The sequence below is a fragment of the Streptomyces sp. NPDC043685 genome, assembly GCF_056436585.1.
Map to the genome: position 1 here is coordinate 57672 of NZ_JBWKCH010000014.1, position 54450 is coordinate 112121.

Annotated in this window: 57 protein-coding genes and 1 pseudogene (1 of these 58 cut by a window edge); 25 read left to right on the plus strand and 33 right to left on the minus strand. The window is 72.4% G+C overall.

The annotated features are described in order from the left end of the window. Positions 1 to 36: 36 nt before the first annotated feature. The 4 genes from AC0665_RS35360 to AC0665_RS35375 form a co-directional block, all read right to left on the minus strand. The gene (locus AC0665_RS35360; protein ID WP_478706590.1) at positions 37 to 861 is read right to left on the minus strand and encodes a matrixin family metalloprotease; all 825 of its coding nucleotides are present in this window, start codon (positions 859 to 861) and stop codon (positions 37 to 39) included. Then, the gene (locus AC0665_RS35365; RefSeq protein ID WP_468406147.1) at positions 851 to 1111 is read right to left on the minus strand and encodes a hypothetical protein; all 261 of its coding nucleotides are present in this window, start codon (positions 1109 to 1111) and stop codon (positions 851 to 853) included. Before AC0665_RS35365 ends, AC0665_RS35360 begins: the two co-directional genes overlap by 11 nt. A 36-nt stretch (positions 1112 to 1147) precedes the next feature. Then, positions 1148 to 1495 carry a hypothetical protein gene (locus AC0665_RS35370; RefSeq protein ID WP_478706591.1) on the minus strand — a complete coding sequence of 116 codons (348 nt, stop codon included), beginning with the start codon at positions 1493 to 1495 and terminating at the stop codon, positions 1148 to 1150. A 355-nt stretch (positions 1496 to 1850) separates the two neighbouring features. After that, positions 1851 to 2975 carry a substrate-binding domain-containing protein gene (locus AC0665_RS35375; RefSeq protein WP_478706592.1) on the minus strand — a complete coding sequence of 375 codons (1125 nt, stop codon included), beginning with the start codon at positions 2973 to 2975 and terminating at the stop codon, positions 1851 to 1853. Positions 2976 to 3056: 81 nt separating this feature from the next. On the opposite strand from AC0665_RS35375, the gene AC0665_RS35380 reads away from it, so the two are divergent. The 5 genes from AC0665_RS35380 to AC0665_RS35400 all read left to right on the plus strand — a co-directional run bounded on the left by AC0665_RS35380 (position 3057) and on the right by AC0665_RS35400 (position 7611). Next, a complete protein-coding gene (locus tag AC0665_RS35380; protein WP_478706593.1) occupies positions 3057 to 3497 on the plus strand; it encodes a MarR family winged helix-turn-helix transcriptional regulator in 441 nt (146 codons plus the stop codon). 273 nt (positions 3498 to 3770) lie between these two features. Then, on the plus strand, positions 3771 to 4661 hold the full coding sequence (locus tag AC0665_RS35385) for a glycoside hydrolase family 19 protein (protein WP_468406153.1): 891 nt from the start codon (positions 3771 to 3773) through the stop codon (positions 4659 to 4661). Between the two features lie 70 nt (positions 4662 to 4731). Then, positions 4732 to 6099 carry a phosphoinositide-specific phospholipase C-related protein gene (locus AC0665_RS35390; protein ID WP_478706594.1) on the plus strand — a complete coding sequence of 456 codons (1368 nt, stop codon included), beginning with the start codon at positions 4732 to 4734 and terminating at the stop codon, positions 6097 to 6099. 42 nt (positions 6100 to 6141) lie between these two features. Then, positions 6142 to 7050, plus strand: coding sequence for an oxidoreductase (locus AC0665_RS35395; RefSeq protein ID WP_478610651.1), 909 nt, complete (start codon positions 6142 to 6144; stop codon positions 7048 to 7050). Positions 7051 to 7212: 162 nt separating this feature from the next. Beyond that, positions 7213 to 7611: an HflX-like GTP-binding protein gene (locus AC0665_RS35400; protein WP_468639115.1), complete on the plus strand. Its 399-nt coding sequence runs from the start codon at positions 7213 to 7215 to the stop codon at positions 7609 to 7611. Here AC0665_RS35400 and AC0665_RS35405 read toward each other — a convergent pair. Both AC0665_RS35405 and AC0665_RS35410 read right to left on the minus strand, forming a co-directional pair. Beyond that, complete coding sequence (locus AC0665_RS35405; protein WP_478706595.1) at positions 7598 to 7930, minus strand: hypothetical protein; 333 nt, start codon at positions 7928 to 7930, stop codon at positions 7598 to 7600. The genes AC0665_RS35400 and AC0665_RS35405 overlap by 14 nt on opposite strands. Positions 7931 to 7989: 59 nt before the next feature. Next, a complete protein-coding gene (locus AC0665_RS35410; protein ID WP_478706596.1) occupies positions 7990 to 8373 on the minus strand; it encodes a tautomerase family protein in 384 nt (127 codons plus the stop codon). A gap of 136 nt (positions 8374 to 8509) precedes the next feature. Here AC0665_RS35410 and AC0665_RS35415 point away from each other — a divergent pair, with 136 nt between their 5' ends. Together AC0665_RS35415 and AC0665_RS35420 are read left to right on the plus strand one after the other, a co-directional pair. Then, positions 8510 to 8902, plus strand: a complete 393-nt coding sequence (locus tag AC0665_RS35415; protein ID WP_478706597.1) for a VOC family protein — start codon at positions 8510 to 8512, stop codon at positions 8900 to 8902. 45 nt (positions 8903 to 8947) lie between these two features. Beyond that, positions 8948 to 10027: an adenosine deaminase gene (locus AC0665_RS35420; RefSeq protein WP_468406167.1), complete on the plus strand. Its 1080-nt coding sequence runs from the start codon at positions 8948 to 8950 to the stop codon at positions 10025 to 10027. Here the strand turns inward: AC0665_RS35420 and AC0665_RS35425 are convergent. Together AC0665_RS35425 and AC0665_RS35430 are read right to left on the minus strand one after the other, a co-directional pair. Beyond that, complete coding sequence (locus AC0665_RS35425) at positions 10009 to 10524, minus strand: mycothiol transferase (RefSeq protein ID WP_468406169.1); 516 nt, start codon at positions 10522 to 10524, stop codon at positions 10009 to 10011. The genes AC0665_RS35420 and AC0665_RS35425 overlap by 19 nt on opposite strands. 326 nt (positions 10525 to 10850) lie before the next feature. After that, positions 10851 to 11768: a LysR family transcriptional regulator gene (locus AC0665_RS35430; protein ID WP_468406171.1), complete on the minus strand. Its 918-nt coding sequence runs from the start codon at positions 11766 to 11768 to the stop codon at positions 10851 to 10853. A 117-nt stretch (positions 11769 to 11885) separates the two neighbouring features. On the opposite strand from AC0665_RS35430, the gene mgrA reads away from it, so the two are divergent. Then, complete coding sequence (gene mgrA, locus AC0665_RS35435) at positions 11886 to 12878, plus strand: L-glyceraldehyde 3-phosphate reductase (RefSeq protein WP_468406173.1); 993 nt, start codon at positions 11886 to 11888, stop codon at positions 12876 to 12878. A gap of 405 nt (positions 12879 to 13283) precedes the next feature. On the opposite strand, the gene AC0665_RS35440 is transcribed toward mgrA, so the two are convergent. Both AC0665_RS35440 and AC0665_RS35445 read right to left on the minus strand, forming a co-directional pair. Beyond that, positions 13284 to 13571 carry a DUF1905 domain-containing protein gene (locus AC0665_RS35440; RefSeq protein WP_478706598.1) on the minus strand — a complete coding sequence of 96 codons (288 nt, stop codon included), beginning with the start codon at positions 13569 to 13571 and terminating at the stop codon, positions 13284 to 13286. 75 nt (positions 13572 to 13646) lie between these two features. Beyond that, on the minus strand, positions 13647 to 14030 hold the full coding sequence (locus AC0665_RS35445) for a nuclear transport factor 2 family protein (RefSeq protein WP_468406175.1): 384 nt from the start codon (positions 14028 to 14030) through the stop codon (positions 13647 to 13649). A 333-nt stretch (positions 14031 to 14363) separates the two neighbouring features. On the opposite strand from AC0665_RS35445, the gene AC0665_RS35450 reads away from it, so the two are divergent. The 4 genes from AC0665_RS35450 (at position 14364) to AC0665_RS35465 (ending at position 19312) form a co-directional block, all read left to right on the plus strand. After that, positions 14364 to 14774 carry a hypothetical protein gene (locus AC0665_RS35450; protein WP_478706599.1) on the plus strand — a complete coding sequence of 137 codons (411 nt, stop codon included), beginning with the start codon at positions 14364 to 14366 and terminating at the stop codon, positions 14772 to 14774. A 66-nt stretch (positions 14775 to 14840) separates the two neighbouring features. Continuing rightward, positions 14841 to 17180 carry an FHA domain-containing protein gene (locus AC0665_RS35455; protein ID WP_478706600.1) on the plus strand — a complete coding sequence of 780 codons (2340 nt, stop codon included), beginning with the start codon at positions 14841 to 14843 and terminating at the stop codon, positions 17178 to 17180. A gap of 9 nt (positions 17181 to 17189) precedes the next feature. Next, positions 17190 to 18320, plus strand: a complete 1131-nt coding sequence (locus AC0665_RS35460) for a hypothetical protein (protein WP_468406179.1) — start codon at positions 17190 to 17192, stop codon at positions 18318 to 18320. Continuing rightward, a complete protein-coding gene (locus tag AC0665_RS35465) occupies positions 18317 to 19312 on the plus strand; it encodes a serine/threonine-protein kinase (protein ID WP_468406181.1) in 996 nt (331 codons plus the stop codon). The genes AC0665_RS35460 and AC0665_RS35465 overlap by 4 nt, the downstream gene beginning before the upstream one ends. Positions 19313 to 19375: 63 nt before the next feature. Here the strand turns inward: AC0665_RS35465 and AC0665_RS35470 are convergent, their stop codons facing one another. Next, positions 19376 to 20674, minus strand: a complete 1299-nt coding sequence (locus tag AC0665_RS35470; RefSeq protein ID WP_478706601.1) for a streptophobe family protein — start codon at positions 20672 to 20674, stop codon at positions 19376 to 19378. 180 nt (positions 20675 to 20854) lie between these two features. Between AC0665_RS35470 and AC0665_RS35475 the strand changes: the two genes are divergently transcribed. Then, positions 20855 to 22051: a DUF6777 domain-containing protein gene (locus AC0665_RS35475; protein WP_478706602.1), complete on the plus strand. Its 1197-nt coding sequence runs from the start codon at positions 20855 to 20857 to the stop codon at positions 22049 to 22051. A 25-nt stretch (positions 22052 to 22076) separates the two neighbouring features. On the opposite strand, the gene AC0665_RS35480 is transcribed toward AC0665_RS35475, so the two are convergent. The 3 genes from AC0665_RS35480 to AC0665_RS35490 are packed head-to-tail and all read right to left on the minus strand — an operon-like array spanning position 22077 to position 23211. After that, positions 22077 to 22493, minus strand: a complete 417-nt coding sequence (locus AC0665_RS35480) for a PRC-barrel domain-containing protein (RefSeq protein ID WP_468406187.1) — start codon at positions 22491 to 22493, stop codon at positions 22077 to 22079. Next, the gene (locus AC0665_RS35485; RefSeq protein WP_468406189.1) at positions 22490 to 23074 is read right to left on the minus strand and encodes a PRC-barrel domain-containing protein; all 585 of its coding nucleotides are present in this window, start codon (positions 23072 to 23074) and stop codon (positions 22490 to 22492) included. The genes AC0665_RS35480 and AC0665_RS35485 overlap by 4 nt, the downstream gene beginning before the upstream one ends. Beyond that, positions 23071 to 23211 (minus strand): hypothetical protein, encoded by a 141-nt coding sequence (locus AC0665_RS35490; protein ID WP_366053603.1) that lies wholly within the window; start codon positions 23209 to 23211, stop codon positions 23071 to 23073. The genes AC0665_RS35485 and AC0665_RS35490 overlap by 4 nt, the downstream gene beginning before the upstream one ends. Before the next feature lie 187 nt (positions 23212 to 23398). Between AC0665_RS35490 and AC0665_RS35495 the strand changes: the two genes are divergently transcribed. Beyond that, complete coding sequence (locus AC0665_RS35495; RefSeq protein WP_468406191.1) at positions 23399 to 23863, plus strand: ATP-binding protein; 465 nt, start codon at positions 23399 to 23401, stop codon at positions 23861 to 23863. Between the two features lie 215 nt (positions 23864 to 24078). Here AC0665_RS35495 and AC0665_RS35500 read toward each other — a convergent pair whose 3' ends face one another. Then, positions 24079 to 24966: an RNA polymerase sigma factor SigF gene (locus AC0665_RS35500; protein WP_283969118.1), complete on the minus strand. Its 888-nt coding sequence runs from the start codon at positions 24964 to 24966 to the stop codon at positions 24079 to 24081. Positions 24967 to 25168: 202 nt separating this feature from the next. Here AC0665_RS35500 and AC0665_RS35505 point away from each other — a divergent pair, with 202 nt between their 5' ends. Further along, complete coding sequence (locus AC0665_RS35505; protein ID WP_468406193.1) at positions 25169 to 25582, plus strand: helix-turn-helix domain-containing protein; 414 nt, start codon at positions 25169 to 25171, stop codon at positions 25580 to 25582. Positions 25583 to 25600: 18 nt separating this feature from the next. Here the strand turns inward: AC0665_RS35505 and AC0665_RS35510 are convergent, their stop codons facing one another. Next, complete coding sequence (locus AC0665_RS35510; RefSeq protein ID WP_366053599.1) at positions 25601 to 26203, minus strand: ATP-dependent Clp protease proteolytic subunit; 603 nt, start codon at positions 26201 to 26203, stop codon at positions 25601 to 25603. Further along, positions 26203 to 26844: an ATP-dependent Clp protease proteolytic subunit gene (locus AC0665_RS35515; protein ID WP_142166043.1), complete on the minus strand. Its 642-nt coding sequence runs from the start codon at positions 26842 to 26844 to the stop codon at positions 26203 to 26205. The genes AC0665_RS35510 and AC0665_RS35515 overlap by 1 nt, the downstream gene beginning before the upstream one ends. A gap of 254 nt (positions 26845 to 27098) precedes the next feature. Between AC0665_RS35515 and AC0665_RS35520 the strand changes: the two genes are divergently transcribed. Then, entirely contained in the window at positions 27099 to 27581 is a 483-nt protein-coding gene (locus tag AC0665_RS35520; protein WP_478706603.1) for a VOC family protein, read from the plus strand. A gap of 40 nt (positions 27582 to 27621) precedes the next feature. Here the strand turns inward: AC0665_RS35520 and AC0665_RS35525 are convergent, their stop codons facing one another. Together AC0665_RS35525 and AC0665_RS35530 are read right to left on the minus strand one after the other, a co-directional pair. Then, entirely contained in the window at positions 27622 to 28512 is an 891-nt protein-coding gene (locus AC0665_RS35525) for an aminoglycoside phosphotransferase family protein (RefSeq protein ID WP_478706604.1), read from the minus strand. An 18-nt stretch (positions 28513 to 28530) separates the two neighbouring features. Then, positions 28531 to 29430 (minus strand): SGNH/GDSL hydrolase family protein, encoded by a 900-nt coding sequence (locus AC0665_RS35530; protein ID WP_478610632.1) that lies wholly within the window; start codon positions 29428 to 29430, stop codon positions 28531 to 28533. 207 nt (positions 29431 to 29637) lie between these two features. On the opposite strand from AC0665_RS35530, the gene AC0665_RS35535 reads away from it, so the two are divergent. Together AC0665_RS35535 and AC0665_RS35540 are read left to right on the plus strand one after the other, a co-directional pair. Further along, on the plus strand, positions 29638 to 30435 hold the full coding sequence (locus AC0665_RS35535; protein ID WP_478706605.1) for a VOC family protein: 798 nt from the start codon (positions 29638 to 29640) through the stop codon (positions 30433 to 30435). Positions 30436 to 30476: 41 nt separating this feature from the next. Continuing rightward, positions 30477 to 31190, plus strand: a complete 714-nt coding sequence (locus tag AC0665_RS35540) for a ribonuclease H family protein (RefSeq protein WP_478706606.1) — start codon at positions 30477 to 30479, stop codon at positions 31188 to 31190. Here AC0665_RS35540 and melC2 read toward each other — a convergent pair whose 3' ends face one another. Together melC2 and melC1 are read right to left on the minus strand one after the other, a co-directional pair. Then, entirely contained in the window at positions 31191 to 32012 is an 822-nt protein-coding gene (gene melC2 / locus AC0665_RS35545; protein ID WP_478706607.1) for a tyrosinase MelC2, read from the minus strand. Positions 32013 to 32055: 43 nt separating this feature from the next. Further along, positions 32056 to 32424 carry an apotyrosinase chaperone MelC1 gene (melC1, locus tag AC0665_RS35550; protein ID WP_468406208.1) on the minus strand — a complete coding sequence of 123 codons (369 nt, stop codon included), beginning with the start codon at positions 32422 to 32424 and terminating at the stop codon, positions 32056 to 32058. Between the two features lie 341 nt (positions 32425 to 32765). Between melC1 and AC0665_RS35555 the strand changes: the two genes are divergently transcribed. From AC0665_RS35555 to AC0665_RS35565, 3 genes are all read left to right on the plus strand, one after another. Continuing rightward, positions 32766 to 33995: an FAD-dependent monooxygenase gene (locus AC0665_RS35555; RefSeq protein WP_478610626.1), complete on the plus strand. Its 1230-nt coding sequence runs from the start codon at positions 32766 to 32768 to the stop codon at positions 33993 to 33995. 72 nt (positions 33996 to 34067) lie between these two features. Continuing rightward, complete coding sequence (locus tag AC0665_RS35560) at positions 34068 to 35558, plus strand: MFS transporter (protein WP_478610624.1); 1491 nt, start codon at positions 34068 to 34070, stop codon at positions 35556 to 35558. Further along, complete coding sequence (locus AC0665_RS35565; protein ID WP_478706608.1) at positions 35555 to 36139, plus strand: TetR/AcrR family transcriptional regulator; 585 nt, start codon at positions 35555 to 35557, stop codon at positions 36137 to 36139. Before AC0665_RS35560 ends, AC0665_RS35565 begins: the two co-directional genes overlap by 4 nt. Here AC0665_RS35565 and AC0665_RS35570 read toward each other — a convergent pair. After that, a complete protein-coding gene (locus AC0665_RS35570) occupies positions 36136 to 37860 on the minus strand; it encodes a cholesterol oxidase substrate-binding domain-containing protein (protein ID WP_478706609.1) in 1725 nt (574 codons plus the stop codon). The two genes, AC0665_RS35565 and AC0665_RS35570, sit on opposite strands and share 4 nt — an antisense overlap. Positions 37861 to 37998: 138 nt before the next feature. Here AC0665_RS35570 and AC0665_RS35575 point away from each other — a divergent pair, with 138 nt between their 5' ends. Next, on the plus strand, positions 37999 to 38982 hold the full coding sequence (locus tag AC0665_RS35575) for an aldo/keto reductase (RefSeq protein ID WP_478706610.1): 984 nt from the start codon (positions 37999 to 38001) through the stop codon (positions 38980 to 38982). A 13-nt stretch (positions 38983 to 38995) separates the two neighbouring features. Here AC0665_RS35575 and AC0665_RS35580 read toward each other — a convergent pair whose 3' ends face one another. Next, the gene (locus tag AC0665_RS35580; protein ID WP_468406220.1) at positions 38996 to 39343 is read right to left on the minus strand and encodes a hypothetical protein; all 348 of its coding nucleotides are present in this window, start codon (positions 39341 to 39343) and stop codon (positions 38996 to 38998) included. Between the two features lie 200 nt (positions 39344 to 39543). On the opposite strand from AC0665_RS35580, the gene AC0665_RS35585 reads away from it, so the two are divergent. Then, positions 39544 to 40014 carry a DUF6328 family protein gene (locus AC0665_RS35585; protein ID WP_478706611.1) on the plus strand — a complete coding sequence of 157 codons (471 nt, stop codon included), beginning with the start codon at positions 39544 to 39546 and terminating at the stop codon, positions 40012 to 40014. 3 nt (positions 40015 to 40017) lie between these two features. Here the strand turns inward: AC0665_RS35585 and AC0665_RS35590 are convergent. From AC0665_RS35590 to AC0665_RS35605, 4 genes and pseudogenes are all read right to left on the minus strand, one after another. Next, positions 40018 to 40647, minus strand: a pseudogene (locus AC0665_RS35590) (DUF2238 domain-containing protein); the annotation flags it as partial. Between the two features lie 83 nt (positions 40648 to 40730). Next, complete coding sequence (locus AC0665_RS35595) at positions 40731 to 41156, minus strand: SsgA family sporulation/cell division regulator (RefSeq protein ID WP_366053583.1); 426 nt, start codon at positions 41154 to 41156, stop codon at positions 40731 to 40733. Between the two features lie 62 nt (positions 41157 to 41218). Then, positions 41219 to 42259 carry a hypothetical protein gene (locus AC0665_RS35600; protein ID WP_478610618.1) on the minus strand — a complete coding sequence of 347 codons (1041 nt, stop codon included), beginning with the start codon at positions 42257 to 42259 and terminating at the stop codon, positions 41219 to 41221. 405 nt (positions 42260 to 42664) lie between these two features. Next, complete coding sequence (locus AC0665_RS35605) at positions 42665 to 43636, minus strand: LLM class F420-dependent oxidoreductase (RefSeq protein ID WP_468406227.1); 972 nt, start codon at positions 43634 to 43636, stop codon at positions 42665 to 42667. A gap of 73 nt (positions 43637 to 43709) precedes the next feature. Here AC0665_RS35605 and AC0665_RS35610 point away from each other — a divergent pair, with 73 nt between their 5' ends. After that, positions 43710 to 45161, plus strand: coding sequence for a serine hydrolase domain-containing protein (locus tag AC0665_RS35610; protein WP_478706612.1), 1452 nt, complete (start codon positions 43710 to 43712; stop codon positions 45159 to 45161). Here AC0665_RS35610 and AC0665_RS35615 read toward each other — a convergent pair. The 6 genes from AC0665_RS35615 to AC0665_RS35640 all read right to left on the minus strand — a co-directional run bounded on the left by AC0665_RS35615 (position 45153) and on the right by AC0665_RS35640 (position 52802). Continuing rightward, positions 45153 to 46820: a serine/threonine protein kinase gene (locus AC0665_RS35615; RefSeq protein ID WP_468639147.1), complete on the minus strand. Its 1668-nt coding sequence runs from the start codon at positions 46818 to 46820 to the stop codon at positions 45153 to 45155. The two genes, AC0665_RS35610 and AC0665_RS35615, sit on opposite strands and share 9 nt — an antisense overlap. 341 nt (positions 46821 to 47161) lie before the next feature. After that, on the minus strand, positions 47162 to 48121 hold the full coding sequence (locus AC0665_RS35620; RefSeq protein WP_468639148.1) for a threonine/serine dehydratase: 960 nt from the start codon (positions 48119 to 48121) through the stop codon (positions 47162 to 47164). A gap of 136 nt (positions 48122 to 48257) precedes the next feature. Then, positions 48258 to 49268, minus strand: a complete 1011-nt coding sequence (locus tag AC0665_RS35625; RefSeq protein WP_478706632.1) for a polyprenyl synthetase family protein — start codon at positions 49266 to 49268, stop codon at positions 48258 to 48260. Positions 49269 to 49468: 200 nt separating this feature from the next. Further along, positions 49469 to 50524, minus strand: coding sequence for a tetratricopeptide repeat protein (locus tag AC0665_RS35630; protein ID WP_478706613.1), 1056 nt, complete (start codon positions 50522 to 50524; stop codon positions 49469 to 49471). A gap of 222 nt (positions 50525 to 50746) precedes the next feature. Further along, positions 50747 to 51424 carry an AIM24 family protein gene (locus AC0665_RS35635; protein ID WP_366053574.1) on the minus strand — a complete coding sequence of 226 codons (678 nt, stop codon included), beginning with the start codon at positions 51422 to 51424 and terminating at the stop codon, positions 50747 to 50749. Between the two features lie 79 nt (positions 51425 to 51503). Then, the gene (locus AC0665_RS35640) at positions 51504 to 52802 is read right to left on the minus strand and encodes a CAP domain-containing protein (RefSeq protein WP_478706614.1); all 1299 of its coding nucleotides are present in this window, start codon (positions 52800 to 52802) and stop codon (positions 51504 to 51506) included. 425 nt (positions 52803 to 53227) lie between these two features. Between AC0665_RS35640 and AC0665_RS35645 the strand changes: the two genes are divergently transcribed. Continuing rightward, positions 53228 to 54450: the 5' portion of an SGNH/GDSL hydrolase family protein gene (locus AC0665_RS35645; protein ID WP_478706615.1), read on the plus strand. 19 nt of this gene lie beyond the right edge of the window; 1223 of the gene's 1242 nt are visible here — the first part of the coding sequence; its start codon is at positions 53228 to 53230; its stop codon lies beyond the right edge, outside the window.

The window sequence follows — 54450 nt, forward strand, 5'->3', positions numbered from 1 at the left end:
TGACCGCGGCGCCGCGTGGCGCCGCGGCCAAGTCCGTCAGGCGGCGAGGAGGTTGAAACCGGACAGCGGAGGGCCGTAGACCTTCTGGGCGCCCACCCGGTCGAGTTCGGAGATGGCGAGCTCCCGCGATCCCAGCCCACCGCAGAAGTAGTGCATGACCGATTGCGGGTCGTACTGCGTCAAGTCCACCGTTCCCTCGGCGGATTCGTCGGGACACAGGGCGGGTGCGCCCGAGCGGATGTGCTCGTGCCGGAAGCCGATGGCATGGCCCAACTCGTGCCGCAGTACGCCCACGCGGTCGAAACTGGTGGTCTGGTACGACGGGTCGATGAAGACGCGCCTGCGGTTCTCCGGGTCGTTCGGGAAGAACGCCGCAGCGATGAACCGGCCCCCGGAGTCGAGGTGCCGTACCGGGAAGACGACTTCGGGCGGCCGCAGCGCATCACTGTCGTCGGCTGTTTCGACGTGCTCGAACTGCACACCGCAGGTCGCCGACCAGTCGTCGGTGGCGCGTCGCATGTTCTCGACGACCGACTCGTACCACTCCCGCTCCGGGAAGGTCTTGCGCAGGACGCAGTACTTCAGGATCGTGCCCGGTTCCCAGCGGAGGATCCTGCCGTCCTGCATGATGCCGAGCAGGCCGCTGCTCGGCTGTCCGAGCGGGCTGATGCCGCTGCCGATGGTGCCGACCCCGGTCTGTGCCAGCAGCCGGGCGGCCTCGCGCTGTGCCCGCAGTGCCTTCTGCGCCTCGATGTAGACATCGAGTTCGTCGGCGTCGAGCAGCAGGTCACCCTCTACCCGGTAGAACACCTGGCCGTCGATCTCGATCTCGGGCCGCCGTGCGTCGGAGCTAGCTGTCATTTTCCGCACCCTTTTCGAACAGTTGCGGCCGGAAAAGCCTTATCCATTCGACCATCATCTGGTCACGATCCATGAGCTGGTCGCCCCGGGCCACCCGGAACGACTCCGCGTCGACCTCGACGAGGGGGAAGCTGTCATTCCAGGCGATGAATTCCGGCGACGACGCGACGGAATCACGTAGCCCGGGAAACCGGTCCAGTATGCGGCTTTCCTGTGTCCGCTGTTCACTTGCGCCGTTCTCGTCGGGCACTGGTTCGCTCCGGAAGGTTCCGTGCTCGAAACGCGGTTACTGCCAGAGCACGCTGGCCCGGACCTTGATGTCGGAGTTCCACTGGATGGAGCCCACTATTTCCAGGATGCCGTCGTCGTGGGGGACGATGTTGGCGACGCTCATCGTTGCCAGCCCTCGGAACGGGACGTTGTTCCCGTCGACTTCGCAGAGCGACACGACCGCCCGGCTGTACGACTTGAGAGTGGGGCCGCAGACGAGCCGCCTCGCGAAGACGCCGTGCGCGGGGAAGAAGAATGTTGTGTAATCGACGATCTGCTGCTCTCCGCCGGCTTCGCCGTCGGGTTCCAGGAGCTCGTCCCGGACGTCGATCTCGACCTGCTCGGGGGATGCGTACGAAACCATGAGATGCCCGCTTTCCGATGGGCGCCAGCACTTCTTTCCCGTGCCTCCTGCCCGAGGCAGACGGGCGACCGCGCCAAGAAGTTGACGCCGGAACCAGGTGGGTTATACGAAAGGTGGAGGAAATTGGCACTTCCGCGAGTGCGGTCTGCTTTCAGATTACGCTCCGACCTGCAATCCTGCCAGCACGGAACCCTGCCGAACTCGCCCCGTCAACAGGGCGTCGAGCACGGGTTCTGCCGATATTTCGTCACACATTGAAATACCCGGCGGGGGAGTGGGGTGTCGTCGAGGGCATCGGCAAGAGCGGCGCCGGCGACGGTCGCAAGAGTCCTTGCCGTTTCGGGGTGCGGCCGGCCTACGACCTGTCGCCCCGGGGGCGCGCCTCCAGCTCCGTGAGCACGGCGAAGTCGAGCCCGTCGGCCCGCGCCAGGTAGATCCGCTGGCGCACATGGGCGTCACGCAGACGCAGCAGCCCGCGCGGACCCTCGTACGACACCGCTCCCGCCCCGGCCGCCGCGCCGATCGCCGAGACGTCCAGTGACCCGGCCCTCTTCAGCAGTGCGGCCAGCAGCAGCACACCCTCGTAGCAGGACTCGCCGAGGCTGCCGAGGGCGGGTGCCTGGACGCCGTAGCGGGCGGCGTACCGCCCGTGGAAGTCCAGGGTGTCGCGGTTGGCCAGCGAGGCGAAGAACCCGGCCGTGCTGTAGAGGTCCTCGGTGGCCTCCGGGCCGCTCGCCACCAGCATGTTCTCGTCCATCAGCGTGCTCAGCCGCAGACAGCGCGCGTGCAGGCCGTACGCCGCGAACGCACGGTTGAAGCGCACCGCGTCACTGCCGACGAGCAGCATCAGCACCGCGTCGGCGTCCGAGCGTTCGACGCGGCGCAGCACCGGCTCGACGTCGTGGGTGCCGAGCGGCAGATACGCCTCACCGGCGACGCAACCGCCGTGTTCCCGGGCGTAGCGGCGGGCCGAGCGGGCCGTGTGCCGCGGCCACACGTAGTCGTTGCCCACCACGAACCAGCGCCGCACCCCGCGCTCGCGTGCCAGCAGATCCATCGCCGGCCGGAGCTGGTCGCGTGGGGTCTCGCTCGTCAGGAACACCCCCGCCGTGTCCTCACCGCCCTCGTACAGCGCGGTGTACACGTACGGGACGCGGTGCGCGATCCGCGGTGCGAGCGCCCGCCGCACGGAGGAGATGTGCCAGCCCGTGACGCCTCGCACGGCGCCCAGGTCCACCAGCGCCTCGACCTCGTCGGCGACGTCGTGCGGCGCGCCCGAGCCGTCGACCGGCACCAGCCGCAGCTGTCTGCCGAGCACGCCCCCGTCCCGGTTCACCTCCTCCGCGGCCAGCCGGGCGCACAGCTCGCAGGTGGGCCCGAAGATGCCGGCCGGCCCCCGCAGCGGGAAGACGAGGGCCACACCGAGCACGGAGTCGTCGGCCGTGAACCACTCGGGCGCGGTGAGGTCGTGCCGGAACATGGCGTCATGATCCCGGCTTCATGGGACGAACTCCATTGTGTCTCCTACGATGGACACCCCTCGGCACCTAGGAGAACAGGGATGCCCAGCCCCACCCCGCCGCGTCGGCCCGACGACCTCGTGCAGTTGCTGACGCGGGCCGAACGTCTCGCGGCGCGCCGGTTGCAGAGGGTGCTGGAGGCGGAGGGCTGCTCGCTGGACGCGTGGCGGGTGCTCGCCTCGCTGTCGGACGGCGAGGGGCACCACATGACGGGGCTCGCGGAGGCCGCCTTCCTGCCGCCTCCGACGCTGACCAAGCTGGTCGACCAGCTCGTCGATCAGAACCTCGTGCACCGCAGGGTCGATCCGTTCGACCGACGCCGCATCCTCGCCCATCTCACCCCGCGCGGCCAGGCGTACTGGCAGCGCGTCGACCGCGCGGTCCGCGCCGACCGGCCCTCGCTCGGCGACGGCGACGACGACCTGCTGCGGTTCCTGCTCGACCGGCTGGCGGCGACGCTGGAGGACCCGGCGCACGTGTGAGCGCTGCACGAGGCGGGACGACTCGGCCGGGTCGCCGATCCGCGCCGAGCCGAGCGGGGATGACGGGTCGTCAACCAGCAGGGAAGCCGGCAGGTCCATACCTGACTGGTCTACACCCTTGACTGGTACAGACCAACGCGGTTGAGTGTGGCTCCACAGCCCCCCACCACGGCCGCCCCCACGCCGTGACCGGACCACCGGTGCGTGCGGTCAAGGGTCTGCTCCACCCTGCCCTTTCAGGGTGCGGCCGTGCTCCGCGAAGGAGTCGAACCCGTGTCGAGACGCCGTATCTCCGCAGTCCTGGCCACCCTCGCCCTTGCCGGCACCGCGCCGGTACTCCTGCCCGCCTCGAACGCCTCGGCCGCCGCCTGCTCCAGCTATCCGAACTGGACGGCCGGGAAGTCGTACGCCGCCGGCGACATCGTCCGCTACACCGACGGCAAGGCGTACATCGCCGAGCACGCCAACCCGGGCTACGACCCGGTCATCAGCACCTGGTACTGGGAGCCGTACGCCTGCGACAGCGGTCCGGGCACGCCCGACGCGCGCTTCGTCGTGAGCGAGGCGCAGTTCAACCAGATGTTCCCGAACCGGAATGCGTTCTACAGCTACAGCGGTCTCACCGCGGCCCTGAGCGCCTACCCCGGCTTCGCCAACACAGGCAGTGACACGGTGAAGAAGCAGGAGGCCGCCGCCTTCCTCGCCAACGTCAGCCACGAGACCGGCGGTCTCGTGCACGTGGTGGAGCAGAACACCGCCAACTACCCCCACTACTGCGACTGGAGCCGGCCCTACGGCTGTCCGGCCGGGCAGGCCGCCTACTACGGGCGCGGCCCGATCCAACTGAGCTGGAACTTCAACTACAAGGCCGCGGGCGACGCGCTCGGCATCGACCTGCTGAACAACCCCTGGCTGGTGCAGAACGACTCGGCCGTCGCCTGGAAGACGGCCCTGTGGTACTGGAACACCCAGACCGGCCCCGGCAGCATGACCCCGCACAACGCCATGGTGAACGGCGCCGGGTTCGGACAGACGATCCGCAGCATCAACGGCTCACTGGAGTGCGACGGCAAGAACCCGGCGCAGGTGCAGAGCCGTGTGAACAACTACCAGCGGTTCACGCAGATCCTCGGGACGTCACCCGGCGGCAACCTGTACTGCTGACGCGGGACCGTGCGGCGTGGTGTCATGCGGAATGTCATGAACCTGACCGGTTGACCGAAGGGCACCCCTCATGCGCCTACGCACCCCCCACGCCCTGCTCGCCACGGCCGCGGCGCTGGCCGCCGCGGTCGTGGCCCCCCAGCCCGCCGCCGCCGCGGTTCCGGCCCCGGGCGCGTACTACGTCCAGAGCGCCACGACCGGGCTCAACGCGGCCGACAACGGCGGCGCGGTCGAGCAGCACAGACCCCGCGGCAACGAGGACCGCCAGCAGTGGCAGTTGAAGCCGAGCGGGTCCTCCTACCTCTTGGAGAACACCGTCGCGCCCGGCAGCTGCCTCGGCCGCAGTGGCGACCAGGCCGCGACCGTCGCCTGCGCGAGTGCCGACGCCGGGTGGGAGATCAGCCCGATCGGCGCCGACCGCTACACCTTCAAGGCCCCGGGAACCACCCGCCACCTCACCGTCGCGCCCAAGCCGTCCGGCGCCACCTACCCCGCCCGGCTCGTCCTCGGCGCGTCCGGCGACCTCGCCGCCTGGTACCTCACCCCGGTCACGCCCGCCACCAGCCCCATGCCGCCGCAGGACCGGCGCACCCTGGACCAGGTCACATTCCTCACCACGCACAACGCCTACGCCAACGGCGTCGACGGCGGTTTCGCCCCGCCCTTCGTCAACCTCGTGCCCAACCAGACCCGCGGCATCGGACGCCAACTCGCCGATGGTGTCCGCGGCTTCATGCTGGACATCCACCAGACCCCCGACGGCGCCATCCTCTGCCACAACAGCTGCACCCTCGTCAGCAGGCCCGTCGCCCTGTGGGTGGACCTCCAGCGCATGGTCGACTTCCTGAAGGCCCACCCCGACCAGTTCGTCACCGTCTTCCTGGAGGACTACGTCGACCCGGCCGTCCTGCGCGCCGAACTCGCCCGCGTCAAAGGCCTGTCGGATGTCCTCTACCGGCCCGACCTCACGGGCGTCCGGCAGAGCGGCTGGCCGACGATGGCGGACCTGGCAGCCGCAGGCGACCGATTGCTGATCTTCACCGACCACAGCCGCTCCGCCGACCAGGCCGCGGGTCTGACGCGGGACAGCTTCGGCGTCATGTACCAGCCCGAGTGGACCGTCGAGAACTACTGGTCGATGGGCTCGGGCCTCGGCACCTCCGACTGGTCCTGCTACAGCCGCTGGTACGGCCCCGACACCAACATCCCGCTGACCCGCACCGAACCCGGCTTCCGCCCGCTCTTCGTCATGAACCACTTCCGCGACGTCCCGCTCACCGCCACGGCCGGCACGGACAACACCAAACTCGCCGACCGCGCCCAGAGATTCTGCCAGCCGGCCGCCCGCAAGAAGCCCACCTTCCTCGCCGTCGACCACTACGACCGCGGCGACCCGGCCTCCGCCGTCACCACACTGAACTCGTACACGTACCCGTAAAGCGTTTACACCCGCCCCGGCGCCGTGTGTGAGACTCCATCGATGAGCGCACAGACGATCACCGCGGCCGCCGCGGGCACCTGGAAACTCGGCGATCTGCCCGTCCACCGCCTCGGCTTCGGAGCGATGCGGCTGACGGGCAGCGCCGCCTTCCACCACGGCACCCCGAGCGACCGCGAGCGGTCGATCGCCGTCCTGCGCAGGGCGATCGACCTCGGCGTGAACCACATCGACACGGCCGCCTTCTACTTCTCCTCCCTGCGCTCCGCCAACGAGCTCATCAACAGCGCGCTCGCGCCCTACCCCGACGACCTGGTCATCGTCACCAAGGTGGGCCCGTACCGGGCCTACGACGGGCAGTGGGGCACCTCGGCCCGCCCCGAGGATTTGCGCGGCCACGTGGAGGAGAATCTGCGCCAGCTCGGCCGCGACCACCTGGACGTGGTCAACCTGCGCCGGATGCCCAAGTACGCATCCATCAGCGAGCACTTCGGCGCCCTGGCCGAACTGCGCGAGGCGGGCCTGATCCGCCACCTCGGCATCTCCAACGTCACCACCCGGCATCTGGCCGAGGCCCAGGCCATCGCCCCCGTCGTCTGCGTCCAGAACCGGTACGCCCTCGACCGCCCCGATCCCGACAGCGACGAACTGCTCCGCGTCTGCGGCGAACAGGGCATCGCCTTCGTGCCGTTCTTCGCCGTCGCGGGCGAGGCCGCCGAGCAGGGCGCCACCGTTGCCCACGACGAGGTTGTCCGCGCGGTGGCCCGGGCCCACGGCGCGAGCCCCGCCCAGATCCGCCTCGCCTGGACCCTGCACCAGGGCCCCCACGTCCTCGCCATACCCGGCACCGGCAACCCCGACCATCTCGCGGAGAACGTGGCGGCGGGCGCGATCCGTCTCACCGATGAGGAGCTGGAGCGCCTCGACGTGCAGCATCACAGGGCCGGTTGAGCGGTCCCTGTACGGCCGGCTCGGGGGAAGAAAACCGGTATCGCTGCAAGAGGCCGGGGCTTTAGCCTGCGGCCCATGCATCAGCCGCGAAGGCGCGACCGGCGCCCGGCTCCCCGTGTGTCGTCAGAGCCGGCCCGGCGCCAGGCGTTCCGAATCCCCGCCGTGGGCGCCGATGTGGTCCTGGTCGGCTACTTCTCCGCGAAACAGAAGGACTTCGAAGCACTCATGGCGTCGGCAGCCACAGAACTCGCAGCGCACGGCGCTCGGGTCGTCGCGCAGATCGTGCAACGCCGAGGTGTCTCGGACGGCGGGGCCCGGAAGATGGGTCTTCCCTACTCCTCGCGAACTCTGCTGACCTACGGGAAAGTCCGTGAAGTGGCTCTGGCGTCCGACCGAGCCGACGCTGACGCGGTGATCTTCACCGCCTCCCTGACGGGGCGCCAGCGGCGCACGCTGACGGACATGCTCGGCCGCCCCGCCGAGAGTCTCTCCGACATCCTCACTGCCGACCGACAGCCCACCGGCAGCGGGCTTCGCACAACAGAACCTAGTCACCCATGAACCACAAGTAGCTGCCCGGTGTCGCCGCACACCCTTCGAGCAGCTCGTCGAGGTCCAGCAGAGCCGCCTTCTGCTCGTCGTCGGTACACCTCTGGGCCAGAGCGGCGACTTCATGGCGAGCGACCTGGGCTTCCTGCGCGTTGAACAGGGTGTCTCCGTAGGGATCCACCCAGCCGAGCTTGCCCGAGCCGTGTCGGTCGAGGCTGCCCAGTACTCTCGCCAACGCTTCGCCGTGCTCGTACGAACCCCGCAGCAAGGTGTCCCGAGACGATCCCTTGCGCGCGGGGCGCCCAGAGTGCAGTTCCAGCTCGATCCCCATGGCCCTCCTTCAGCCTCGACACCGAAGCTTCGCAGAGAACATGTGCCGGACACGGCCTGTCACCGGAGGTACTGCGCCACGCCCTCTCCGAGCGACCAGTCCGCCGACTCGTTCTCCGTCAGGGCGACGAACACGTTCCGCGGCTCGGTGCCCGCGTACGCGTGGGCCAGCTCGGCGATCCTGCGGTAGAGGGCCTGCTTCCGCGCGGGCGTGCGGCCGGAGCGCAGGGTGATCGCGATGTAGGCGATGCCGTCGTCGCGGCGGATGCCGAGGTAGTCGCCGTGACGCAGGATGCCGCTCGTGCCGTCGTGGTCCGTCAGCACCTGGAACCGGTCGTCGGGCGGGATGCCGAGCGTCTCCGTCAGGGCGTCGTGGACGGCTCGGCCGAGTGCGGCCAGGCGCTCGGGACCGGCCCGGAGCGTGTCGATACGGACGAGGGGCATGGGACCTCCCGGTGTTGGCGACGCGGTTTACATACTAGTAGGTACAGTACCGGGGCCAGTAGCCGGGCTGACAGTTGGCATCGGCTGGGTTTTACGTATAACCTCTCCGGTCAACCGCCCGCTCCGAGAGGCCCCGATGAGACACATCGCCCTGGTCACCCTCGTCGTCGACGACTACGACGAGGCGATCCGCTTCTACACCGACGCCCTCGGATTCCGCCTCGTCGAGGACGCGCCCCGGCCCGACGGCTCCCGCTGGGTCGTCGTCGAACCCGGCGCCCCGGGAGCCGGTACCGGCCTGCTGCTGGCGCGTGCCAAGGGGGAGACCCAGGCCGCGCGGGTCGGCGACCAGACCGGCGGCCGGGTCGGGTTCTTCCTGCACACCGACGACTTCGCCCGCGATCACGCCCGGATGACCGCCGCGGGCGTGACGTTCCTGGAGGAACCGCGGCACGAGCCGTACGGCACCGTCGCCGTCTTCCAGGACCTGTACGGCAACCGCTGGGACCTGCTCCAGCCCGCCGGCTGACCACTGCCCGCCGCTTCGAACCGCCCGCCCGAGGAAAGACCCGCCATGACTGCTACGCGCGTAGACGACGCCTTGATCCGCCGCCTCCCGAAGGCCGTGCTGCACGACCACCTCGACGGCGGTCTGCGCCCCGCCACCGTGGTGGAGCTGGCCGAGGCAGTCGGCCACACCCTGCCCACCACCGACCCGGACGAGCTCGCCGCCTGGTACTACGAGGCCGCCAACTCCGGCGACCTGGTGCGCTACATAGCCACCTTCGAGCACACCCTCGCCGTGATGCAGACCCGAGAGGGCCTGCTGCGCACGGCCGAGGAGTACGTGCTCGACCTGGCCGCCGACGGTGTCGTGTACGGCGAGGTGCGCTACGCCCCCGAACTGAACACCAACGGCGGGCTGACCATGGCCGAGGTCGTGGAGACGGTCCAGGAGGGTCTGGCGGCGGGCATGGCGAAGGCGGCCGCCGCTGGCACGCCGGTGCGGGTCGGCACCCTGCTGTGCGGGATGCGGATGTTCGACCGGGTGCGCGAGGCCGCCGACCTGGCCGTGGCGTTCCGCGACGCGGGTGTGGTCGGCTTCGACATCGCCGGTGCCGAGGACGGCTTCCCGCCCGCCGACCACCTCGCCGCCTTCGAGCATCTGCGCCGCGAGAACGTGCCCTTCACCATCCACGCAGGTGAGGCGCACGGTCTGCCCAGCATCCACCAGGCCCTCCAGGTGTGCGGCGCCCAGCGCATCGGGCACGGCGTGCGGATCACCGACGACATCCCCGACCTCGCGGCCGGCAAGCTCGGCCGGCTCGCGGGCTGGGTGCGCGACCGGCGTATCGCGCTGGAGATGTGCCCGACGTCCAACCTCCAGACGGGCGCCGCCACCTCGATCGCCGAGCACCCGATCACCGCGCTGAAGGACCTCGGCTTCCGCGTCACCCTGAACACCGACAACCGGCTGGTCTCGGGCACCACGATGACCCGCGAGATGTCCCTGCTGGTCGAACAGGCGGGCTGGACCGTCGAGGATCTGCGCACGGTCACCGTCAACGCCCTCAAGAGCGCCTTCATCCCGTTCGACGAGCGGAACGCCCTCATCCGCGACGTGGTGCTGCCCGGCTACGACGCCGCGCTCTGAAGCAACCCTCGCAGGTAGGCGGCCTGTCCGACGTGCTGGAGATCGTCGGACAGGACGCTGACCAGCCGGACGCCCAGCGTGACCGGCGGGTCCCAGCGCTCGTCGACGACCCGCTCCAGGTCCTTGGCGGACAGGCCCCGCAGGGCGTCCAGGCTCTGCTCGTGCACGGCGTCGTAGTAGCCGGTCAGCAGCTCGCCCGAGTCGACCCGGACCTTGGCGACCTTCGCGGGGCTGTGGCCGTAGCCGGTGTCACGGCGGGACAGGTCGAGACCGAAGCGTTTCTCCCAGTCCTGGGAGAGCCACACCTGCTCCAGGCCGAAGGCGTCGGCGATGTGGTCGTCCTGGACGCGGGTGAGGTGCCAGACCAGCCAGGCGATCGAGTTGGTGTCGGGGGAGGGGCGGGCACTCAGCTCGTCGGGCCCGAGCCCCTCCACGGTGGCGTGGACTTCTTCGCGGATGCGGTTGTAACCGTCGATGAGGATGTCCTTCGCATGCATAGGTCCACCATCGCGCATCCATGAGGATCACGCGTCGGGGAATCGGCTGCCGTGGCAGCCCGGCGGCACCCGGCCCGGTCGACGGATCCGCGCCACCGGCTCACCGGTGGAGCCCCGGGCCGCGAGGTTCACCAGGTCGTGACGCCCCGCAGTCGGGGTCGGGTGTGCACGCGACGCACATCCCGTCGTCCTCGGCCGCCTCTCCGTCAGAGGGGTGGTACGGCCCGGACACGGCCTGGCTCGCCGCCACGCCCGCAGACCGAAGGTTCCCGACCGCCGTTGCCTTCGTCGGCGGTCGGAAGTCCGCTGCGCCGCGGCGCACCGGGTCAGGAGGGGTGGGCGCCGTCCTGGGGAGGTGTCGGGCCCCCTGATTCCAGCAGGGCCATCAGCGCCCGTGCGGCCGGACTGGTCGCCTGCTCGGGCGGCAGCAGGGCGACCGTCTCGTAGACGGCGTCCCCGGTGCCCTTGACCGGCACCGCGGTCAGCGAGGCGCGCTTGTGCCGGAAGTGGCGCGGCACCACGGCGATGCCGAGGTCCTCGTCCACCAGGTCGAGGAGGGTGTGCACGTCGTTGACCTCCAGGGCGACATTCCGGCGGACGCCCGCCGCGGCGAAGGCCGCGTCGGTGGTGCGCCGGGGGCCCCAGTCCGGATGGAAGTCGACGAAGACCTCGCCGCCGAGATCCTCCGGCGTCACCGCCACCCCGGCCGCCGCGAGCCGGTGGCTCGGATGGCACAGCACGGTCATCGGCTCGCTCGTCAGCGGCACGGCCCGCAGCTGGTCGGTGTCCTCCCGGGCGGTGCGCACGGCGAACGCCAGGTCCAGGCGACCGGCCGCCACCTCCTCCGCGAGGGCCCACGAACCGGCCTGCCGCAGACAGATCTCCACATCCGGGTGCTGCCGACGGAACGCCGCCAGCAGCCCCGCCACGTGCACCCCGGCGATGCACTGCTCGGACCCGAGCGCGAGCATCCCGCGCAGCACGCCCTGCACCGCGGCCACCGCCTCGTGGGCCGAGCGGACCTGTGCGAGGATCCGCTCCGCTTCACCGAGCAGCGCCCGCCCGGCCGGGGTCAGCGTCACCCGGCGGGTCGTGCGCACGAACAGCGGCGTCTGAAGCTCCCGCTCCAGCGCCCGGATGGAGGCCGACAGGCCCGACTGGGACACCAGGAGGCGCTCCGCCGCGCGGGTGAAGTGCTGGTCCTCGGCGACCGCGACGAAGTGCTGCAAGTGGCGCAGTTCCATGACTGAGAAGCGTAGCCGCTGAATTCCATCGGATTCTTCTGTTGGACGCATGGGCGCAGGTCACGCCAGAGTGGAGACCGGTTTCATCCCGACCGTGCCAACCCCTCTGGAGTCGCGTTGTACACCGCACACCCCGACCGCTACGCGGACATGCCCTACCGGCGCACCGGACGCAGCGGCCTGAAGCTCCCCGCGCTCTCGCTCGGCCTGTGGCACAACTTCGGCCCGGACCGGTCCGTCGAGACGCAGCGCGCCATCCTGCGCCGCGCCTTCGACCTCGGTGTCACCCACTTCGACCTCGCCAACAACTACGGCCCGCCGCCCGGCGCCGCCGAGTCCGCGCTGGGAGAGTTCCTGAAGACGGACTTCGCGCCGTACCGGGACGAGCTGGTGATCTCCACCAAGGCCGGCTACCTGATGTGGCCCGGCCCGTACGGCGAGTGGGGCTCGCGCAAGTACGTGCTGTCCTCGCTGGACCAGAGCCTGAAGCGGATGGGCCTGGACTACGTCGACATCTTCTACTCGCACCGCCCCGACCCGGACACCCCGCTGGAGGAGACGATGGGGGCCCTGCACTCGGCGGTGCAGCAGGGCAAGGCGCTGTACGTCGGCGTCTCGAACTACTCCGCCGAGCAGACGCGCGAGGCCGCCCGCATCCTGGGCGAGCTGGGCACCCCGCTCCTCATCCACCAGCCGCGTTACTCGATGCTGGACCGCCGCCCCGAGGACGAGGGCCTGCTCGACGCCCTCGACGAGCTCCAGGTCGGCTCCATCGTCTTCTCCCCGCTGGAGCAGGGCGTGCTCTCCGCCCGCTACCTCGACGGCATCCCCGAGGACTCCCGGGCCGCGAGCGACAGCCCCTTCCTCAACTCCGACGCGCTCACCGAGGACCTGGTGGGCCGGCTGCGCGACCTGAACGACATCGCCAAGTCCCGCGGCCAGACCCTGGCCCAGATGGCTCTGGCCTGGGTGCTGCGCGGCGGGCGGGTCACCTCCGCGCTGGTCGGCGCGAGCAGCGCGCAGCAGATCGAGGACAGTGTCGGCGCCATCCGCAACCTGGACTTCGACGCGGACGAGCTGGCCCGGATCGACGCCATCGTCAAGCAGTAACGGGGGGCGCCCGCGCGGGTGTCGCTCTGGCCGGGTGGCCCTTCGGGGCGGGGCGCCCTTCCGGCTGGGCACGCTTCCGCCCCCCGGGTGTCCCGCGTGGGTGTGTCCGTCCGGGGTGCGCCTGCCCGGGTCCGCGAGCCGGCCCTGCGGGCCCGCCCGGGTCCGGGCTGTTCCGGCCCAGGTTGCCCGCCCGAGTCCGCCGGGGTGCTCGGTCCCCGGTGGCCAGCCCCGGTACGGGGGCGTTCCTGCCCCGATTGCCCGCCCGGGCCCACGGGGGTGCTCCCACCCCGGTGACTCGCCTGAGTCTGCCGGGGGTGTGCGCTCCCGCCCGGATCCACCTGCCCGGGTGCTCCCGCCCGGCCCCGCCCCGCCCGGGTCCCTCCGCCCGGGGCGGGGCCGTCCCGGCTAGGCGCCGATCCGCTCCTCGAGGCGCACGGTCACCGTGTCGCCCTCCCCTTTGCCGATGGCCTCGCGGACGGCGGCCTTCACGGGCAGCTTGTGGGTGCCGTCGCCGAGTGCCATGAACGAGCTGCGGAACGGATGCCCGTCGATCGTCCCGCGGACCTTGACCAGGCCTCGGGTGCCGAAGAACTCGGCGGACCGGGGCCAGACCAGATAGGTCCAGCCGCCCTCGGCGGGGCTCTTGCGCAGGACGGCGGTGAACTCCGCGTCCAGTTCTCCCGCGTGTGCCATGACGTCCTCCGGTGCTCGGCGGCCTCTCCTCACACAGACCGCCGGACACCGGGAAACTCATCGCTGCCGCCGGCCTCACGCCCCGGCGGGCACCCGGTCCAGGAACCCGAGCACGACCCTGATCCGGTCCTGCCCGTCCAGCGTGATCACGTCCGACCCGGCGACCGGAGCCGAGCCGTCGGCCGTGTTCACCAGCTCCCAGGAGAAGCGGGCGGTGTCGTGATGGCCGTCGACGCCCCCGGTGAGCCGGAACTCGAAGCCGGGGAACTGCTCCCGGGCCGCCGCGATCACCGCGGCGATGCCCTCGTGTCCGCGGACGTCGGCCAGGGGATCGGTGTAGGCGCCGTCCTCGGTCCAGGCGGCGGCGACCGCCTTGGCCCGCGCCGCGGGGTCCTCGGCGTTCCAGGCCTCGAAGTAGCGGGCGACGGCGTCCTCGTAGCGGTGGGTGTTTTCGGACATGGCGATCAGCCTCCAGGAAGGTCGTACCTGCTGGTCAGAGCCCGGATCTCGGTCCCGCCGAACCCGGTACGCCCACCTTGCCCGCACCCGCCGGGAGCGTCGATTACCTGCGAAGTCATGGACTGCTGTCACCGCCCGCCATGTTTCGGCCACCCAGGGTGGTGAATATGCCAGGAGAGTGGCCGGAAAGTCGTGGTGACAGTGATTCAGCAGTGAACATACTGACCTGCGAGAGCGTTTTCACATCCAGCGACGGCGCCCTCACGCACAGCACGCGAGCCGCACGAGAAGCCAGCCGGGCCGGCAGACGGGCAGGGCAACGGGGGAGGTCACGTGCACGACGAGTTTCTGTGCCACGTCACGGCGTACGGAGTCTGCGACGGCCGCCGGATCGGAGTGCCCCTCGGTACCTATCGGGCGCCCACCCTCGCCCTCGCGCTGTGGTGGCTGCGCGACCGCGCCTCCTGGATCGCCCAGCGCCTCGACCCCCGCCCCGACGCCGAGCACTTACCGCCGGGCGCGCTCGTGCCGGTCGCCCCCACTGTGCCCGACGTGCCCATGCTGCTGCGCGCCTGGTGCGCCGATCCCGCCCAGCAGGCGTACATCGCCGAGGAGTTGGCGGCCGGACGGCTGGTGCGCATCGCCACCAGCGACGACACGACCGAGTACGAACTGCTCGCCGAGTCCGTGGACGCCCTGCGGATGCAGCGCGCCGCCCCCTTCGTCGGCATCACCGTCGGCTGACCCGCTGGCCCACCGGCCGCCTCGCTCGGCCAGGCACACAACCGGGCACATCGGTAGAATCTGACCATGGCGCAACCCTCGGTAGCACCAGAACTCGTCCTGGAGACGGAGACGGGTTCGACCGTGATGATCCCGGGCCGCGACTACCACGTGGGACGCGACCCGTTGTGCGACATCGTCATCGACGACGACCGGGTCTCCTGGCACCACGCGGTGCTCAGGCCCGAGGACGGTCACTGGACCATCGAGGACGAGAACAGCACCAACGGCACCTACGCCGACGGCCGCCGCATCCACGAGTGGGACGTCGGGCCCGGAAGTGTCATCCGCTTCGGCAATCCGGCCGACGGGCCATGCATGACCCTCACCGGCCGCCGCCGGTCCGCCGCGGCCGCCCCCGAACGCCCCTCCGCCGTCTCCATGCCGGCCCACACCGGCACCTACCGGCAGCCCACGACCGTACGGCCGTTGCCCTCCCGCACGGTGCGCATCGGCCGCGCCACCGACAACGACCTGGTCATCGACGACCTCGTGGTCTCGCGCCGGCACGCCGAACTGCGCGCCCTGGCAGACGGGAGCTACGAGATCGTCGACCTGGGCAGCCACAACGGCACCTACCTCAACGGCAGCCCCGTCACCAGCGCCCCGGTCGGACCGGGCGACATCGTCGGCATCGGCCACTCCGCGTTCTGCCTCGTGGGCGACCAGCTCCAGGAGTACGTCGACACCGGCGAGGTCTCCCTCGACGTGCAGGACCTCGCCGTCAGCGTCGACCGCGGCCGCAGGACGCTCCTCGACCACGTGTCGTTCCCGGTGGGGGAGAAGTGCCTGCTCGCCGTCGTCGGCCCGAGCGGCGCCGGCAAGTCCACCCTCCTCAACGCCCTCACCGGCCAGAGGCCCGCGAACCACGGCACCGTCCTGTACGACGGCCGCGACCTCTACCGCGACTACGCCGAGCTGCGCCAGCGCATCGGCCTCGTCCCGCAGGACGACATCCTGCACCCGCAGCTGACCGTCCGCAAAGCCCTCTCCTACGCCGCCGAACTGCGCTTTCCGCAGGACACCGCCAAGGCCGAGCGGCGCGCCCGGGTCGACGAGGTGATCCGCGAACTGGGCCTGGAACAACGCGCCGACCAGCCCGTGCACAGCCTCTCCGGTGGCCAGCGCAAACGCGTCAGCGTGGCCCTGGAGCTGCTCACCAAGCCGTCGCTGCTGTTCCTCGACGAGCCGACCTCCGGCCTCGACCCCGGCATGGACCGCTCGGTGATGCACATGCTGCGCGGCCTCGCCGACGACGGACGGACCGTCATCGTCGTCACCCACAGCGTGCTCAGCCTCGACGTGTGCGACCGCCTCCTCGTGCTCGCGCCCGGCGGGAAGATCGCCTATTACGGGCCGCCGGAGGAGGCGTTGCCGTTCTTCGGGTTCGAGGAGTGGCCGGAGGCCTTCGAGGCCTTCGAACGGGACACGGACCGGGACTGGGCGGGGCAGTACCTCACCTCGCCCTTCCACGGCCGGTACGTGGCCGACGCCTCCGCGCAGCCGCAGCAGGACCGGTCCGGGCCCGTCGTCATCACCCCGCCGCCCCGGCCGCGCAGCCGGGGAGCCCAACTCGGCACGCTGGTGCGGCGGTACGCGGCCGCGCTCAGCGCCGACCGCACCTTCCTGATCATCATGATCGCCCTGCCGTTCGTCATGGGCGCGATGGCCCGTGCCCTGGCGGGCGGCAAGCTGACGCGCGACACGGCGATGAACGGGCTGCTCATCCTGTGCGTCGGCGCGGTGCTCACCGGGGCGGCCAACGCCGTGCGCGAACTCGTCAAGGAACGGGTGATCTACCAGCGGGAACGGGCGGTCGGCCTGTCCAGATCCGCGTATCTGATGTCCAAGGTCGTCGTCCTGGGCGTCATCACCGTGCTCCAGGCGGTGGTGCTCACCCTGGTCGCCCTGTTCGGTGTGGACCTCAACGCGCCCGGCGGCGACGGTGTGCTGATGCCGCCCCTGGTGGAGATCACGGTCGCCGTCGCCCTGCTCGCCTTCACGGCGATGATGCTCGGCCTGCTCATCTCCGCCGTGGTGCGCAAGGAAGAGGTGACGATGCCGCTGCTGGTGCTCATCGCCATCGTCCAGGTCGTCTTCTGCGGGGCCCTGCTGAAACTGGCCGACACCCCCGGCCTGGAACAGCTGGGCTGGCTGGTGCCTGCGCGCTGGGCGCTCGCCGCTATGGCCGCAACCGTGGGACTGGGCAGGATCGTCCCCGACGACCTGACGAAGGACCCGCTCTTCGAGCACTCGGCGGGCACGTGGCTGCTGGACGTGGGGATGCTGGTCGTGCTGTCGGTGCTCTTCGGGTTCCTCGTCTCCCGGATGCTGCGCCGGCACGAGCCGGCCGTCATGCGGAAGTAGGGAGCGCCGATGACGACCCCCGGCTTCCGGCCCACGCACGTCGTCCCGCAGCACGGGATGCCGGCCTGGGAGGCGCCCGACCCGTCCCGGCCCACGGTGGACCTCGACCCGCTGCTGCCGGTGCAGCTCCTGGAACGGCAGGGCGACTGGGGGCACGTCCTGTGCTTCAACGGCTGGTCGGCATGGGTCGACGGCCGTCGCCTGGTCGCCGTACCGCAGGACCCGCCCGCCGCGGACGGGCCGCTCACCCGCGCCGCCGATCCGCGGCCGCTGCTGGGCCGGGCGCAGGAGGCCCTGGCGCGCTACCGCTCCGCGGTGGAGGACCTCGCGGGCGGTCTCGACCGGGAGTCCTTCCGCGCCCGCACCCACGGCATGCGGATCGGAGTCGTCGTCGACGGCGAGTCCGTGTGGCTCTACGACTCCGCCCACGGGCACTGGGTGTACGCCGACGGCATCCGGATGACCACGTACGCCACCGACGACACACCCGGAGCCGCCCGGCCGGCACCCCGCCCGTCCGTGCATCCGCCCACGCGGGTGGTGCCCTCGGAGGGCCCGGGCCCGACGCCTCGAACGGGGGCGGCCCGCCAGGCCGAGGCTCCGGTGCATCCGCCCACGCGGGTCGTGCCGCCCGAGGGCCCCGGCCCGATGCCGGCCTCGGGGACCGCGGCCCGCCGGGCCGACGGGTCACCGCCCGCGACGAGCGCCCCCGCCGGTCCGACCAGGCCGGCACCGCCCGAGGCGCCCGAGCCGACCGGGATCACACCCCCCGAGACCCTGCCGCCCACCGATGTCCTGGCTCCTGGCGTACCCGAGCCGACCCGGGTGGTGCCTCCGGAGGCACCCGAGCCGACCGGGATCACGCCCCCGGAAGCCATGCCGCCCACCCGTGTCCTGACTCCTGACGCACCCGAGCCGAGCAGGACCGCGCCGCCCGAGGCGCCGCCGACGCGGGTGGTGGCCACCGAGACGCCCGGGGCTCCGCCGCCGACGCGTGTCGTGTCCGCCCAGCAGGACGAAAGGGACGAGAGGGGCGAGAGGGACGACGAGGAGGCGGACCCGGTTTCCGGGGCTCCTCCCACGCGGGTCGTGGGGCATGAGCCCACCCGGGTCGTGCCGCCCGGGGGTGACGGCCGTTGAACCGCGAGACGAGCCTGTTCTCGGGGCGGCCCTCCGAACTGGTCGGGCAGCAGATCGCCGGGTACCGGATCGAGGAGGAGATCGGGCGCGGCGGCATGGCCGTCGTGTACCGGGCCCGCGACCTGCGCCTGGAACGCACCGTCGCGCTGAAGCTGCTCGCCCCGGAACTCGCCCGCAACGACACCTTCCGACGCCGTTTCACCCATGAGTCCCGGGCCGCCGCGGCCATCGATCACCCGCACATCGTGCCGGTGTTCGAGGCCGGTGAGACGGACGGCGTGCTGTACATCGCCATGCGGTACGTCGCCGGCAGCGACCTGCGGCACGTCCTCGACCGCGACGGCCCCATGCCGCTCGTCACCGCCCTGCGCGTCGCCGCCCAGGTCGCCTCCGCGCTCGACGCCGCCCACGACAACGGACTGGTCCACCGCGACGTCAAACCCGGCAACATCCTGGTCTCCCGCGGCACCGACAGCGACCACCCCGAGCACGTCTACCTCACCGACTTCGGCCTGACGAAGAAGTCGCTGTCGCTGACCGGCTTCACCACGGTCGGCCAGTTCGTCGGCACCCTCGACTACGTCGCCCCGGAACAGATCTCCGGCAAGCCGGTGGACGCCCGCTGCGACGTCTACGGCTTCGCCTGCGTCGTGTTCGAGACCCTGGCCGGCCACCCGCCCTTCCTCCGTGACGACGACATGGCCCTGCTCTGGGCGCACCAGTACGACGAACCGCCGCCGCTGACCGAGCAACGGCACGACCTCGACCCGCGGGTCGACCCGGTCTTCGCCCAGGCCCTCGCCAAGAGCCCCGACGACCGGTACCCGTCCTGCCTGGCTTTCGTCGCCGCCCTGCGCGCCGCGACGACCGGCGGTGCCACCGGGGCCACCCGGCCGCCCACGCGTGTGGACCGGCCACTGCCGGGCGCGGGGGAGGAGCGGCCCCAACCGCCGCCGCGCTGGGCCGAACCGGTCTTCGTTCAGCGGACGTAGCGCACGGCGGTGCCCCAGCGGCTGATCATGAGGGTGACGGCTTCGTCCACGACGGTGGCGGCCTCAGCCCTCGTCGGCCGAGCGCACCTCGCCGCGCCGCCGTACGCGCCGCGCCAGCAGTGCCCCGGCGAACCCCGCCGCCAGCCCCCACGGGACGGCCAGGCCCACCGCACCCCACAGCCTCGGTCTCAGGAAGAGCTCGCCCCGAAGGCCGCCCCCCAGATCGCCGATGCCGATCACCGACAGGCCGTGATGCGCGGAGATGCGCCCGACGAGACAGACCGCGAACACGGTGAGCACGAGGGCCACCGCCATGTGCACGGCGTGCTGCCAGGCCCGCACCCGGGCCGGTGACCGGGCCGCCATCACGAACGCGGCGCCCAGCAGCAGCAGGACGTCCACGACCAGCAGCCACCACACCCGGCCGTCGTGCTCGGCGAGCGCGCGCAGATTCAGCTCGGAGACGTCCGGGGTGCGCAGCACCTCGTCGAGCACATGCGGCATCGGCAGCCCGAACGGCCCCTCCACCCTGCCGTTCCAGGTGGCGCCGAGCCCGATCGTCAGCGCCATCCACACCAGGTTGGGCATGCCGAGCAGGATCACCGCGAACGTCTCCCTAGCGTGTCCCTTGACCACCGCGGTCCCCAGGGCGACGACCACGCCGATGGCGACACTGGCCAGCAGCAGCGCGACCATCGCGTACGCGGCCGGCCGCACCGACGTCTGGAAGCGCAGCAGCCCGGCGGGCAGCGGGGCCCCGCGCGACACGAGCAGGGCCAGCACCAGCGCACCGGCCAGCCACACCATCCCGACGAACACGGACAGCGGGACGTCGGTGGTGAACCCGATCTTCGGCGAGGCGCCGAACAGGTCGCCCAGTTCGCCCAGCGTGTCTTCCCCGAGGGACAGGTCGAAGGTGTGCCGGGCGGCGAGTGTCAGGCCGATCAGCGCGAGCAGCCACAGGGCCGCCACCCGGCCGGCCCAGCCGGCCAGCTCCGCCGTGCCGGCGACCGCGCGGTGCCGCAGCGGCCGGAGGAACCCCCAGGCGATCACCAGCGCACCGGCGAGCGTGACGGAGAGCGGGACGACGGTCAGGCCCGCCCGTGTGCCGACGAGGTCGCCGGCGCTTCCCGCGAGCTTCACCGTGCCGCCCACGGCGGTGACCATGGTGGCCGCGACGACGGGGGCGAAGGAACCGTCCGGAAGGTCCGCGGCCCCGGCCGCCCACAGGCCCAGGGCGGCGACCAGCGCCATGGCGAGCAGCGCGCCGAGCACCGTGACGAGGGCGTGTGCCCAGCCGTGGCGGGCCACGGCCCGCTCGCCGGAGATACGTGCCTGGCCGGAGGGGGTGCGCGAACTCACGCAGCCACGCTAAGCAGCCCCTGCGCCGGGCGCCCGCCGAAGGGGTCCGTCCGCGTCGGCTTGCGGGGCGCACGGGACTGGAGCACACAATGAACTCATAGCGTGAAAAAGCGGTGTGCACCTGGATCAATCCTCCCGGGTGCGTGAAGGCCGCAGAGAACCGACGTGGGAGAAGAGCTCGTGAGCGTCGATCCGCCGTCGTCCGGCCGCCCCACAGGACCTCCTTCGGGCCCGCTGTCGGGTCCCAACCAGCCGCCGCCGGGCGGCGGCCCGCCCTCGGAGCCGCCGAGCGGCGGAGGCCAGGGACCGGAGCCCCGCCGACCGTGGTGGGGATCCGTGCCCCGTGTCGCGATCATCGCCACCGCCGTGGTGGCCGCCGTGATCCTGGCCGTGGTGCTGTCCCGGCCCGACAACGGGGGCACCGGCGCGTCCGACCGCGGTACCAGCACGTCAAGCGGCGAGGTCTTCCTCCAGCCCGCGGCGGACACCGGCCCGGACGCGTTCACCGAATCCACGGCGGAGGAGAAGAGTTCCGCCTCACCGGTCTCGCCCTCGGGAGCCGACGAGTCGGCGCCGCAGAACGCCGTCCAGGGGGTGAAGGGCGACGCGCCCGGCCTCTACGGAGGCACCCGCAAGGTCGCCAGCTGTGACGTGGAGAAGCAGATCACGTACTTCGAGGACGCCCCGGACAAGCAGCGCGCGTTCGCCTCGGTCGCCCGGATCCAGCCCTCCGAGGTGCCCTCCTACCTGCGCTCGCTCACCCCGGTGCAGCTGCGCATGGACACCCGCGTCACCAACCACGGCTACAAGAACGGCGCCCCCACCAGCTACCAGGCCGTCCTCCAGGCGGGCACGGCCGTCCTGGTCGACGACCGCGGTGTGCCCCGGGTGCGCTGTGCCTGCGGCAACCCGCTGTCGCCGCCGGTCGCCCAGCAGAGCGCGCCGAGGACGACCGGCGACGCGTGGCCCGGCTACAAGTCGTCGAACGTCGTCATGGTGGCGCCCGCACCGGAGCCGGTCGACGTCTTCGTGATGTGCGAGCCCGACGGCGAGTGGTTCGAGCGCCACCCGGGTGACACGGGCAAGAAGGACCACAAGACGAAGAAGCCGGACAAGCCCTCCCCGTCGGCGAGCGTCACCACCCCCACCGCGCCCTCCGACTCGACGTCGTCGCAACCGCCCTCGAGCGAACCGCCGGGCTCGGACACGGACACCTCGGGGCCCACGACCGGCGAGCCGCCGTCCTCCGACACCGAGCCGCCCCCGCCCGACAGTGACACCGGAAGCGACACGGGGAGCGACACCGGGAGCGGCACCGGGAGCAGCACGGGCGGCGACACCGGCGGAGGCACGACGGAACAGGCCCCGGCCTCCTGACCCGGCGGCCGGTCCGGGCGGTGGCTCACGCGGCGCGGACCACCAGGGCGTAGTCGCCGAGGCCGAGCAGCCGGTCGGCCGGCAGGTCGCCGTGGGAGGTGACGACCGCCTCGACCCGGCCCGTCCCGGGCTCGAACACCACGTCCTGGACCGTGCCGAGCGTGTCTCCCGTCTCGGTGAGGATCCTGAGGCCCGGCAGCTCGTGGTGCGCGGGAACCTCGGCCGGTTCGGCGGCGTTGCGGACCAGTACGGCGTCCGGGCCGATGGCGTGCAGAGCGCCCCAGGCCAGCACGGTGTCCTTCCGGGAGTGCCGGCCCCGGACCCGGAGGTGGGTGACCACACCGGACGCGGCGTCGACCGTCAGCGACCTCACGACGCCGACCTCGTCCGCACCGGTCAGCGTCAGCACCGGCAGGCCCCGTGCCTCGGAGAACAGCATCACGGCGCCGTCCCCTCCCGCCCGGCCCGGAAGGCACCGACCCGGGCGACGAACGCCGACAGGTCGTCGGCGACGTAGCGGGTGGCGTCCGCCGGTATGACCAGGGCACGGCCGGAGACGGCGAGGGTCTCGCCGCGCGGCACGTACACCCGGTGCCGGCGGCGACGTGAGCCCCGCACCAGCGCCTTGCCCGCGGCGATGCGGAAGCCCACCACCCGGCCACTGGTGCCGCCCTCGACGATCACATCGAGCACCGTGCCGACCTCGGCCCCCTCGTCGGTCAGCACCTTCGCGTGCAGCACCCGGCCCTGCTGGGCCTCGCGCCGGGCGACCACGACGGAGGTGTCCCGCAGGGCGAGGGGGTCGCGGATCATGACGGCGTGCGGCCCGAGCGCGTGCACCGCCGACCAGGGCAGGCTCTGCTTCAGCGGGCCCGACAGCAGACCCCGGCCACTGAGCGTGAAGCCGGTCACACGCCCGGCGGCGGCGTCGAAGACGGTGTCCTTGATCTGGGCGACGGCGTCCCCGCCGAGGGTGACCACCGGCAGGGTCGTCAGGCTCCGCGCGGCCAGCAGCTCGTTCATCGCAGCCCCTTCCCGCCGGGCCGGCGCCGGACCGCGATCACGGTCCCCGACCGCCGCCCGGCCTGCACGGCGAGCGTCACCAAGGCCACGGCGACGAGCGCCGCCGGCACCACGACCAGCCACATCCACCAGGCCACCGCGCACCTCCGGCGATCCGGTCCGGCCGCCCTCGGCCGGCCTCGATTCTTTCCGGGTGCCCCGCGGACAGGGGACAATGCCCGGCGTACCGAACAGGCGCGGATCTGTCAGGACTGCGAAGCCCGACTCGGGGTACGAGCACTGGTGCAGAGCGTCCGGCCGGCCCGGCTTCCCAGAGAGAAAAGAATGATCGATCACCTGGACGGGGCAGTGATACCGACTGGTTTCGACGTGCCCGTTGAACCGCTGAGGCGAGCGGCCCACTACACCGGCGAGCCGGGGTGCATCGCCGAGGCGCGGTCCTTCGCCGCGCTCTTTCTCGACCAGCTCAGGACCGAGTGGTGCGCGCGTGTCGACGAGCGTGTCGACGGCGCCGTCCTGCTGGTGGTGAGCGAGCTGGTCACCAACGCCGACCGGCACAGCAACGGCCCCTACATCCTGGAGCTCGACGGCACCGACACCGCGGTGACGGTGTCGGTCTACGACAGCAGCTCCGCACTGCCCCGCATCTTCCCCCGCGACCCCGAGCGCATCGGCCGGCACGGCCTGGAGATCGTCCACGCGCTCGCGGAGCAGGTCAGCGTGGAACGGGTACCGGTGGGCAAGCGGGTGCGCGCCGTGCTGCCTCTCGCCGACGCTGCCAACGGCTGAGCCGCCCGGGTGAGGTACGTCACCCCGGCGGCTCAGCGTCACGCCTGTCTGGTGTGTCTGGTCCCGCGGTGGGCTCGTGCCGCGGCCGGCCGCGGCACCGCAGGTGCGGTGAGGCGCCGGCCCATCGGGAATCGGCGCGGGCCCACCGGGAACCGACGCACGAGTGCCGCCCCACTCCCGCGTGTGGGACGGCACTCACTGGTTCACCGGTGGTGTCAGGCGCAGCCCAGCTCGCCCAGCATGCCCTCGCGCAGCCGGGTGATGATGCGCTTGATCAGCCGGGAGACGTGCATCTGGGAGCAGCCGAGCCGCTCACCGATCTCCGCCTGGGTGGCCTCCTCCACGAACCGCATGTGGATGATCTGCCGGTCCCGCTCGCTGAGCTCGGCCATGAGCGGGGCGAGCGAGTGGAAGTCCTCGACGAGCCGCAGCCCGTCCTCCTCGACGCCGATGAAGTCGGCCAGGACCGCCTCGCCGCCCTCCGGGCCGTCACCGGTAAGCGCGGCGTCCAGCGACGACGAGTTGTACCCGTTCGCCGCGATCTGCCCCTCCACGACCTGACGCTCGGAGATGTTCATCAGCGTGGCCAGCTCGGCGACCGTCGGCTCGCGGTCCAGGCGGCTGGCGAGCTCCTCACGGGCCTTGGCCAGCTCCACACGCAGCTCCTGGAGCCGCCGCGGCACGTGCACGGCCCACGTCGTGTCCCGGAAGAAGCGCTTGATCTCGCCGACGATGTACGGCAGCGCGAAGGACGTGAACTCGACCTCGCGGGAGAGCTCGAACCGGTCGATCGCCTTGATCAGGCCGATCATGCCGGTCTGGACGATGTCCTCCATGTCGTCACCACGGCCCCGGAACCGTCCGGCCGCGAAACGCACGAGCGACATGTTCATCTCGATCAGGGTGTTGCGCGCGTACTGGTACTCGTGCGTGCCCTCTTCGAGTTCCGTCAGGCGCTGGAAGAACTGGCGGGACAGCTCCCTCGCGTCCCGCGGGGCCACGGACCGCGGGTCCACGACGCCCGGCAGTGCTCCGTCACCCGCGCCGGCTTCGGTGTTCTCTTCGACGACCTGTGCCTTCGACCGGATCACGGCGGTCTCCATTACCTCTCCCACGAACGTCACGGCGGACTTGCATAGGTACTCCCGAGTTGCGGGTACCCGGGATGACGCGCACCATGCCCTCCGATTTTCCCACAGGCGAAATCGTCGGGAATGTCCACTTCCCGTCCTGTCGTGCGGTGATTCCACCCAGGGCGGAACGCCGGGCCCTTCCCCCGGCGGCCCGGATTCCTAGGCTGGACGGGTGAGCAACCACCTGCCGAACGAAGCCCGAGTCATCCCGCTGCGCCCGCACGGTGCGCGTCCCGCCGGTGCGCCGCCGCGCCAGGCGCCGCGGTCCCCGGCCGCGAAGGAGCCGCTGTGGCGGGACCTGGTGGGTGACGTCCTGCGCCGCGAACGCCTCGCCCAGGAGCGCACCCTGAAGGACGTCGCCGACCAGGCGCGGATCTCCATGCCCTACCTCTCGGAGGTGGAGCGCGGCCGCAAGGAGGCCTCCTCGGAGGTCCTCGCGGCCGCCGCCCACGCCCTCGGACTGAACCTCGGCGACCTGCTGACCAGGGCGCAGGGGGAACTGGTCCGCGTCACCTCGCGCTACGCGGGCGGCAGCCGCCGCGGGGCGTCCACCTCGTCGCACGACGGCCTGGTGCTGGCCGCCTGAGCCGAACCGGCCGGCGCCTCAGACCCTCGCCAGGCGCCGGCTGAGCACCTCGTCGGCCAGCCCGTAGGACACCGCCTCCCGCGCGGTGAACACCTTGTCGCGGTCCATGTCGGCCCGCAGCGCCGTCACGTCGTGGTGGGTGTGCCGCGCCAGCACCTCCTCCACCTGGGAGCGGATCCGCACCATCTCCTTGGCCTGGAGCGCCAGGTCGGACACCATGCCGCGCTGCCCGCCCGCGGCCGGCTGGCCGAGCAGCACCCGTGAGTGCTCCAGCACGAACCGCCGCCCGGCGTCCCCGCCGGCCAGCAGCACGGCCGCCGTGGAGGCCGCCTGCCCGACGCAGAACGTGGAGATCGGCGCCTGCACGAAGGTCATGGTGTCGTAGATGGCCATGAGCGAGGTGAAGGAGCCGCCGGGGGAGTTGATGTAGATCGCGATCTCGCTCTCCGGGGAGGACGACTCCAGGTGGAGGAGCTGGGCGATCACGACGTTGGCGACGCCGTCGTCGATCTCGGTGCCGAGGAAGATGATCCGCTCGGACAGCAGCCGGCTGAAGACGTCGTAGGACCGCTCGCCCTGCGGAGTGCGCTCGACGACGTTCGGAATCGTGTACGAACCCATCACTGCAACCCCATCCTGCGCCGGGTGGCCGCGGGCCGGACGTCCGCCAGGGACTCCACGACCCGGTCCACCATGCCGTACTCCCTGGCCTCCTCGGCCGTGAACCAGCGGTCCCGGTCGCCGTCCCGGGAGATGGTCTCCGGGCTCTGGCCGGTGTGCTCGGCGGTGATCCGCTCGATGGTCCGCTTGGTGAACTCCAGGTTCTCCGCCTGGATCTCGATGTCGGCGGTGGTGCCGCCGATGCCGGCCGAGGGCTGGTGCATCATGATCCGCGCGTTGGGCAGGGCATAGCGCTTGCCCGGGGCGCCGACGCTCAGCAGGAACTGGCCCATGCTGGCCGCGAAGCCCATGGCCAGCGTGGAGACGTCGTTGGGGATGAGCCGCATCGTGTCGTAGATGGCGAGGCCCGCGTGCACCGCCCCGCCCGGGCTGTTGATGTACAGGCTGATGTCGGTGTGCGCGTCCTCCGCGGACAGGATGAGCAGCTGGGAGCAGACCCGGTTGGCGGAGACCTCGTCGACCTGGGTGCCCAGCAGCACGATGCGCTGTGCGAGCAGTTGTGCGGCCAGATGGTCGTCGAAGCGGGTCGGAGGGGTGTCGCCCTCCTCCGCCCGTGGGGCGAGCGTCGTGAGTGGAGTCATCGGTTCTCCTCGTCTCGGCAGCGAGCGCCGCGGACAGTCGGGGATGTGCCGTCGGCTCCACTGTTGACCTCCCACGACGCCAGTGAGCGGTTTCTCTGCCCTCGGCAGATCCGCTACCGGCAGAGCCCCGACGGACGCCGCTGCGAGCGGACGAAGGCGTCCTGTCGGGAAACGCGTGGGCCGTCCGGCGATGAGTTTCGCGGCCGGATCCGGTCGACAGAGGTGACAGCGTTTCCACGCGTGCGGGAGGACTCATGACCACCGACGGTTTCACCACGTGCCTCTGGTTCGACGGCCAGGCCGAGGAGGCCGCCCACCACTACGTCTCGATCTTCAAGAACTCCAGCATCGGCAGGATCGCGCGCTATCCCGAGGGAGCGCGCCAGGCCGCCGGCAGCGTGATGACGGTCGAGTTCACGGCCAACGGGCACCGGTTCCTCGGGCTGAACGGCGGCCCCCAGTTCTCGTTCACCGAGGCCACCTCCTTCATGATCTTCTGCGCGGACCAGGAGGAGATCGACTACTACTGGACCAGGCTCACCGAGAACGGCGGCGAGCCCGGCCCCTGCGGCTGGCTCAAGGACAGGTTCGGCGTGTCCTGGCAGGTCGTCCCGGAGCGGCTCCAGGACATGATCACCGACCCGGATCCGGCGAAGGTGGCCCGGGTGACCCAGGCCTTCATGGCGATGGGCAAGTTCGACATCGCCACCCTGGAGCAGGCGTACGCGGGCGAGTGAGGGGCCGGCCAGGGCCGTTCCCCCCGAGAACGGCCCTGACCTACGCGGCCTCGGCCAGGATCTCCCCGATGGTGTGCCGGGAGTTCTCGGCGACCGGCGGGTTGGTCTCCAGGTAGTACGGCAGCGCGATGACCGCGATCGACAGGGCCCAGCCCCGGGCCCGTGCCCATTCGGCATCCCCGGCGCCCACGGCCTCGCGGAACACCTCGCGGGCCGAGGCGGGCAGCACGCACCAGGCGCCGATGAGGTCGACGGCGGGGTCGCCGACCCCCACCGTGCCGAAGTCGATCACGGCGCTCAGCCGTCCGCCCGTGACCAGGAGGTTCCCGGCCATCAGGTCGCCGTGCGCCCAGAGAGGCGGCCCGGTGTGCTCCGGAGCCCGCAAGGCCTCTTCCCACACCTCGCTCACCGCGGCGGTGTCGACCCGCCCCCCGAGCTGCGCGAGTGCCTCACGCAGGAGGGGGTCCCGGGTCGCCAGCGGCACGCCCCGGTACCCGAGCGGTCCCTCCGACGCGTCGATGCGGCGCAGGGCGGTGACGTACGCCGCCAGGTCCCCGGCGAGCGCCGCGGGCCTCTCGAGCCTGCCGGGCACCGGGTTGCCGCCGTCCAGCCAGCTGTAGACCGACCAGGGCCAGGGGAAGCCGTCAGCGGGTTCGCCCCGGCCGACGGGTGCGGGCGAGGCGGTGGGCAGCGCCGGGCCCAGCCGGGGCAGCCAGCGCAGCTCGTGCGCGATGGCCTCCACGGCGCGGGGGTGCCGGGGGAGGCGGACGACCTTGTCCGGGCCGAGGCGGAACATGGCGTTCTCGGTCCCTGACGACTCCAGCCGCCGCAGCGGCAGCCCGGCCCACCGCGGGAACTGCCCGGCGATCAGCCGGCCGACGAGCGAGACGTCGATGTCCAGCTCGTCCTCATGCATGCGCACCGTGCTCATGGGTGCCCATTCGAGCGGTCAACGCGCCGCCTGTCGAATGGTTTTGGTGATCTCCCGCGCGATACGGAGGATTCCGGGGGAGCGGGCCGGGCAGGGCTTCGGCCTGGACGTCGTGGGGGCCAGGCAGAAGTGCAGATAGTCGTCGTCGCGGTGCAGGGCCGTGCGGTCACGGCCGGGCTGGGTGCACAAGCCGGGGTGGGCGCGCTCGTGGGCCGTGCACGGCAGGTACTGCGTCCAGGTGTAGCGGCCGGTGGCGGGGCTCACCGCCTTCCCGGCGTCCGCCACGAGGTCGCCGGAGGCGGCGGCCCGCTTCGCGTAGAGCGCGTTGACGCGCCGGACCCGCTCGGGGCTGATCGGGTCCGGGCCCTGCGACACCCAGACGATCCGTGGCCGGTCACCGCCCCCGGCCGCGGCGATCTGCTCGGTGAGCCGGCGCGCGTCGGCCTCGTAGCGGCCGAAGTACCGGGCCGGGGACGTGTCGTGGGTGATGCCGTCCATGCAGGGCGTGTAGCCCCAGGAATTCCCCCAGAACTGCAGGACCACGACGTCGGGCCGCAGTCGGCGCACCAGCGCGGCGGCCTTGTCGGCAGCGGGCACCAGGGACCGGTCGGCCGTGCCCTCCAGGTAGTCGCACAAGGTGGTCCCGGAGTACGGGGCCGCGGTGTACCGCGCCTTCAGGTCCCGGCGTAACTCCTGCCCGAGGACCTTCTGGCTCTCCATCGCCAGCGAGTCGCCGAGGTACAGCACCGTGGGAGCCCGTCTCGGCTCCGGCGCCGGGGAGGCGGGCGCGCGCTGGTGGGTGGGGGCCGACGCCCGGGGCGCGGCCGGCGCGGGTTTCCCGGGAGCGGAGGCGGGATCCCCGCACCCTCCGAGGAGCACCCCGGCCAGCAGAACCCCCACGACCCACGGCTTGCGCATACGGCAACTCCCGCCCCGGCCACCGAAACGGCACTCAGGCAAGCACAGCCGCGCCACGGAGGGAAGACGGACACCGGCCGCGATGGCCGGGACCGGCCGGTTCCGGCCCGTGCGGGAGGGTACGCACCCGCTCGGCGCGCGGGCCGGCGCCGGGGTGGCTAGCGTGAGGAAACGGACGATTTCACCCCTGCGGAGAGGGCCGTGACCATGGCCGTGCAACCTGAGGGAAGCCCCTGCTGGGCCGACGCGATGTTCGGCGACGTCGAAGGGGCCAAGAGCTTCTACGGAGACGTCCTGGGCTGGACCTTCGCCGAGGCCTCGACGGAGTTCGGCGACTACACGGAGGCCTACGCGCACGGCAAGGCGGTCGCCGCCGTCGTCCCGCCCGTGCCCGGCCAGGAGGGCCTGTCGCAGTGGTGCCTCTACTTCGCGTCCCAGGACGCCGCCGCCACCGCCGCCCGGATCCGTGACCACGGCGGCGAGGTGCTGATGGAACTGATGCGGGTCTCCGACTTCGGCACCATGTGCCTGGCCCGCGACCCCGCGGGCGTCGTCTTCGGCGTCTGGCAGGCGGGCACCCACGAGGGCTTCCAGACGACGGGCGGGCCCGGCGCCTACACATGGGCGGAGGTCTTCACCCGCGAGCCGGAGAAGTCCGACGCGTTCTTCCCCGCCGTCTTCTCCTACCGGCAGCGGGACATGGAGGACGGCGAGATGAGCTTCCGGATCTACGACCTCGGTGAGCGCACCGTACTGGGCCGGATGAAGATGGGCGAGGAGTTCCCGCCGCAGATGCGGCCCTACATCAACGTCTACTTCGGGGTCGAGGACTGCGACGCGGCCGTGGCCAGGGCCACCGAGCTCGGCGGTGTGCTGCGCTTCGGCCCGATGACCACCCCCTTCGGCCGCTTCGCGGCGATCAGCGACCCGCAGGGCGCGAACTTCTCGGTGATCGACACCACGACGACCGAGGGTGAGATGCCGAAGCTGACCGACGTGGCGTAGGCACCCGGACCTCCCGGCCGGGCGCCCCTGACGGCCATGGCATGATCGAGCGCATGCGTGAACGTGTAGTGGCCGCGTGTGACGGGGCTTCGAAGGGAAATCCCGGACCAGCGGGCTGGGCCTGGGTCGTCGCCGACGCTTCCGAGACACCGCAGCGGTGGGAGGCGGGACCGCTCGGCAAGGCCACCAACAACGTCGCCGAACTCACCGCGCTGGAGCGCCTGCTGGCGGCGACCGACCCGGACGTGCCGCTCGAGATCCGGATGGACTCGCAGTACGCCATGAAGGCCGTCACCACCTGGCTGCCCGGCTGGAAGCGCAACGGCTGGAAAACCTCCGCGGGCAAGCCGGTCGCCAACCAGGAGCTCGTCGTGCGCATCGACGAACTCCTGGACGGCCGCTCGGTCGAGTTCCGCTACGTCCCGGCCCACCAGGTCGACGGCGATCGGCTCAACGACTTCGCCGACCGCGCCGCCAGCCAGGCCGCCACCGTCCAGGAGCCCGCGGGCAGCGGCCTCGGCTCCCCGGAGCCGCCGCCCGCCCCGGACATCCCGGTGAAGGCCCCGCGCTCCCGGCCGGGCGGCGGCGCGGCCCGCACCGCCAAGACCGCGGGAGGCAAGGGCTCCGCGCGCACCATCAAGGCGAAGTTTCCCGGGCGCTGCCAGTGCGGCCGCTCCTACGCGGCCGGTGAGCCCATCGCCAAGAACGACAGCGGCTGGGGCCATCCGGAGTGCCGCACCGGCGCGACCGTCTGATCAGACGTCGAACGTGTAGTGCGGGGTGTGGTCCAGCAGGTCCGCCGGGCTGGTGTCGTGCCACGGCCGCATCGTCTCGTTGAGGTCGATCACGTTCGGCGTGCCCGCGACGGGCAGATAGCCGGAACCGGGGTGCAGGCGCTGCCACTGCGCCCACAGCTTGTCTATGTAGGCGTGGTGCAGCCAGAACACCGGGTCGTTGGGGGATGCCCCGGTGGCCATGTGCCCGCCGACCCAGACATGGACGCGGTTGTGCAGGTTGACGCCCCGCCACCCTTCGAGGTGGTTGCGGAAGCCGTCCGAGCCGCTGTTCCAGGGCGCCATGTCGTACGTGGGCATCGCCAGCACCGACTCGACGTCGGCCCGCGTCGGCAGGTCACGGCCGCCGGAGCCCAGGGAGCGGCGCAGGAACGTCCGGCCGTCGACCCGCACGTTGATGGGCCAGTTCCCGCTCGACACGGAGAACGGCCCGTCCGTCACCCGGCCGTCCCGCTCCCGCCCGGTCCCCCCGAGGAAGTCGGGCGCCCACAGCGAGGCGCGCGGGGTGTGGTCGACGGTCCAGTCCCAGTACGGCAGTGTCACCGACGGGTCCACCGACTGCAGCGCCCGCTCGAACTCCAGAAGGAATCTTCGGTGCCAGGGCAGGAAGGACGGGGAACGGTGCCCCGTGCGTTCGCCGTTGTCGGTGTCGGAGACGATGAAGGCGTTGTGCGTCGTCACGAACTCGTCGTAGCGGCCGCTGCGCTTCAGCTCCAGCAGCGCGGCGACGAAACGCCGCTTCTCGTCGGCGGTCAGGGTGGACTGGTTCTTGCGGACGGCCATGTGCGGTTGCTCCAGGTGCTGTGCGGTGCGTGTGCGGTGCGGGTCAGTTGGCGGGGAGGGGCAGCAGCGGCGCGCCCTGCAGCTCGTCCACCGCGGCGCGGGCGGCGGCACGCGGGGTGGCCACCGGGTCGTAGTGGCTGACGACGCTGATCCAGCTGCCGTCGGCGTTGCGCATCACGTGCAGCTCCACCCCGTCGACGAACACCGCGTATCCGGCGCCGTGATGGCCGTGGTGACCGGACCCGGTGGCCGGCCGGCCCTGTATCCGGCGGCCCCGGTAGACCTCGTCGAAGGCCCGGGGCGCGTCATGGTGTCCGGCGGCCGAGGCCGGGGTGGTCGCTGACGACGTCCCCGCGCCGACGGCGAGGACGGCCGCGGCGGTGAGCGCGCGACGACGGCTGAGTTCCGGCATACGGACCTCCTGGGTCGGTTTCGGTCGATGACCCCGCATGCCTACCGGGCCGCCCGTCATCGGGAGAAATTCGCGCGAGCCGGTTGGCTGCGATCCGGGCAATTCCCCTTATGTCGTGCAAGGTTGAACGAAGATGATCTTGTCGCGAAGGGGCGGTGCGCACGTCCGGAAGGGGAAATTCCACCCGCAGGGGGTGACGTGGCGGATGTTTCTGCCGGGGTGATCCGCTGCTCGTGGTACGCGTCACCCCGCGAAACTGGCGCGATCCGGCGGTCCGGTCGACGGCGCCCGCCTGCTGCTACTCTGCGTCGGCAATCGACAGCTCTCGGTCATTCTCAGGGGTGTGCGTGAAGGTCGCCTGTGTCGGCGGCGGGCCCGCCGGTCTGTATCTCTCGATCCTGCTCAAACGGCAGGACCCGTCCCGCGACGTCACCGTCCATGAACGCGATCCGGAGGGCTCCACCTACGGCTGGGGCGTGACCTACTGGCGCGGCCTGCTCGACCGGCTCCACGAGCAGGACCCCGAGTCCGCGCGCGCCCTCGCCGCCGACTCCGTGCGGTGGAGCGACGGCGTCGCCCATGTCCGGGACCTGACGACCCGGCACAGCGGTGACCAGGGTCACGGCATCGGCCGCCACCGGCTGCTGGAGATCCTCGCCGCCCGGGCCCGCGACCTCGGCGTACGGCTGGAGTACGAGCGCGAGATCACCCCGGGCGACCTGCCCCCCGACGCCGACCTCGTCGTGGCCGCCGACGGTGTCCGCAGCGCCCTGCGCACCCACCACAGCGCCCACTTCGGCACCCGGCTCACGCCCGGGCGCAACCCCTACGTCTGGCTCGGCACCACCAAAGTCTTCGACGCCTTCACCTTCGCCTTCGTGGAGACCACTCACGGCTGGATCTGGCTCTACGGCTACGGCTACGGTCCCGACCGCAGCACCTGCGTCGTCGAGTGCGCGCCGCAGACCTGGACCGGGCTCGGCCTCGACCGGGCGGGCGAGGCCGAGGGACGCGCCCTCCTGGAGCGGCTCTTCGCCGGCGTCCTCGACGGCCACCCCCTCCTCGGCCGCCCCGGCGGAACCGCCTGGCAGACCTTCCGCACCCTGACGAACGACACCTGGCGGCACGGCAACCTCGTCCTGCTCGGCGACGCCGCGCACACCACCCACTACTCGATCGGCGCCGGCACCACGCTCGCTCTGGAGGACGCGATCGCCCTGGCCGGCGCGCTGCGCGAGCACACGGACCTCCCGCAGGCCCTCGCCCGCTACGAAAGGGAGCGCAAGGCGGCCCTCCTGCCCGCACAGAGCGCGGCCCGCTACAGCGCCCAGTGGTACGAGAACCTGCCGCGCTACATGCACCTGCCCCCGGAGCGCATGTTCGCCCTGCTCGGACAGCGCCACTCGCCCCTGCTGCCCTGCATCCCGCCCCAGGTGTACTACCGGCTCGACCGGGCGGCCGGGCAGCTGGAGCCGCTGCGCCGGTTCAAGCGCTGGCTCGGCCCGAAGGTCGCGCGGACGGCGCACGCGCGGTCGCAGGCCACTCGCGAACGGGTACAGAGACCTGGGTGAATTGTCATTCACCCATTAAGGTGAATGACAATTCACCCGCGCCCTCGCCCGGCGCTGCCCGCTGGAGTGCCGATGGACCAGACCGCCGCTGTACGCAAGCCGCCCGGCACGAGCACCGTCCGGGAGCGGCTCACCGTCCCGGTGCTCGCCTTCGGCGGCATCCTCATGGCCGTCATGCAGACCGTGGTGGTGCCCCTGCTGCCCGACCTGCCCCGTCTGACCGGGGCCTCGGCGGGCACCGTCTCCTGGATGGTCACGGCCACACTGCTGTCCGGCGCCGTCCTCACCCCCGTCCTCGGCCGGGCCGGCGACATGTACGGCAAGCGGCGGGTACTGATGGCGGCCCTCGGGCTGATGACCGCCGGTTCGGTGCTGTGCGCCCTGACCTCCGACATCGGCGTGCTCATCGCCGCCCGCACCCTGTCCGGAGCCGCCGCGGCGGTCGTCCCGCTGTCCATCAGCATCCTGCGGGACGAACTGCCGCCCGAGCGCCGGGGATCGGCCGTGGCGCTGATGAGCTCCACCGTCGGCATCGGCGCCGCGCTCGGCCTGCCGCTGGCCGCGGTGATCGTGCAGTACGCGAACTGGCACACCATGTTCTGGGTGACCGGCGCCCTGGGAGCAGCGGGCGTGACCTTGGTCTGCTGGGCGGTCCGCGAGTCGCCCGTGCGCGAGCCCGGCCGGTTCGACGTCCCGGGCACCCTGGGGCTCGCCGCGGGCCTGGTCTGCCTGCTGCTCGGGGTCTCCCAGGGCGGGCAGTGGGGCTGGGGCAGCGGGCGGGTCGTAGGTCTGTTCGCCGCCGCCGTCGCGGTGCTCGCGCTGTGGTCGTGGCAGCAGCTGCGGGCCGAACGGCCGCTGGTGGACCTGCGCCTGGCGGTGCGGCCCCGGGTCGGCCTGTCCCACGTGGCCGCGCTGCTCGCCGGGTTCGCCTTCTACGCCAACACCCTCGTCACCGCCCAGCTGGTGCAGGCACCCGAGGCCACCGGGTACGGACTCGGGCTGTCCATCGTCGCCACCGGCCTGTGCCTGCTGCCCGGCGGCATCGTCATGCTGCTGCTGTCGCCCGTCTCCGCCCGGATCTCCGCCGCACGCGGGCCGCGCATCACGCTGGCCCTCGGGGCGACCGTCATCGCCGCCGGGTACGCGGTGCGCATCGCCGACAGCCGTGAACTGTGGATGATCATCTGCGGGGCCACGGTCGTGGCGACCGGCACCACGCTGGCCTACTCGGCGCTGCCCACCCTCGTCCTGCGGGCCGTACCGCCCGGGCAGACGGCCTCCGCCAACGGCGTCAACGTCCTGATGCGCACGATCGGCCAGGCCGGCTCCAGCGCCGCCGTGGCCGCCGTCCTGGTGCACCACACCAGCCCGGTCGACGGCGCCCCGGTGCCCACCCTGCACGGCTATCTGCTCGCGTTCGCGATGGCCGGGGCGGTCGCGCTGGTGGCCGCCGCGGCGGCGCTGTGCATCCCCGGCGACTCCCGACCCGCCGTCCAGGACGGCCCGGACCGCGCCCCGGGGCGCACCCGGGGCGCGCGTGACGAGGAGATGGAGGGAGCATGAGTGCCGTGAGCACTCCACCCGTCACGCCCACACCCGCACGCCGGGACGCCGAATCGACCAAGGCGGCCATCCTGAAAGCGGCCCGCCACCTCCTGGCCCGGCACGCGCACGGCGACATCACCCTCAAGGCCGTCGCCGACCGCGCCGGGGTGAGCCCACCGCTGATCCTGAAGTACTTCGGCAACAAGGACACGCTGTTCGCCCGGGTCATGTCCTTCGAGGCCGACGCCGAGGCCCTGCTGGCGGCGCCGCTGGAGGAACTGGGCCCGCACATGGTCCGGCACGTGCTGCTCAGCCAGTCCGAGCAGGGCGTCGACCCGCTGCTGCGGATCGTCTTCGCGCCTTTGCACGGCGAGCAGGGCGACATCCTGCGCGCCAACTTCCGCACCCAGGTGACCGACCGCCTCACCGCCCGGCTCACCGGCCCGGACCCGGGCCTGCGCGCCGAACTGGCCGTCGCCGGCCTGCTCGGCCTCGGGGTGATGTACGGCATCGCCCGGGGCACCGAGCTGAGGGCGAGCGCGGTCGACGCCCTGGTGGACCGCTACGCCCCGACCGTGCAGGCGTACCTCACGCCCTAGCCGAACAGCCGGTCCAGAAAGGCGTTGCCGTACACGCCGTGCGGGTCAAGACGGTCCAGCACCGCGTCCGCCTCCGTCCATGCGGCCGAGCCGACCGCCGCCGGGACGACGCTGTCCAGCACCTCGTCGTCGCTCCACACCCCGTCGTCGGTGTACGCCCAGCCCTTGGACCACTCGACCCGGGTGAGCGCGAAGCCGCCGTCGAAGGTGCGCAGCAGGAACCGCTCGATCTCGCGCAGGAACGCCTCCGCGCCCGGCGTGCCCGGCAGCGTCAGGATGTCCAGCCACACGGCCGTGTCCCACTCCGGGTGGTCCTCGGGCGGCCGGAGCGCCGACAGCAGCGGCGGACGGGCCCCGGCCACCCCCGCGTCCGCCGGGTCGTCGACGCCGGTCACCCGGATCTCCACCGAGCCGTTGACCGGGAAGCCGCCCCGGGCGGACCAGGCCGTCAGCCGCTCGCGGTAGAACGCGGCGAACTCGGCGACGACCCGCTGCACCCGGTCCCGTGAGGTGAGGACCGCGTAGCCGTTGGCGGGCACGCGCAGCGTGGTCGGTTTCAGGTACAGCAGCGTGTTCTTGGACGGGCCCCACAGGTCGGCGGACAGCGTCGTCACCAGGCCGAGCGCGGCGGCCTCGTACTGCGCGGTCCCCAGCGCCGGTGCCAGGTACCAGGCCGCCTCCGACGTCATCCGCCCGGCCAGCTCCGCCACCGGCCCCGGGATGTTGTCCGAGAACGGGTAGTTGTACGGCCGGGTCACCTTCCGCGAGGTCAGTGGCCGGGTGGGGGAGACGCTCCACACCTTGAGCCAGGGATGCTCGGTGAAGGCGAACCAGATCGCCTCGACGCGCCCCGCCTCGTCGAGGAAACTCGCGAAGGTCCGCTCCCCGCCGGAGCCTGGCGCGGCGAAGAGCTCCCCGGCCGGGATGTCCGTACGGCTCACGCAGCGCAGGTCGGTGTTCGCCCCCACCCGCAGCACGACCTCGGTCACCAGCGACCGCCCGAGGTGGGTCAGCAGCGCGGCACAGTCCGTCTCGTCACGGTGGAAGGTGCGCAGCACGTAGGCGCCGGCCCGGGCGTCCCACACCACCGCCGTCAGGGACAGGATCAGATTGCTGAGCGAGCCGTAGGTGTGCCCGGGCCGGCGGCGCTCGCCCCGTGCGGGTACGGCGGTGCCGTGCGCGTCGACGGCGAGGGCGCCGCCCAGGGTGAGCACACCGGGGGCGGGGGAGGCGGTCACTCCGAGGCCGTGCTCCTCCAGGAAGGTCAGCAGCGCCTCCAGGGTCACGCCGGTGCCGGCCCGCACGGCGGTGGGGGAGTCCAGCGCCAGGCCCGTGAGGTGGGGTTCGGTGTCGACGAGCAGGACCGGCGCCCCGGACCGCGTCCCCTCCGTGACCGTCAGCGGCGACCAGCCGTGCGAGGCACCCCGGGCGCGCACCCGCCACCCGTGCCGCCACGCCCAGTTGACGACGGCGACCACCTCGTCCGGACCATCCGGCGCACATGCCCACAGGCCGTCCGCCGTGATCTCGCCGACCCAGTTCCGGTGCGCCGAGCGGTACAACGCGACGCCATCGGGGAAGTCCGGCAACTCCGCGGCGGCGACGGCCGGATCGGCCGGCAGCCCCGGCACCACGGCCAGCGCGGCGGCGGTGAGGAGGAAGCCCCGGCGGGTCAGGGGCGAGTCGTCCGCAGAGTGGTTGTCCGCTGAACCAATGGTCACGTGAAGCACGCTAGAGGCCGGTGGACACATGACGCGTTCCTGTCGTGTCGATTCACTCGTGCGAGTGAACTCGGCAGGGGCGGCAGTCCGGAGCAACCTGTTCCACGCAGCATCGTGACGGATGACAGACTGACGCCCATGGACGAGCGCACATTCGACAGGTCGGGTCAGCACGCCTCCGTCATCGGTCTGGGCACCTGGCAGCTGGGTGCCGACTGGGGAGACGTCGACGACAAGGAAGCCCTCTCGGTACTGGAGGCCGCGGCCGAGTCCGGGGTCACCTTCTTCGACACCGCCGACGTGTACGGCGACGGCCGCAGCGAGCAGACCATCGCCGCGTTCCTCAGCGGCCGCCCGGACCTGCACGTCATGGTCGCCACGAAGATGGGCCGCCGGGTCGACCAGATCCCCGGGAACTACGTGCTCGACAACTTCCGCGCCTGGAACGACCGCTCCCGGCGCAACCTCGGCGTCGACCGGATCGACCTCGTGCAGCTGCACTGCCCGCCGACGCCCGTCTACTCCACGGACGAGGTCTTCGACGCCCTGGACACCCTGGTCGAGGAGGAGCGCGTCGCCGCCTACGGCGTCAGCGTCGAGACCTGCGAGGAGGCGCTCACCGCGATCGCCCGGCCGAACGTCGCGAGCGTGCAGATCATCCTCAACCCGTTCCGCATGAAGCCTCTGTACCAGGTGCTCCCGGCCGCCCGCGCGGCGGGTGTCGGCATCATCGCCCGAGTCCCGCTGGCCTCCGGCCTGCTCTCGGGCAAGTACACCCGGGACACCGTCTTCCCGGACAACGACCACCGCGCCTACAACCGGCACGGCGAGGCCTTCGACGTGGGCGAGACTTTCTCCGGCGTCGACTACGCCACCGGTGTGGAGGCGGCCGCCGAGTTCGCGGAGCTCGCCCCCGAGGGATACACCCCCGCCCAGCTGGCCCTGCGCTGGATCGTCGAGCAGCCGGGCGTCACCACCGTGATCCCCGGGGCGCGCTCACCCGAGCAGGCCCGCGCCAACGCGGCCGCCGCCCGCCTCCCGGAGCTGCCCGGCGGGACGCTGACGGCGATCCGCGACCTCTACGACCGCCGGATCAAGGAGCAGGTCGAAGGCCGCTGGTGACGATCCGCCCCGCTCACGGCTCCAGGAGCAGCTGCCTCTCCTGCTCCTGGTCGCCGGAGGCGGCACCGTCGTCGCGGGCCGTGAACGCCCGGGTCAGGGTGTCGCTCGCCCGCTGCACGGCCTCCGGGCTGCCCTGCACGGTGACGGTCACCGGCGCGGACAGCCGCCCGGCCCCTTGAGCACCGCCGTCGGAGGCGCCCGCCTGGGCCTCGCCGTCGAAGGTCGCCGTGTGCACCGTCGCGTTCCCGCCGGCCGGGCGCTCGTCCGGCGCCCCGAACGTGCCTTCCAGGGCGCGGACGACCGCTCGTGCGTCGTCGGCGCCTCCGCCGCTGAGCGTCACGGTGAGCTGCGTACCGGACATACGTCCACGACCTCCTAGAAATCTGCGTCGTTCGCGCCGTCCGTGTAACCGTCACGTGATCGCTCAAACCGCCGCGAGCCCCGGGACGACGAGTCGTTCCGGGGAACCCGGGCAAGAGGAGCCAGGGGCACGGCTCAGGTTCACGGCTCGGATTCACATCAGGAGGAGGAACAGTGGCGGACGCGTCAGAGGGAGGGGCCATGCGCCGGGGGCGCAACGAGACGGAGGACGAGAGAGCGGACCGGATGTGGCAGGAGCTCATCCAGGAGGTCCGCGTGGCCCAGATGGGTGTGCAGATCCTGTTCGGCTTCCTGCTCACCGTGGTGTTCACCGAGAAGTACGCGGAACTCTCCGGCACCGACCAGACGATCTACCTGGTGACGGTCGTCCTGGGCGCCTGCGCGACGGGGGCGCTGATCGGCCCGGTGTCCCTGCACCGCCTCGTCTCCGGCCGGCGCGTCAAGCCCCAGGCGGTGCGGCTGGCCTCCCGCCTCACCCTGCTCGGCCTGGTGCTGCTGCTCGCCACGACGACGGCCTCACTGCTGCTCATCCTGCGGGTGGCGACGCACGACGGTTTTGTGCCCTACCTGGTCGCCGGAGTGGTCGGCTGGTATCTGCTGTGCTGGTTCGTCCTGCCCCTGTGGACCAGGTACCGTTACACGTCGAGGTGACGGCACCCGCGCCAGCTGCCGGTCGTGCACCCGGCTGAGCAGCAGCAGCGACAGGGTCGCGCCGATCAGCGCGCAGAACATGTCCCACTGGGTGTCCCACACATCGCCCTGCGTGGCCAGGAAGGCGTCCGCCGCGTGCCCCCCGGCCACGGCGGCCGCCCACTCCAGCATCTCGAAGACGGCACTGAAGGCCAGGCAGGCGCAGACGGTCAGCGGCGCGAGCCAGCGGCTGCCGCGCAGCGGCGAGGTGCGCACCAGCAGCTCGCGCACCAGCACGGCCGGGACGAAGCCCTGCGTCAAGTGGCCCAGCCGGTCGTAGGGGTTGCGGTCCAGGCCGAAGGCGTCCCGGACCCAGTCGCCGAGCGGCACCTCGGCGTACGTGTAATGGCCGCCCACCATCAGCACCATGGCGTGGGCGGCCAGCAGGCAGTACAGCAGGGGCGTCATCGGCCGGCGCCGCCCGAGCAGGACCAGGAGCGGCAGGCCCACGAGCACCCACACGACCTCGAGGAACCAGGTCGTGTGGTCGTGCGGATCCCAGCCGGACAGGGCCAGCACCGCGAGCACGCCCCAGGCGAGGACGGCGGGCAGCGACGGCCGGGAACCGGGACGTACGTCGGACACTGCGGACATGGCGGGCTCCTTCCGGGGCAGCCCATCGTCCAGGCGGGGCCGGGCCTTCGGCATGAGTACGCCTACTCAGACCGGCCCCGGCGTCAGCTCCCGGCGAGGATGTCCGCCAGGAAGTCGTCGACGTGGACTTCCTCGCAGCCCTGCGGCACCACGTCGTAGGTGTCCCGCAGGAAAGCGGCGAACCCCGGTGCCCACGCGTACACCACCGCGTGGTGCCGCCCGCCGTCGGCACGGGCGTCGCCCAGGAACTCCATGCGCAGCTCACGCCACATGCCCCGCGACTCCGGGCGCATCCGCACGTCGCCCACCCCGACCGGGCGCCGCAGCGCGTCACCGAGCATCTCCCGGTCCAGCTGCCACCGCGCGAGAACGCGGCCGTCGTGGCTGAAGACCACGGTGACGGCGAACGGGTCCGCGGCGTCGTAGCTCAGGTGGGCGAGCACGGAGAAACGGTCCGTGTCGCCCGCCTGGAGCTGCACCACCAGGGTCTTGTGGACGAACGAGTTCACGAGGGGGCCTCCGGGAAGAACCGACGTAGAGCCCTCTAGTACCCCCGATTTCTTCGAAATGCTCAGCCGGCCGGGTGATTCCCGCGGGCACCGCGCAGCGACTCGATGCAGACCGAGACGGCCCGCTGGAGCTCCTCCAGACGCTGCACCATGTCGTCCTCGTAGAACTCCCCGGCGTCGTCGAAGGTCAGCTCCTCGAACACCTTGGTGGCCTTCTGCAGGCTGCTGTAGAACTTCGTGCGCCGCTCCCGCACCCGCAGCCCGGGGTCGGCCTCCACGGCCTCGACGACGAGGGACTTCATCGTGTCGTACGCCTCGGCGGCCCACTCGCCGGCGTCCTCGCCCTCGTCCAGCTCGTCGAGGAGCGACAGGTGCCGCTCGGCCTCCTGACGCAGGTCGGCGGGAGCCTCGACGGTCTGCCCGGCGGGCGTCTTGATCTGCCCCGACTCGGCGATCTGGCGCACGTACCCGATCCGGTCGGCCGCCCTGCTCTCCCCGGCGACGGCCTTCTTCAGCTCATCGGTGCGCACCACGTCCCGGGCCAGCTCCGACTGGAGGCCGGGGTCCTCGCGGACGCGGTCCAGCAGGGCCTGGCGGGCCGCGCGGGCGGTGGAGGGGTCGGCGAGGATCGCCGCGCGCAGGGCGGTGGGGTTCTCCGCGACCTCCAGGGCCTTCGTGGGCCGGATGCCCTCCGCCTCGGCGGCCTCGGTGATGGCGGTGCCGCGCTCGGAGGTGGCGCTGTTGCGGGAGACGTAGTAGCTCAGCCACACGTCGGCGTCCGGCAGGTCCACCTCCTGACCCGGTGTCAGGGCCTCGAAGTGCGGGACCATCCCGTCGTCGGCCGCCCGGTCCCAGGCCTTGTAGTAGCGCATGACCCGCTCCGGGGAGCAGCCGGCGAGCTCCGCGAACTCCTTCGCGGAGACCTTCGGCGTCTCGTCGGCGCCCTGTCCGCCGGGCCGCACACTGCGCGCCACCTTCAGGCCGAAGGCCCACCCTCCGGTCCGGGCGTACGCGCCGAACTCGCGCGCGTCCCGCGCGACCAGGTCGGACAGGGGCGCCGGAGCGGCGGGGGACGTCTCGGGCGGGGTGAGGGCAACGGTCACGGACGACTCTCCTGGGGCGGGGCAGATCGGACTGCACGAAGTGCGGACGGAAGCCTAGCGGCACCCGCTGACCTCGCCCTTCACCACCCGCACGGCCCGTCCGGGAACCGCTCGTGGCGGGGACGGCCGAGCCGGCACGGCACGGTCGGCGGCCGGGGGGGCGCCGCCCTCGACCGACCGGTGTGCCCCGACCGCTGCGACCGGATCGCCCGCTGCCCCGCCCGCGAGCGGGCGCACTCCGCAGAGCGGGTGCCGGCCGGTGTCTCCCGCTGCCGCTCCGTCGACCGGGTCGCGCCCACGGCCGAGCAGGGCCAAGGGGGGCGAGCGCGTTCATGAGGAGAGCCCCCCGCGGGGCGGAGGGCTCAACGGGACGAGCGGGCGGTGGGGTCGGTCCGGCCGCGTGTTTCAGCCGAACGCGTCGCGCAGCGCGGGCAGCAGGGTCTTCTCCGACCAGTCCAGATACGCCGGCTGCGAGTCCCCGCCGATCTGGACGAGGGCGATCTCGGTGAACCCGGCCTCGGCGTAGGGGCGGACGGCCTCGACGAAGGCGTCCGGGTCGTCGCCGCACGGGATGGAGTCGGCGACGTCGTCCGGTGTGACGAACTGCGTCGCGGCCTCGAAGGAATCCGGGTGCGGCAGCTCCGAGTTGACCTTCCAGCCGCTCGCGAACCAGCGGAACTGCTCGTGCGCCCGCTTGACGGCCGCGTCCCGGTCGGGGTCGAAGCAGACCGGCAGCTGGCCGACCCGGGGCTTGCCCTGCCCGCCGTGCCGGTCGAACGCCTCCAGCAGCCCGGCCTTGGGCTCCGTGGCGATCACCAGGTCGCCCAGCCGACCCGCGAGCTCGCACGACCGCTCCCCGGAGACGGCGATGCCGATGGGCGGCGCCTCGTCCGGCAGGTCCCACAGCCGGGCCGACTCCACGTCGAAGTGCGTGCCGCGATGGTTCACGTGGCCGCCCTGGAAGAGGGCGCGGATGATCTCTACGGCCTCCTCGAACATCTCGTGACGCACATCGACGGACGGCCAGCCGCCGCCCACCACGTGCTCGTTGAGGTTCTCGCCCGAGCCCAGCCCCAGCCGGAACCGGCCCTCGGACAGCAACTGCAGGGTCGCCGCCTTCTGCGCCACCACCGCGGGGTGGTAGCGGAACGTCGGGCACGTCACGTACGTCATCAGCGGGATACGTGACGTGGCCTGGGCGGCCGCGCCGAGCACAGCCCACGCGTACGGCGAATGACCCTGCGAGCGCAGCCACGGGAAGTAGTGGTCGGAGGTCACCGAGAAGTCGAAGCCCGCCTCCTCGGCCCGCACCACGTGGTCGACGAGCTCTCGGGGGCCGGCCTGTTCGGTCATCATCGTGTATCCGATTTGCACCATAACCGGCGAGTCCCCTGACCGCGCTCGCGGAAACGGGTCGATCAAGGTCGCCGAGCGGGTGCAGGATGCGTCCATGAGTGCCTCCGCCCTGCCGACGTCCCGGCCCGCCGCCCAGGGCGTCGACGCCTCCGGTGTCCACGCCCTCCTCGACGCCCTCGAAGCCGCCCCCGAGATCGAGCCCCACAGCCTGATGATCATGCGGCACGGGCATCTGGTCGCCTCCGGGTGGTGGGCGCCGTACACCGCCGAGCGCCCCCAGCTGCTGTACTCGCTCAGCAAGAGCTTCACCGGGACCGCCGCCGCCCTCGCCGAGGCCGAGGGACTGCTCGACTTCGACGCGCCGGTGATCTCGTACTTCCCGGAGTTCGAGGCCGACATCACCGACCCGCGCAGCCGGGCCATGCTCGTCCGGCACGTGGCGTCCATGGCCAGCGGCCACCGGCGCGAGACCGTCGACGAGGCCTACGGGCGCGACCCCGCCGAGCCCGTCCGAGGGTTCCTGCTGCTGCCGCCGGACGCGGATCCCGGCACCGTCTTCGCCTACAACCAGCCCACCACCTACACGCTCGCCGCGATCGTCCAGCGGGTGACCGGGCAGTCGCTCACCGCGTATCTGCGGCCCCGGCTGCTGGACCCGCTGGGCATCGGCGAGGTGGCCTGGCTGCGGGACCGCACCGGCCGCGAGCTCGGCTTCAGCGGACTGCACGCCACGACCGACGCCGTCGCACGGCTCGGACAGCTGTATCTGGGCGACGGGCTCTGGGAGGGCCGGCGGCTGCTGCCGCAGGGCTGGGCGGCCCGGGCCTCCCGGCCAAGGACGGCGACCGCCGGAGCCATGGGGGACACGGACCGGCAGGACTGGGACCAGGGGTACGGCTACCAGTTCTGGACGTCCCGGCACGGCTACCGCGGGGACGGCGCGTTCGGTCAGTTCTGCCTGGTGCTCCCGGAGCACGACGCCGTGGTCGCGGCGACCGCGGCGACCGAGCGGATGCAGGAGTATCTGAACCTGGTCTGGGAGCACCTGCTGCCCGCCTTCGGACCCGAGCCGCTGACCGGCCGGGAGGCCGCTGACGCGGAACTGCGGGAGCGCCTCGCCCGGCTCGCGCTGCCGCCCGCCCCGGGCCGCCCCGTGCCCCCGGAAGGGGACCAGGACTGGGCGGCCGCGCACTTCACGCCCCGCGGGACGGGCGGGCCGGTGCGGTCGGCCCGGCTCGCCCGGGACCGGGACGGCTGGACCATCACGCTCACCGGGCCGGCGGACCGACCGGACCGCCCGGACCGGCTGGACCTGCGCCTGGCGGGGGAGGGGTGGACGCTCGCCGAGGAACCCGTCCCCATCGCCGTGACCGGCGGCTGGACCGGGCCTGGCACGCTGACCGTGGAGGTGGTGTTCCTGGAGACCCCGCACCGTCTGGCACTGACCTGCTCCCTGGCGGACGGGACACTCACCGCGCGCTGGCGCACCCAGCCGCTGCACGGCGGCCGGTTCATCTTTCTGCGTGCCCCGCGCGACTCAGTCTGAGCCGGGCCGGAAGGTCCGGAAGAAGGCACGCAGGGCCTCCTGGTTGGCGGTGTCGTCCCAGTCGGCGTCGGGGGTCGTCCAGCGCAGCGAGAAACTGCGCCCCCCGCCGAGCAGGAAGCCCCGGCCGTAGGTGTGCACCCGGGTGCCGTCGACCACCGCGGTCCACTCCATGTCGGCGGCCTCGCGCCCTTGGTAGGTCGTCGCACGGATGGCACCGATCCGGTCGTAGCCGTCCTCCCGTTTGAGGTGCGGTTCGACGTCGTCCCGCCACACGGCCACCGGGTCCGGGCCGACCCGGGCGCTGAAGGTGACCGCCAGCGTCCGGTGGTCCCCCGCGGCGCCGAAGACGACCCGGTAGGCCACATCGCCCTGGCGGTCGGTGTCCAGCCGCTCGAAGCCCTCGGGGAGCGCGACGGAGAAGCCCTCCGCGGCCCGGTAGCGCTGGAAGCCGGGCGGCAGCGCCGTGGCCGGGGCCGAGGGGGGCCGGGTGGGCGTGGGTGGGGGCGTGGGCTTCGGCGCGGGGGACGACGGGGTGGGAGTCGGAGCAGGGGAGGGGGGCGGGCTGGGTGCCCCGGAGGGCTCACCGCCGTCGCCGCCGGTGCCCTCGCCCGGGGTGGCGGCGGAGGCCGGCGGACGGGCGGGTGACTGCGCCGCGTCACTGCCGCCGTCCGTGCCGGGCAGCCCCTGGGTGGCCACGAGCACGGCGGCCGCGACGGTGACGACGGCCAGGGCCGTTCCCGCCACTACGGTCCGTCTGCTCCACGCCGGGTTCGCTGGCCGCATCGCCGCGTAGGCGCCACGCAGCCGGGGGGCCGGTGCCGCCCCCAGGGCCGCCTCGGGGTCCTCGCTGAGCGCGCGGGTCAGCGCCTCGCGCACCACCGGGCGGGTCAGCCGCTCCCGTGAGTCCTTGCGCAACAGCCCCTGCACGACCCGGGTGAGCGGCCCGGCGCGCACCGGCGTCCGCAGCGGCAGCCGGTCCACACCCTTCAGGGTGTTCTCCGGACGCCCCCGGTCCCGGAAGGGCGGACGCCCCTCGACCATCGTGTACAGGATCGCGCCCAGGGCCCACAGGTCGGCCGCGGGGCCGATGCGCTGGTCGCGCGCCTGTTCCGGGGAAGCGTACGCGGGCGCCGTGAGCCGGGGGGCGAGGGTCGCGCCGGCCAGACCGAAGCCGGTGACGACGACCGAGTGGTCCTCACGCACGAACACCTGGCCGGGGCTCAGCTCGCCGTGCGTGATGCCCTCGGCGTGCGCGGCGTCCAGCACGTCGAGCAGCCCGAGGCCGATCCGCGCCGCCCGCACGTAGTTGAACGTGCCCTGCTCCGTGAGGAGTTCGCCGAGCGGGGTGCCGTCGATCCACTCGTTGACCGTCCACAGGACACCGGCCTCCACCACGGCGTCGACGACCGCGGCGATCCGGCCGGGGCACAGCAGCGCCATGTTCTCGCAGGTGCGCAGCAGACGGGCGGCGGCCCGGCGCTCGGGTTCGCGCGCATCCTCCGGAAGCCCGATCTGGGTCACGAGGCACGGGCGGGAGATCTCGCCGGCTCCGGTGTCCTCGGCGTACCAGCAGATGCGGTTGGTCTCGCGCTGGATGATCTCGAGCAGCCGGTACCGGCCGGCGACCAACTGGTGTGTGGAGACGTGCGCCCTGCCCATGGCCATCCCTCGCTGGAAACCTGGCTCTCACCTTTTCCAGAGGTACGGGGAGTGGGGCGGCCCGCGTTCAATACGATCGCAACTCCGTCTCGGTTCCTGTCTTTTGTTCAAGGGATGGGAGCAAGTGTGCGAAGAAAAGCGGTCTTTCGAAAGGGTGGGGCGCGTTTGACCTCGACCGCCCGGGGTACCGTCGGCGCCCGGAATTCGCCGCAGCCGCCCGCGCATTCGCAATGACCGGCCCGGCCTGGTGGTAACCGGCGGTAAATGCGGAGGTGTACACCGTCCGAACTCCCAGCCCTCCGATGAATTCCCCGACCGGATTCCACGGGAGGGGCCGGATCTCAGCGCAGACCGAAGCGACGCGCCCAGGCGAACATGTCACCCGTCGTCGCGTTGCCCCCGCACACGACCAGACCGAGCCGGGCCCCGTCGCCGACCCGTTCCAGGACCTGACGGGCGGCGGGCAGCAGACAGCCCGCCGCCGGTTCCGCCCACACCTTGGCGTGGTCGGCCAGGTCGAGCGAGCCCTGCACGGCGTCCCGGTCCGGGACCACGATCACCTCCGTGACCAGGGCGGAGACATGGTCGTACGTCAGCTGCGACACGGCCGGAGCGCTGAGTGTGGACACGATCGACGACAGGGCGACGGGCAGCGGACCGCCCGCCGCCAGCGCCTCGGACATCGCCTGGGCGCCCTCGGTCTCCACACCCCACACCCGCACCCCGGGCCGGCGCGCCCGCAGCGCGGCGGCGACACCGGCGATCAGTCCGCCGCCCCCGATGCTCACGAGTACATCGGTGAGTTCGCCGGCGTCGGCGGCGAACTCGAGCCCGACCGTGCCCTGTCCGGCGATCACCACCGGGTCGTCGAAGGGGTGGACGAGGGTCAGCCCTTCCTGCTGGAGCCGCGTCATGAGGGCGAACGCGCCGTCCATGTCGTCGGTCAGCCGCACCGAGGCACCAGCCGTCTCCGCCGTCTCCACGGCACGGGCGGGTGCCGAGCGCGGCATCACCACGGTGGCCTTCACATCGAGGGCCGCGGCCATCACCGCGACGGCGATCCCGTGGTTGCCGCCGCTGACCGCCACCACCCCGGCGGCCCGTTCGGCCTCGCTCAGCGACAACAGCTTCGCCGTCGCGCCCCGCGCCTTGAACGAGCCGGTGCGCTGCAGCAGTTCCAGCTTCGCGGTGACCGGGGCGCCGAGCAGGGCCGAGAGCCCCGGGCTGTCGACGGTCGGGGTGCGCACGACGTGCCCGGCGATCCGCCCGGCCGCGGCTTCGATCTCCGAGATGCCGATCATCGCTTTCATCCTTCCGGCGCGGGGTCGCGGAACACGCCGAGTCGACCCTGACCCGTGAAGGGGGTCAAGGTCAACGCGACAGCGACAGGAGGCGCGTGCCCGTCCCGTGCGGAGGGCGGCACCGTTCCCGTTCCGTTCAGGCGTGGCGGCGCAGCAGATAGTCCAGCAGCGCGTGGAGTTCGCCGGTGGCCCCCGCGGCCGGCGGCACGTCGGCGAGGGCCGCCTCGACGACGGTGATGTGCCGGCGGGCCTCGGCCATGGCCGCCTCCCGGGCGCCCGCCTGCTCGATCAGCGCCGCCGCGGTGCCCGGCGCGTCGCCGGATTCCAGGAGCGCGGCGAGCCGGCCGCCCGACGGGGAGCCGAGCGCCACCAGGACCGGGTAGGTCTTCTTGCGCTCACGCAGATCACCGTGGACCGGCTTGCCGGTGACGGCCGGATCCCCCCAGATGCCCAGCACGTCGTCGACGATCTGGAACGCGATCCCCAGATGCCGGCCCACCCGGTCGAGCGCGGCGACCGTCTCGGGCCGGGCACCGCCCAGCACGGCCCCCAGCGCCGCCGCGCACCCCAGCAGCGCGCCTGTCTTGTGCTCCGCCATCGCCCGGTACTCCCCGGGCCGCACCCGCCCGGGTCCGGTCCACGGACGGTCGGCGAACAGCAGGTCGTCCGCCTGCCCGCGCACCAGGTCGCCCAGCGCCGCGGACAGGGTCCGCACGGCCCCGGCACCTCCCGGCTGCGCGGCGAGCGTCTCGACGGCCAGTGCGAACAGCGCGTCACCCGCGAGCACCGCGGGTCCCGTGCCGTAGGCCTTCCAGACGGCAGGGCGGCGTCGCCGGTCCGCGTCGCCGTCCATGATGTCGTCGTGCAGCAGGGAGAAGGTGTGCACCAGCTCCACCGCGACGGCCGCCGCCACCCCGGCCCGCTCCGGCGCCCCGGCCGCCTGCGCCCCGAGCACCGCGAGGGCCTGGCGTACGCCCTTCCCGCCGGAGGCGGCGGCCGGGGCGCCGCCGACCTCGCACCAGCCGAAGGAGTAGGCGGCCATCTCGCCGACCCACGGGTGCATCCGGCCGACGGCCTCTTCCAGGGCGGGCCGGACCAGCGCGCGGCAGCGGTCGAGGACCCGGGGCACGCCGTCCGCGTCGCCCACGCGATCGTTCGGCTCGCCCCGGCGTGCCGCCCCTACCGTCACCGGCGCCGCACTCCGCCGTGACGGAAGGGCGGTGGCGGGCGCCTGTGCCACCGCGCCCTGGCGTGCCGCCCGTCCCGTGGCGGGGGACGGGGCGGCCGGTGCCGTCGTACCGGTCGTACCGGCCTGGCGGGACGCCTCCACCGTCGTCGGCAGCGCCGTCACCGTGCCGCCTCCGTCGCCCGCTCGGCCGCCGGTATGCCGAGTTCCTCGTGTGCCTGCGCCACCATCCTGCGGGCGTGCTGAAGACCGATGCGCTCCAGAACGCCCGCGAGATCGGCCAGTTCGGCCGCCGTCTCGGAGCGGTCGCGGCCCAGCCGGGCCAAGGACTTGGCGAGCCCCAGCCGTGCCAGGGCCTCCCCGCGCGGCTCGCTCATCTCACGGAACTCCGCCAGGGCCTGCGTGTACAGCTCGCGCGCCTGCGCGTAACGCCCCGCCCTGTACAGGACGTTGCCACGCATCTTGTGGTTGTAGGCCAGCGCGCTGGACAGCCGCATCGCGCGGCAGGCCGTCTCCGCCTCGCTCAGCAGTTCCAGCGCCCGCTCGGTGTCCCCGTCGCGGACCGACACCACATCGGCCAGCCCGCGCAGCGCCCAGGCGTGTCCGCGCCGGTCCTCCGCGCGAGCGGCGATCTCGGCGGCCTCCTCGAACAGGGCGTACGCCGTGTCGTAGCGCCCGGTGTTGCGGTGCATCTGCGCGATGCCCTCCAGCGCCCACACCGTGTGCCGTGCCTCCCCGCGCCGCCGGGCCTCGGCCAGCAGCTGCTCGTGCAGCCGGCCGACGGCCTCGTAGTCGCCCTGGATGCGGCCGGTCTCCGCCAGGCCCGCCAGCGAGTAACCGCGGGCGACGATGTCGCCGCCGCGCTCACCCAGGTCGGCCGCCAGCTGGAGCAGCCTTCTGGCCAGCGGGAGCGCGCCGCGCTGCCGGGCCAGCGTGCCGCCGCTCCACAGGGCCCAGGCCATCGCCGAGACATCGCCGGCCTGCCGGGCCGCGCGGTAACTCGCCTTCCAGGCCCGGTCCGCCTCCTCGACCCGGCCCAGCCGGCGGTGCGCCTCGGCCACGGCGAGTCCGGAACGCGCCGCCTCGCCGGGCTGTCCGGCGCGCTCGGCGGCCCTCAACTGCTCGGTTCCGGCGGCCAGGACGTCGGTCAGGGAGGAATTGACGGACAGGGTGGTGAGCGCGCCCTGGTACTCCGGGGCGAATGCCTTGCCGTACATCGATGCCTTTCGGTCCGTGTGCACCCCCCTATGCGCACCGTGTATACACATTGCGTATACACGTCGCGTATAGAGGGATGGGGAACTGCCCCGGCCGCGAGGGCCAGGGCATCACCTGTTGCCGATCAAGACGTCGGCCGAACGGACCGGGTTGCCTCTGAGGCGCAGATCACCGTGGAGCCCGCTCCTGCTCCGGTGAAACCGAGGGCTCAGAGGAGGAGTTCAGTGCTGGCCGGCCTTCTGCGGAGTCGCCTCGCTCGGCCGGACGACGACGTACCCCTCGCCCTGGAGCAGCAGTTGCACGGCCTCGCCGGAGCCGCCGCGCAGCATCGACCCGATGGACTGGGAGCGGTGCAGCGAGGTCTGCAGACCCGCCGTCCAGCCGACGATCGCGTCCGTGTCGACGTACACCGGGTACTGCGGCGAGACCGGGATGACCAGCGGGTTGCCCTCGCACACCAGGCCCAGTCTGCCGTGCCCGGTGAAGACACTGTTGAACAGGCCGCCACCGGTGATCCCGGCGCCCTTCACGGTCGCGATGCGGTAGGACAACGTGGCGTCGAAACACAGGACATTGCGGCCGTTCACCGTGAACTCGTCGCCGGGTTCGACGTCGACGATGAAACAGTTCTGTGCCTCGTGCGCGAACCAGGCCTCGCCCTGCCCGCGCACCGCCATCAGCGGCAGCCCCTCCCCGGTGACCGCGCGCTTGAGCATGCCGCCCACGCCCTGGCCCTTGCGCTCGAACTGGAGGTTGCCGCGGTAGGAGATCATCGCGCCCTGCCGGGCGAGCATCTCGCCGTTCACCGTGTAACGGATGCACTTGGCGTTCTCGACCGTCATGCCCGGCGCTACGGCCGGCTGCACCATGTGCTCACTGGAAAAGAGGTCACCCTTCATGGAGGCATCCTCGCCCGGAGCGTCTTCCTCCGCCAAGATCGCGCGCGGGCGGGGAGGTTGGGCGGGGTGGCCGCCGGAGTCAACCGCCGAGGAGCTGCGTCCAGTACATGCCCGCTCGGCCACCGCACGCGAGGCCGACGCCGATGTGGGTGAAGCCGGGGGTGAGGATGTTGGCCCGGTGGCCGGGGCTGTTCATCCAGCCCTCCACGACGGCGGCGGGGGAGCGCTGGCCGCACGCGATGTTCTCGCCGACCGCACGCCGGGTCGAACCCGCGGCGGCGGCCCGGTCCCAGGGCCTGCTGCCGTCGGGCGCGGTGTGCGCGTAGAACGCGCGGGCCACCATGTCCGCGCTGTGCGCCTGCGCGGCCGCGGTGAGCGAGGGGTCGGCCGCCAGCGGGGGCAGCCCGGCCCGGGCACGTTCCCGGTTGGTCAGGTCGATGACGGCCGCCGCGGTGCCGGCCAGCCCGTCCGGCGTGAACGGCCTGGCCCACAGCGCCGTCCAGTAGGTGTCGCCGCCGGGGCCGTCGGACACCCGGGCCAGCCCGGCGTGGGTGAACACCGGGTCGTTCAGGGTGCGCCGCGGCCCGTCCGTGCGCAGGCAGTACGCGACGAACTCGGCGGGCGTGCGCGGGCCGGACACCAGGTGCTCCCCGAGGGTGAGGTACGCGAACCCGGCGCCGGTGACACGCTGGTAGACGGAGACGCCGTCGCGCGTCTCGACACCGAGGCGTCCGGCCGCGGCCATGGCGGCGGCGTGCTCCCGGGCCGCCGCCAGGAGACGGGCGTCCAGGGCGACGGGCGGTGAACCGGCGGACGTGCGGGCGGAGTTGACCGCGGCGAGAAAGCCGTCAGGGTCGGGTGCGGAAGGAGCGCCCGGGGAATCGCCCGGCGGTGTGCCGTCGTCCGTGACGTCGACGCCGAAGTCCCGGGCGAGGCCCGCCAGTCCGTCCGCGTACCCCTGGCCCAGTGCGCGCAGCTTCCAGCGGTCGCCGCGTCGGTACAGCTCCGCGAGCAGCAGCAGCGTCTCCTGCCGGGGGCGTGGCGGGGTGAAGCGGGCGAGCGGGCGGCCGTGCGCGTCGGCGACCTGGAGCGTGGGGGAGGGGAGGCGGTCGAGACCGGTCCCGGGCTCGGCGGGGCTGACGGCGACGGTGACCCGGTCGGCACCGCTGCGCAGGCCCTGCGGGTCCACGGTCAGCGTGTCACCCGTCAGGCGTGCTCCCGGCGCCGACGGCTGGTTGTAGAAGACGAAGTCGCCGTCGCCCCGGACCTTTCCGCCCTCGTCGGTGATCAGCGCCGACACGTCGAACGGCCCGGGCACCCGGATGCGCACCGCACCGCCGGGAAGCACCAGGTTGCCCCCGGGAACCAGCTCGTCCATCGTGCCGCCCTGCCCTCCCCCTGAGCGCTCCGGTCGCCAGGACAACGGCCGCCGGGGCGGGAGGGTTCCCCCCACCGCGACGAACCGGGGCAAGTCGACGACCGCGCGGGGGGATCCGGCGGCCCCCGCCCCGGCCACCGCGCGGAGGGACCTGGCCGCTCTCCACCCCCACACCGCGCCGAGGAATCGGCAGTCGCCCCGGGCGGCGACGGGATCGGCGTACCGAAAACTCCCTGACCGAGACCGGAGTCCGCCGACCTGGGTACTCCTGTCGCCATGATCGAAACGCAGTTCCCGTCGCGACCGGCGCACACCGAGCCGCCGCCCTCCTCGCGCAGCGTCGGCGGCCGCACCACTACCGTGGCGGGCCTGGCCCCGTGACCCCGCGCGCACACGACCGACCGGCCGAAGGAGCGCCGACGACGATGCCCCACCCCGCACGCCCCCGCTGCCGTGCCGCCCTGGCCGCCCTCTCCTGCTGCGTCGCGCTGGGCTGCGGGACCGGCACGGTACCCCCGGGGGACGGGCCGGGCCCGACGCCCAGCGCCCCGGCCGCGTCCGGGCGCGGCGTGGTGACCTGGGCCTCCTCGGCCCACCACATGGGCGCGGCGACCGGCGGCCGCGGCTACCGGCTGATGGTGCACACCAGCGTCGGCGGCACCGGCCTGCGGGTACGGCTCTCGAACGCCTTCGGCGACCGGCCGGTGACGTTCGGAAACGTCCACGCGGGCCTGCGACGGCACGGAGCGGAACTCGTCCCCGGCAGCAACCGGCGCCTCACCTTCGGCGGCGCCCGCTCCGTCACCGTCCCCGCCTGCGGCATCGTCTACAGCGATCCGCTGCCCGTCCGCGTCCCCGCCGGGCGCACCCTCGCCGTCAGCCTGTACGTCGCCCGGGCCGGCGGCACCCTCACCGGACACTGGATGGCGCTGCAGACGTCGTACACCACCGAGGGCGACCACACCGCGGAGGAGGGCGCCGCCCACTGGAAGCGGCGGACCGGCTCGTGGTCCTACCTCGACGCCGTCACCGTACGGCCCCGCAAGCAGACGGGTGCCGTGGTCGCCCTCGGCGACTCCATCACCGACGGCCGGCGTTCCACGGCCGGCCGGAACCACCGCTGGCCCGACTACCTGGCCCGCCGCCTGCGCTCGTCCGGAACCACGGTCGAGGGGGTGGCCAACGCGGGTATCGCCGGGAACCGGGTCCTGCTCGACGGCCCAGGACAGAGCGCGCTGAACCGTCTGCAGCGGGACGCGCTCTCGCTGCCGGGCGTGCGCACGGTGTTCCTCTTCCAGGGCGTCAACGACATCAAGGGCGAGCCCGGCGCCACAGGGGCGGGGCTGATCGCCGGGTACCGCAGGCTGGTCGACCGGGCGCACGCGGCGGGGAAGTGCGTCGTCGGCGCCACGATCGGCCCCTACAAGGGCTGGCAGGAATGGGACCCCGCCGGGGAAGCCGTGCGCCGGCAGGTCAACCGCTTCATCCGCGACAGCGGCGCGTTCGACGGGGTCGCCGACTTCGACCGCGTCCTGCGCAGCCCCGACGCCCCCGAGCGGATCTGGCCCGTCTTCGACGGCGGCGACCATCTGCACCCCAACGACAAGGGGATGCGGGCGCTGGCCGCCGCCGTCGATCCGAAGACCCT

What these genes read in the sequence shown, in the direction of transcription:
- AC0665_RS35360 (WP_478706590.1), bottom strand. Translation starts at nt 861, where the DNA reads ATGACAGCTAGCTCCGACGCACGGCGGCCCGAGATCGAGATCGACGGC.
- AC0665_RS35370 (WP_478706591.1), bottom strand. Translation starts at nt 1,495, where the DNA reads ATGGTTTCGTACGCATCCCCCGAGCAGGTCGAGATCGACGTCCGGGAC.
- AC0665_RS35375 (WP_478706592.1), bottom strand. Translation starts at nt 2,975, where the DNA reads ATGTTCCGGCACGACCTCACCGCGCCCGAGTGGTTCACGGCCGACGAC.
- AC0665_RS35380 (WP_478706593.1), top strand. Translation starts at nt 3,057, where the DNA reads ATGCCCAGCCCCACCCCGCCGCGTCGGCCCGACGACCTCGTGCAGTTG.
- AC0665_RS35390 (WP_478706594.1), top strand. Translation starts at nt 4,732, where the DNA reads ATGCGCCTACGCACCCCCCACGCCCTGCTCGCCACGGCCGCGGCGCTG.
- AC0665_RS35395 (WP_478610651.1), top strand. Translation starts at nt 6,142, where the DNA reads ATGAGCGCACAGACGATCACCGCGGCCGCCGCGGGCACCTGGAAACTC.
- AC0665_RS35405 (WP_478706595.1), bottom strand. Translation starts at nt 7,930, where the DNA reads ATGGGGATCGAGCTGGAACTGCACTCTGGGCGCCCCGCGCGCAAGGGA.
- AC0665_RS35410 (WP_478706596.1), bottom strand. Translation starts at nt 8,373, where the DNA reads ATGCCCCTCGTCCGTATCGACACGCTCCGGGCCGGTCCCGAGCGCCTG.
- AC0665_RS35415 (WP_478706597.1), top strand. Translation starts at nt 8,510, where the DNA reads ATGAGACACATCGCCCTGGTCACCCTCGTCGTCGACGACTACGACGAG.
- AC0665_RS35420 (WP_468406167.1), top strand. Translation starts at nt 8,948, where the DNA reads ATGACTGCTACGCGCGTAGACGACGCCTTGATCCGCCGCCTCCCGAAG.
- AC0665_RS35425 (WP_468406169.1), bottom strand. Translation starts at nt 10,524, where the DNA reads ATGCATGCGAAGGACATCCTCATCGACGGTTACAACCGCATCCGCGAA.
- AC0665_RS35430 (WP_468406171.1), bottom strand. Translation starts at nt 11,768, where the DNA reads ATGGAACTGCGCCACTTGCAGCACTTCGTCGCGGTCGCCGAGGACCAG.
- AC0665_RS35440 (WP_478706598.1), bottom strand. Translation starts at nt 13,571, where the DNA reads ATGGCACACGCGGGAGAACTGGACGCGGAGTTCACCGCCGTCCTGCGC.
- AC0665_RS35445 (WP_468406175.1), bottom strand. Translation starts at nt 14,030, where the DNA reads ATGTCCGAAAACACCCACCGCTACGAGGACGCCGTCGCCCGCTACTTC.
- AC0665_RS35455 (WP_478706600.1), top strand. Translation starts at nt 14,841, where the DNA reads ATGGCGCAACCCTCGGTAGCACCAGAACTCGTCCTGGAGACGGAGACG.
- AC0665_RS35460 (WP_468406179.1), top strand. Translation starts at nt 17,190, where the DNA reads ATGACGACCCCCGGCTTCCGGCCCACGCACGTCGTCCCGCAGCACGGG.
- AC0665_RS35485 (WP_468406189.1), bottom strand. Translation starts at nt 23,074, where the DNA reads ATGAACGAGCTGCTGGCCGCGCGGAGCCTGACGACCCTGCCGGTGGTC.
- AC0665_RS35495 (WP_468406191.1), top strand. Translation starts at nt 23,399, where the DNA reads ATGATCGATCACCTGGACGGGGCAGTGATACCGACTGGTTTCGACGTG.
- AC0665_RS35500 (WP_283969118.1), bottom strand. Translation starts at nt 24,966, where the DNA reads ATGGAGACCGCCGTGATCCGGTCGAAGGCACAGGTCGTCGAAGAGAAC.
- AC0665_RS35510 (WP_366053599.1), bottom strand. Translation starts at nt 26,203, where the DNA reads ATGGGTTCGTACACGATTCCGAACGTCGTCGAGCGCACTCCGCAGGGC.
- AC0665_RS35515 (WP_142166043.1), bottom strand. Translation starts at nt 26,844, where the DNA reads ATGACTCCACTCACGACGCTCGCCCCACGGGCGGAGGAGGGCGACACC.
- AC0665_RS35520 (WP_478706603.1), top strand. Translation starts at nt 27,099, where the DNA reads ATGACCACCGACGGTTTCACCACGTGCCTCTGGTTCGACGGCCAGGCC.
- AC0665_RS35525 (WP_478706604.1), bottom strand. Translation starts at nt 28,512, where the DNA reads ATGAGCACGGTGCGCATGCATGAGGACGAGCTGGACATCGACGTCTCG.
- AC0665_RS35530 (WP_478610632.1), bottom strand. Translation starts at nt 29,430, where the DNA reads ATGCGCAAGCCGTGGGTCGTGGGGGTTCTGCTGGCCGGGGTGCTCCTC.
- AC0665_RS35535 (WP_478706605.1), top strand. Translation starts at nt 29,638, where the DNA reads ATGGCCGTGCAACCTGAGGGAAGCCCCTGCTGGGCCGACGCGATGTTC.
- AC0665_RS35540 (WP_478706606.1), top strand. Translation starts at nt 30,477, where the DNA reads ATGATCGAGCGCATGCGTGAACGTGTAGTGGCCGCGTGTGACGGGGCT.
- melC2 (WP_478706607.1), bottom strand. Translation starts at nt 32,012, where the DNA reads ATGGCCGTCCGCAAGAACCAGTCCACCCTGACCGCCGACGAGAAGCGG.
- melC1 (WP_468406208.1), bottom strand. Translation starts at nt 32,424, where the DNA reads ATGCCGGAACTCAGCCGTCGTCGCGCGCTCACCGCCGCGGCCGTCCTC.
- AC0665_RS35560 (WP_478610624.1), top strand. Translation starts at nt 34,068, where the DNA reads ATGGACCAGACCGCCGCTGTACGCAAGCCGCCCGGCACGAGCACCGTC.
- AC0665_RS35565 (WP_478706608.1), top strand. Translation starts at nt 35,555, where the DNA reads ATGAGTGCCGTGAGCACTCCACCCGTCACGCCCACACCCGCACGCCGG.
- AC0665_RS35575 (WP_478706610.1), top strand. Translation starts at nt 37,999, where the DNA reads ATGGACGAGCGCACATTCGACAGGTCGGGTCAGCACGCCTCCGTCATC.
- AC0665_RS35580 (WP_468406220.1), bottom strand. Translation starts at nt 39,343, where the DNA reads ATGTCCGGTACGCAGCTCACCGTGACGCTCAGCGGCGGAGGCGCCGAC.
- AC0665_RS35585 (WP_478706611.1), top strand. Translation starts at nt 39,544, where the DNA reads ATGCGCCGGGGGCGCAACGAGACGGAGGACGAGAGAGCGGACCGGATG.
- AC0665_RS35605 (WP_468406227.1), bottom strand. Translation starts at nt 43,636, where the DNA reads ATGGTGCAAATCGGATACACGATGATGACCGAACAGGCCGGCCCCCGA.
- AC0665_RS35610 (WP_478706612.1), top strand. Translation starts at nt 43,710, where the DNA reads ATGAGTGCCTCCGCCCTGCCGACGTCCCGGCCCGCCGCCCAGGGCGTC.
- AC0665_RS35615 (WP_468639147.1), bottom strand. Translation starts at nt 46,820, where the DNA reads ATGGGCAGGGCGCACGTCTCCACACACCAGTTGGTCGCCGGCCGGTAC.
- AC0665_RS35620 (WP_468639148.1), bottom strand. Translation starts at nt 48,121, where the DNA reads ATGATCGGCATCTCGGAGATCGAAGCCGCGGCCGGGCGGATCGCCGGG.
- AC0665_RS35630 (WP_478706613.1), bottom strand. Translation starts at nt 50,524, where the DNA reads ATGTACGGCAAGGCATTCGCCCCGGAGTACCAGGGCGCGCTCACCACC.
- AC0665_RS35635 (WP_366053574.1), bottom strand. Translation starts at nt 51,424, where the DNA reads ATGAAGGGTGACCTCTTTTCCAGTGAGCACATGGTGCAGCCGGCCGTA.
- AC0665_RS35640 (WP_478706614.1), bottom strand. Translation starts at nt 52,802, where the DNA reads ATGGACGAGCTGGTTCCCGGGGGCAACCTGGTGCTTCCCGGCGGTGCG.